This window comes from Sphingopyxis sp. Q841, from assembly GCF_052384365.1.
Lineage (GTDB): Bacteria > Pseudomonadota > Alphaproteobacteria > Sphingomonadales > Sphingomonadaceae > Sphingopyxis > Sphingopyxis terrae_A.
In genome coordinates, this window is sequence record NZ_JBQSUM010000001.1 from 894,803 (window position 1) to 948,770 (window position 53,968).

The following is a 53,968-nucleotide window of genomic DNA, read 5'->3' on the forward strand; positions in this document are numbered from 1 at the left end:
CCGCCCCATTCATTTTCAACCGGATAGCCGTGTTTGGCGCGGATCCAGGTGGTGAACATCCAGCCGGCCATCGAGATACCGATGATGGCGAGGACGAAAGCGGGACCACCGAAATTCATGTTTCAACTCCCTGTTGCCATGGTTCCGGGCGTCGCCGGGATCAGCGCAGTGCGTCGATCTCGTCGGCGAGGCGGCGGTTGTGGCTCGTGTAGTAAAGTTCGATGTCGGCAAGCCGGCGATCGATGTCGCGGAAGCGCGAGCGGATGTCGCGGGTGGAGGCGCTGGGGTTCGAGCGCACGCCCTGCCAGAATTTCGCCTCTTCCTGCGAGCCATAGAGCGCGAAGGGCTTCGGCTGCGCCATCCAGGCAACGAGCCAATAGGCGATCAGCGTCCAGGGGAAGCCCCCCATTAGCGTCAGCAGCACCGCGCCGACGCGGACCCACAGGGCGTCGATCCCGCTATAGTCGGCGATGCCCGCACAGACGCCGCTCCATTTGGCGTTCTGTTTGTCGAGATAGAATTTCGTGCGGCTAGCGGACATCTCAGTTCCTCCTGCTGATGTTTTCAAGCTGCGCCAGATCTTCATCGCTGCGAACCGCGGGGCGGAAATCGGGATGGTCGGCGCTGATGATCCGTTCGACGGTATGCAGGCGGGCTTCGAGACGGCGCGCCGTGTCATACATTTCGTCGAGCAGCTGTTCATCCTCTCCGGTCAATGTCTTGGCCTGCTTCCACTTGGTTATGTAGTGGAGGATCAGCCAGGGCAGACCGAGGAAGAGCGTGCCGATGACGATCGGGACAATGATCACTTCTTCCATCGGTCCGGCTCCTTAGTTCTTGCCCTGCGCGGCTTTCAGCGCGGCGAGTTCGTCGGCAACCTTGTCGGCCGCCTGCAGCTCGGCGATTTCTTCGTCGAGCGACTTCTTGTAGCCGAGGCCCAGCGCGTCGGCACGGCCTTCGGCTTCGTCGACGCGGCGTTCGAGCGTTTCGAAGCGCGAGAAGGCGTCCTGGACGCGGTCGCCATTGGTCATTTCGCGCAGGCGATAGCGGTTTTCGGCGCTTTCGAGGCGATTGACGACGCTCGACTGACGCGCGCGCGCTTCGCTGAGCTTCTTCTGCAACTTGGTGATGTCGGCTTCATAGCCCTTGAGCGCATCGTCGAGCACGGCGATTTCGGCCTTCAGCTTTTCGGCCATGTCGCCGGCCTTCTGCTTTTCGACCAGCGCGGCGGTGGCCAGGTCTTCGCGATCTTTCGACAGCGCCAGTTCGGCCTTTTCCTTCCAGCTGTCCTGAAGGCTTTCCAGCTTCGCGATGTGGCGACGCATTTCCTTCTGGTCGGCGATGGTGCGGGCGGCCGAGGCGCGGACTTCGACGAGGGTTTCGTTCATCTCGAAGATGATCTGGCGGATCATCTTTTCGGGATCTTCGGCCCGGTCAAGCAGATCGGTGACGTTGGCGGCGATGATGTCGCGGGTTCGTGAAAAAATACCCATGGTCTATGCTCCTGTCGAAATTCGTCGAAAATGGCTGGTGCCGGGGCGGGGCAAGGGGGGAGAGTGCCCCGGCACCAGTTTTCGGTCAGGCCACGAGGCTGACCGCCGGGGTTGCAGCAGCGACGTCGTAAACGACCTGCGGATGGTCGATCACCCCGACAAGGATGGCCAGCGCACCGACCGCGCTGAGCGCGAAAGTGGCAGTCTGGGCAAACAGCGTCTTCATGATCGTTCCTTCCTGTTTTTCGCTGCACCGGAGCTTTCTGCGCCGGTTCGCAAATATCGATGCATGAGGCGTGCCAATTGCCGAAAGCGGCGGAAAGGCGCCCAAATTCACACGGAATCACCCCGTCCGAACAAAATGCCTTGCCAATCAGCGGGAAATTTTGCCAATGATTGGGAATGGAGCGCGAAACGCAGTTCATCGGCCAGTCGGTCGCCTTTCAGGATGCGGTCGAACGCGCGAGCCAGGCGGCGACGCTTGACCGTCCGGTGCTGGTGATCGGCGAGCGCGGCACCGGCAAGGAACTGATCGCCGAACGCCTGCACCGCCTGTCGGCGCGCTGGGACCGGCCCTATGTGATCATGAATTGCGCCGCGATGCCCGAGACGCTGATCGAAAGCGAATTGTTCGGGCATGAGGCGGGGGCCTTTACCGGCGCGACGAAGACGCGCGCGGGGCGCTTCGAGGAGGCCGACGGCGGCACCTTGTTCCTCGACGAGCTCGCGACAATGTCGATGGGCGCGCAGGAGCGGCTGCTCCGCGCGGTCGAATATGGCGAGGTGACGCGCGTCGGTTCGTCGCGGCCGATCCGCGTCGACGTCCGCATCGTCGCCGCGACCAACGAGCATCTGCCCGCGCTGGTCGATGAAAACCGCTTTCGCGCCGACCTGCTCGACCGGCTGTCGTTCGAGGTCATCACCCTGCCCCCGTTGCGCGCGCGCGAAGGCGATATCGAGGTGCTCGCCACCTATTTCGGACAGCGCATGGCCGCGGTGCTCGGCTGGGACGAATGGCCGGGCTTCGGCCCGCGCGCGCTCGCGGCGATGGAGGGCCACGACTGGCCGGGCAATGTCCGCGAACTCCGCAACGTCATCGAGCGCGCCATCTATCGCTGGGCCGACCCGACGCGTCCGGTCGACGCGCTGAGCTTCGACCCCTTCGCCAGCCCGTGGCAGCCCGCAGTGCGCAACACGCAGGCGAAAGCCGACGCGGCGCCCCCTGCCCCCTCCGCGCCCGGTGACGATAGCGCAATGGCAACCCCGGCCCCGCCCACCGGCGGCGCCGTCAGCGATCTGCGCGCGGCGGTCGATGCCTATGAACGGCAAATCCTGTCGGACACGATGGCGCGCTGCCGGTTCAACCAGAAGGTCGCCGCCGAAGCGCTGGGTCTGAGCTATGACCAGATCCGCCACGCGCTGAAAAAGCACGGGCTCAACAACTGAGCTATTGCCCAGGCAGCCGCCGCTCGAGCGCGGCCAGGACATCGTCCTGCGCCGCCAGCATCGCCGCGAGCTTGTCGCGCAGCGCATAGATTTCGGGCAGGCCGTCGACCGATTCGGCGATGCTGCGTTCAAGATAGAGGCGGTCGATGTCCGCTAGCGCGTCGGTCAACGGCGCGCGCGCCGCCTGAAGGCGCGAGATCGCCTGTTGCGCCACGACCCAGCTTTCGCTGGAAATCGCCGCGCCGCCCGCTGCGGTGACGGCCGCCTCGGTCGGCGCCCGTTCGCGCGCGAAGGCCTGCTGCGCGCCCGCCGCGTCCGATTCCCACCGCGCCAGCCGCCCGGCCAGATCGGTCGGCAGCGGCCCCGGCGGCGGCACAACGACAGACGGCGGCGCGACGTCGAAACGTCCCTCGACCGGACGTTTCGCCAGCGAAGGATAGTCGCCGCCCTGTGCAGCGGCGCAGGCCGACAGCGGGATTGCGGCCATCAGCGGCAGGATTGCAAGGATTGGCTTCATCGCCGCCCCTGATATGGGCGCAGACGCATCGCAGCAAGCCGAATCGGAGGAGCGGCGCCGCGCGCCCCGAACCGCCCCTTTCGCGATGAAAAGCGCGGAAATATGCGGTTGACAGCATCGCCGTTCGCCGCTAGTGGCGCTGACTTTCCCGCATGCCGGAAAAATCGGTCGCTTCGGCGGCTGACCGGGAGCGCGGGTGTTTTAGTTTCTGATTGGATGGAAGACCATGTTCGCAATCGTGCGCACGGGCGGCAAGCAGTATCGCGTCGCCGCTGGAGACAAGATCGCCGTCGAGAAGATCGAAGGCGCGGCCGGTGACACCGTGTCGCTGGGTGACGTTCTGCTGGCCGGTGACGGCGGCGATGTGAAGGATGCGAAGGGTCTGACCGTTTCGGCCGAGATCATCGCCCAGACCCGCGGCGAAAAGGTCATCGTCTTCAAGAAGCGCCGCCGGCACAATTATCGCCGCCGCAACGGCCATCGTCAGTCGCTGACGCTGCTGCGCATCACCGCGATCGGCGAAGCCAAGAAGGCCGCTCCCAAGAAGGAAGCGGCGCCGAAGGCCGAAGAAGCCGCCGCTGCGCCCGCGCCCGAAAAGAAGGCTGCTGCGCCGAAGAAGGCCGCTGCGCCCAAGGCCGAAGCTGCCGCCGAAAAGAAGCCCGCTGCCAAGAAGGCGGCCCCCAAGAAGGACGCCTGAGCGCGATCACGCGGCTCGGCTGAAGAACGAAACAAGGAGTTTAGGTCATGGCACATAAGAAAGCAGGCGGTTCGTCGCGCAACGGTCGCGACTCGCAGGCCAAGCGCCTTGGCGTGAAGAAGTTCGGCGGTCAGGAAGTGATCGGCGGCAACATCATCGTGCGCCAGCGCGGCACCAAGGTGTACCCGGGCGTCAACGTCGGCATCGGCAAGGACCACACGCTGTTCGCGACCGCGGACGGCCGCGTCCGATTCCACGATGGCAAGCTTGGCCGCAAATATGTGTCGGTCGACGCCATGGCGGAAGCCGCCGAATAAGGACGATCTTCCAGGGTCGTCCACCAAGGGACGACCCGGAACGGTCCTTTCCGCCCAGGCGGGAACAAAGTTCGAAAAGAGGGAGACGGGTCGCCCCCGGTCTCCCTTTTTTCTTGCCCGGGATCCGGACCAACCCGGTCCCTTTGAATTTCCGGCGCGAAAACAGGGCCATCCATCTCCCTCGCATATCGACTGTCGTCAAAGCGTCACCATCTGGCGCCACGGCGACAGGCAAATGGGAGTGACGAAAATGTTTGCGCGTACCGAAAGACTGTTGCTGCGGCCCGGCTGGCTCGAAGATGCCCCCGCACTCGCCCGTGCAATCGGCGAGGAAGCGGTGGTGCGCAACCTGGCGCGGGCGCCCTGGCCCTATGGCATGGACGAGGCGCAGGACTTCCTCGGCCGTCCGGTCGATCCGGCGCAGCCGAGCTTCCTGATTTTCGCGCGCACCGGCGGCGCCCCGCGCCTCGTCGGCGGCTGCGGCATCGCGCCGAGCCCCGAAGGTCCGCTCGAAATGGGCTATTGGATCGCCCGCCCCTATTGGGGCCTTGGCTTTGCGACCGAAGCGGGTCGCCAGCTCGTCCGGATCGCGCGCGCGATGCAATTGCCGAAGCTGACCGCGGGGCATTTCCTCGACAACCCGGCCTCGGGCGCGGTGCTTCGCAAGCTGGGCTTCCGTCCCACGGGGCAGATCGCGCAGCGCTACAGCGTCGCGCGCGGCCGCGACGTTGCGTGTGCGCTGTTCGAAGAGGGCGAGGGTGACGGCAGCGATGTCGTCACCCCGATGCGCGGCCGTATCGACAGCGACGCCGATTTTCGCGAACAGTTCCGGCTGATCGCTGCCTGACGCCGCGCGGCGCGGCACCTATGCCGCCGCCCCGCCGTCCGCGAAGGGCAGGATCGCGCGATAGGCCTCTACCCCCGGCGCGCCGGCGATCGTCGCGCCTTGGGTAAGCAGCCAGTAATGGCGCACGATCTCTGCCTGCTGTTCGAGCCCGTAGCGTGCAAGCGGCCAGCCCGGCTTGACGCTGTAACCATAGCTCGCGAAGGGATGGCGCATCAGCACCAGATACCAGCGCCCGCGCGTCTGCGCCTGCCACACATGCGTCATTTCGTGGACGAACAGGCCCTTCAGCGACCGCGACGCGGCGGCGAAATCGTCGCAGTATAAATCGCCGTGCGGGTGGAAATGCAGCGACCCCATCGGCGCCATCACGACGCGGCGCGGCTGGAAGAATATCCATTTGCGATGGCATATGCGCACCCGGTCATAGGCGATCGCATCGCCGAAGACCGACCGGGCCAGCGCAATTTCGCCCGCCGTCAGGGGCCGCGACGGCCTTGCCACGAGTGCTTACTTCTTCGCCGCGTCCGTGTTGGCCGCGCCATGGTCCATCGAGCCATACTCCATCCCGGCCATCGCACCCGTCGGCGCGTCGCCGCTGCCGTCGGCGCTCGCGCCCGGCGCCGGCTTGATCGGCAGGTCGAAGAGGATGCGGTCATTGTTATAATTGGTGAAGACGAACTGCATCGGCAGCTTGCCGGCGCGCACCGCGGCGCCGTTGATGTGCCAGATCATCAGATGCTTGCCGCCGGGCTTGAATTCCAGCTCGCCCTTCGCGGGGACGGTCGCCGTGGTCAGCGGCTTCATCGTCACCACGCCATTTTCCTTGACGCTTTCGTGCATTTCGACGCGCTGCGCGAGGTCGGCGGTCACCGCGACCAGTTCGACATCCTGCGGACCGCCCTTGATCGTGAAGTAGCCCGCGGCGGGGCTGTCGGGGGTCGCGCCCATCTGAATATAGCCGGCGACCACCGCGAGCTGCGGGTCGCTGCCGATTTTACCGTTGCAGCCGGTGAGGGCGAGGGCGCTGGCTGCAAGGGCGGCGATGGCGAAAGGCTTCATGATGCGGGACTCCCGAAATGCGTCGATTTTCGATCCACAGTAAGCGGTCAAAACCCTTGTGCCAAGGATTAGCGCACCTATATCGCGCCCATCAAACCCGCAAGGGAACCCATGTGCGGCGCGCCTCTTTAGGGCGCCGGAAAATGATAAGGACGTTGAGACTATGGCCAAAGTGATCGGGATCGACCTCGGCACCACGAACAGCTGTGTCGCGGTGATGGAAGGCGGCAAGCCCAAGGTTATCGAAAATGTGGAAGGCACGCGGACGACCCCGTCGATCGTCGCCTTCGCCAAGGATGGCGAGCGCCTGATCGGCCAGCCGGCAAAGCGCCAGGCCGTCACCAATCCCGAAAACACCATTTTTGCGGTGAAGCGCCTGATCGGCCGCCGCTTTGACGACCCCATGACCAAGAAGGACATGGAACTCGTCCCCTACACCATCGTCAAGGGCGCCAACGGCGACGCGTGGGTCAAGGCGGGCGGCGAAGATTATTCGCCGTCGCAGATCAGCGCTTTCATCCTTCAGAAGATGAAGGAAACCGCCGAAGCCTATCTGGGCGAAAAGGTCGAGCAGGCGGTGATCACCGTTCCGGCTTACTTCAACGACGCGCAGCGCCAGGCGACCAAGGACGCCGGCAAGATCGCCGGCCTTGAAGTGCTGCGCATCATCAACGAGCCGACCGCGGCCGCGCTCGCCTATGGTCTCGACAAGAGCGAGAACAAGACCATTGCGGTCTATGACCTTGGCGGCGGCACCTTCGACATCTCGGTGCTCGAAGTGGGCGACGGCGTGTTCGAGGTGAAGTCGACCAACGGCGACACCTTCCTGGGCGGCGAGGATTTCGACAGCAAGATCGTCGAATATCTGGCCGACGGCTTCAAGAAGGACGAAGGCATCGACCTGCGCGGCGACAAGCTGGCGCTTCAGCGGCTGAAGGAAGCCGCCGAAAAGGCGAAGATCGAACTGTCATCGGCCGCGACGACCGAGGTCAACCTGCCCTTCATCACCGCCGACGCCAACGGGCCGAAGCACCTCGTCAAGACGATCACCCGCTCCGATCTGGAAAAGCTGGTCGAAGAGCTGATCAAGCGGACCCTCGAACCGTGCAAGAAGGCGATCAAGGACGCAGGCGTTTCGGCTAGCCAGATCGACGAAGTCGTGCTGGTCGGCGGCATGACCCGCATGCCGCGCGTGCGCGAAGTCGTGAAGGATTTCTTCGGCAAGGAACCGCACACCGGCGTCAACCCCGATGAAGTCGTCGCGATCGGCGCGGCGATCCAGGCGGGCGTGCTGCAGGGCGACGTCAAGGACGTGCTGCTGCTCGACGTGACCCCGCTGAGCCTCGGCATCGAGACGCTGGGCGGCGTGTTCACGCGCATGATCGACCGCAACACGACGATCCCGACTAAAAAGAGCCAGGTCTATTCGACCGCCGACGACAATCAGTCGGCGGTGACGATCCGCGTGTTCCAAGGCGAGCGCGAAATGGCCGCCGACAACAAGATGCTCGGCCAGTTCGATCTGGTCGGCATCCCGCCGGCGCCGCGCGGCGTGCCGCAGATCGAGGTGACCTTCGACATCGACGCCAACGGTATCGTCAACGTCAGCGCGAAGGACAAGGGCACCGGCAAGGAACAGCAGATCAAGATCCAGGCTTCGGGCGGACTTTCGGATGCTGACATCGACCAGATGGTCAAGGACGCCGAACAGTTCGCCGAAGAGGACAAGAAGCGCCGTGAGGCAGCCGAGGCGAAGAACAACGCCGAAAGTCTGATCCACACGACCGAGCGCCAGATCGCCGAGCATGGCGACAAGATCGACGCCGGGCTGAAGTCGGAAATCGAAGCGGCGATCGCCGAAGCCAAGACGGCCGTCGAAGGCGGGGACAGCGCTGCGATGACCGAAAAGGCGCAGGCGCTGGCGCAGGTCGCGATGAAGCTGGGCCAGGCGATCTACGAAAAGGAACAGCAGGCCGCGGCATCGCCCGCCGCCGATGCTGACGAGAAGAAGGCCGACGACGATGTCGTCGATGCCGAATTCTCCGAAGTCGAAGACGACAAGAAGTAAGCATGAAACTCTCCCCGTCGCGCTTCCCGGCGCGGCGGGGCAGAGGGGGCCGATAGACCATGTCGCTCGACATCGATTATTACGAACTGCTCGAATGCGAGCGCGGCGCCGACGACGCGACGCTGAAAGCCAGCTACCGCAAGCTCGCCATGAAATACCACCCCGACAAGAATCCGGGGTGCGGCGACAGCGAAGCGCGGTTCAAGGCAATCAACGAAGCCTATGATTGCCTCAAAGACCCGCAAAAGCGGGCAGCCTACGACCGCTTCGGCAAGGCGGCGTTCCAGAATGGCGGCGGCCCGGGCGGCGGCTTCGGTGGCGGCGCCGAATTCGGCGATATCGGCGACATTTTCGAATCGATCTTCGGGTCGGCTTTCGGCGGCGGTCGGCAGCAGCAGCGCGGCCCCGCGCGCGGCGCCGACCTGCGCTACGACATGGAAATCCGGCTCGAAGACGCTTTTGCCGGCTGCAGCCGCGAGATTCAGGTCGATGTCGCTGCGCGCTGCGACGTCTGCGACGGGTCGGGCGCGAAGCCCGGCACCGCGACGCACCGCTGCACCACCTGCAACGGCCACGGCAAGGTCCGCGCGCAGCAGGGCTTTTTCATGGTCGAGCGCACCTGCCCGCACTGCCAGGGATCGGGCGAGGTCATCACCGACCCGTGCGGCACCTGTCACGGCGAAGGCCGTGTCGACCGGCGCAAGACGCTGACCGTCGAAATCCCGCCCGGCGTCGATGAAGGCACGCGCATCCGCCTGCAGGGCGAAGGCGAAAGCGGCGCGCGCGGCGCAGCGGCTGGTGACCTCTACATCTTCCTCCACATGGCGCGGCACAAGCTGTTCGAACGCGAAGGCACGACGTTGTTCACGCGCGCGCCGATCAGCTTCACCACCGCCGCGCTCGGCGGCTGCATCACCATCCCCGGCCTCGACGGGCGCAAGCATGACATCAGCATTCCCGCGGGCATCCAGTCGGGCAAGCAGCTTCGTCAGCGCGGCGCCGGGATGCCCGTGCTCAACGGTCGCGGCCACGGGGACCTGGTGGTTCAGATCGACGTCGAAACCCCGACGCGGCTGAATGCCAAGCAGAAGGAATTGCTGCAGGCGTTCCGCGAAACCGAGACCGGCGAAGAATGCCCGGCAAGCCAGGGCTTTTTCGGACGGCTCAAGGAAATGTGGGACGATCTGACGGATTAGGCTTCCATACTTCTCACCTCGTCATTGCGAGGAGCGCCGCGACGAAGCAATCTCCAGCCATCGTCCTACCACCTCGATAGCTGGAGATTGCTTCGCTTCGCTCGCAATGACGGGTGAGTTACCCAATCTCGCCCCGCAATTCGGCAATCAGCGCCGCGACCTTGGGTAAGCGCGGTTCCTCTTCATCGAGGATCGCGTAGAAAGCCCGGCGTTTGAGCGCCGCCAGTTCGTCGGTGCGCAGCGCACCCTCGCCGCCGACGCTCGACGCGACGATGTCGATCAGCCGGTCGGCACCGTGGAGCCGCCCCCACAGATAGTCATTCTCGCGATAGGCGCGGCTGAAGAAGGCGCCGAAGCTGTTGAACTCGATCCCCTTGAGCATCGACGCCGCGCCGCCGGTGCGGATCGCGGTCGCGTCCGACGGCGAGATGCGGTCGATCTTGATGGGATCGAATTCGTCGAACCCCTCGCCCTGCAACAGCGGCAGGGTGGCAATGTCGTAAAAAGGATAGCCGAGATAGGCGAGCAGCATCGTGCGCCGGTCGTCCTTGGGCAGGCTGCCGAGCGCGGCGGCGATCAATATATCGGCATCGGCATCGACGCTGACCAGATCGCGCCGTTCGGCGATCGCGTCGATCCACTGCGCCGCGCTGGCGTCGGCGGGCACGTCGAGCCGCTCGAGCCACTGGTCGCCCTCGCGTTCGAGATAGAGGCCGAGCGCGGTGTAGATCGCGCCGCGCATCGTCTCGCACGCCGGATCGGGCGCATCGCGCTTTGCCTCGACCGCGGCGTCGAGTTCGCGCGCGAGGAAGCGCAGACGCCGGATGCGAAAGCCAAGGTCGTGGGTGCGGAAAAAGGCAATCGCGTCGGTGCTCGCGCCCGAACCGCGCTTGCCCGAAATGCGGTCGAGCCCGCGGCTGCGGATTTCGTCCCACACGGCGTCGCGCCGGTTGCGCTGATGGATGTCGCCCTCGGGCGGTGCCAGCCGGTCGATCAGCGCGACCAGCTCCTCGACCACCGCCGAGAGCTTGAGGTGGCCATAGGGCGCATAGGCGAAGCCGGCGCGCGCCGCCGCCTCGGCCTGCGCCTTTGCGCGCCAGCGGTCGAGCCGCGCCGGGGTCGGGGTGTTGAGGAAGAAGGTCGTGCCGAACAGCGCCGCCACCTGCTCCTCGACCTCGACCTTCATCGCATCGACGACGCGCTGCATGCGGCGGATGCGCCGCGACATATTCTCGATCGCCTCGACGCTGTCGCGGATCGGCTGTTCGCGCGGAATTTCGGACAGTGCGCCGAGGATGGTCGAAAAAAAGCCCGGCGGGCGGCGCGCTTCGCCCTCGCCTGCCTCGCCAGGCTTGCCGAAGCTGATCGAGCGATAATCGGGCTTGGGATCGATATAGACGAAGCGCCGGTCGATCTCGCGCCGCGCCGGCCGCTGCTTGAGCGCCGCGATCGCCGGACGGAACGGCGCGTTGGCGAGCACCGACCCGTCGATGAGCACCCGGTCGGACGGATCGGCCTCGCTTCCGGTCGGGAGCTGGACGCGGACGAAATCGGCGCGCGCCAGCCAGGCGATACCGCGCTTTTCGAGTACGCTGTCGAGTTCGCGCAGCGTGAAGGGCGGAAAGGCGCCGGGAAAGCTGGCGGTCGCGCGCGCCGCGGCGGCGAGGCCGGGGACGTCGTCGAGCCGCTTGCCCGCGCGGCCGTCCTGCCGGAAATGCATAATCAGCCGGTGTTCCTGCTCGGTCACGCGCGGCGGACTGTTGAGCGCGAGCGGCATGCTGTGCCCCGCATAGTCGGTCACCGAGACGAATAGGTCGACCGGCTGCCCCGCCGGCAGCAGTGGCCGCCCCTGCGGCCCCGACGCCATCGCATCGAAGGCATCGAGCAGCAGGCCGGAGAAAATCTGTCCGCCGAAGGGCGGTTCGAACCAGCGCGCGCGCACGAAGCGCGACAGCTTGGCGCGCACCTCGTCCTGCGCGCCCTCGCCCACCGTGCGGTCGATGACATTGCCGCGCCGCTTCATCGCCCAGCCGGCGATCGGCACCGCCCAGAATTTGGTTGCCGCCGACAACGGCCGCGCATCCGGGTCGATCAGCCGGTCGACATCGGCATCGTCGAGCCATAATTCGGTGAGCGGGTCGAGCGACTGGCCGGTCGCCATTGCCCGCGCGAGGAAAATGCCGTTGATCCCCCCCGCGCTGGCGCCCGCGATGATGTCGGCAAGGACGCGCAGCTTGATCCCGCTGCGCGCCGCGAGCGCGACCAGCAATTCGCCATAGGCATCGACCGCCGCCGGTTCCGCCTCGTCGTGAAAGGTGCGCGACGCCGCCGCGAGCCGCCACACTTCCTTGGTGATGCCGTGCATGTAGACGGCAAGGCTGATGCCGCCGTAGCAGATCAGGGCAAAGCGTAATTCCTTCTCGCGCATCGGCGACCTGATAGCGCGCTTCCGCACGCCGCGTCACCCCTTGCCGGTCGGTTCCCGAAAAGCCGGGCGGCGCATTAGGACAATATCAAAGTTTCCGATTTATTCACCGTGTCGAATGGGGGTTTGGCCATCAAATGTGGCCGATTTCCCAGTCTGTAGAGTCGAAGCAGGAAGAAGCGATGAGTGCATTCGGACGCCGTCCCGGAACCGCAGGCCGCCCCGCCTTTGGCGTGGCCAAGCCGATGCAGGCTGGCCCCGGCATGGCCGGCGGCGCGCAATTTCCTGCGATCGACACGCCGGCCGCCGAGGCACCCCCGCCGCCGTCGAACCTGAGCCCCGAAATGGAGGCGATGGAGCGGCTGAACCAGCGGTCGACCGCCGAGGCGATGGAGCCCGAAAAGGCGCAGGGCTTCGAAGCCAGCGTCCACAAAATCAAGGAACAGGTGCTGCCGCGCCTGCTCGAACGCGTCGATCCCGAGGCCGCGGCGACGCTGTCGAAGGACGAGTTGACCGAGGAATTCCGCCCGATCATCCTCGAAGTGCTCGCCGAGCTGCGCATCACGCTCAACCGCCGCGAGCAATTCGCGCTCGAAAAGGTGCTCGTCGACGAATTGCTCGGCTTCGGCCCGCTCGAAGAGCTGCTCTCCGACCCCGACATCAGCGACATCATGGTCAACGGCCCGTATCAGACCTATGTCGAGCGCAAGGGCCAGCTCGTCATCGCACCGATCCAGTTCCGCGATGAACAGCATCTTTTCCAGATCGCCCAGCGCATCTGTAACCAGGTCGGCCGCCGCGTCGACCAGACAACGCCGCTCGCCGACGCCCGTCTCAAGGACGGCAGCCGCGTCAACGTGATCGTGCCGCCGCTCTCGCTTCGCGGAACCGCGATCTCGATTCGTAAATTCTCGGCTAAGCCGATCACGCTCGACATGCTCTGTCAGTGGGGCGCGATGAGCCAGAAGATGTGCACCGCGCTGAAGATCGCAGGCGCGAGCCGGTTCAACATCGTCATCTCGGGCGGTACGGGTTCGGGTAAGACGACGATGCTCAACGCGCTCTCCAAGATGATCGACCCCGGCGAGCGCGTGCTGACCATCGAGGATGCCGCCGAATTGCGGCTACAGCAGCCGCACTGGCTGCCGCTCGAAACGCGCCCCGCGAACCTTGAAGGCAACGGTGCCATTCACATGGGCGACCTTGTGAAGAACGCGCTGCGTATGCGTCCTGACCGCATCATCATGGGCGAAGTCCGCGGCGCGGAGTGTTTCGACCTCCTCGCCGCAATGAACACCGGTCACGACGGGTCGATGTGTACGCTGCACTCGAACAGCCCGCGCGAATGCCTTGGCCGTATGGAGAACATGGTGCTGATGGGCGACATCAAGATTCCGAAGGAAGCGATCTCGAAACAGATCGCCGACTCGGTCGACCTGATCGTCCAGATCAAGCGTCTGCGCGATGGCTCGCGCCGCGTCACCAACGTGACCGAGGTAATCGGCATGGAAGGCGACGTCATCGTCACCCAGGAATTGTTCAAGTTCGAATATTTGGACGAGGACAAGGACGGAAAGATCATCGGCGAATATCGCTCGATGGGCCTGCGTCCCTATACGCTGGAAAAGGCGCGCCAGTACGGCTTCGATCAGCCGTACCTCGAGGCCTGCCTGTAAGCTCCGCCTGCGGGGGGGAGGTGACGCTTAGGGCTTGAGCGCCAGCGCCGCCGCCACGATCGCGACCGCCACGCTCACCAGCGCGATGCCGCGCCACGGCATGAAACCGACGTTGTCGACGTCGTGGCGATTGCGGCGGCGCCACTCGGCGAGTTCGGCGACACCGAACAGGATCGCAGCAGTTACGCTCACCGACAGCATCGACACTTGCATTGACGCTCAACCCTTCGCAAACAGGGGATCTTCCCCCCCCCCCCCAGTGACGAGGTGCCGATATGCGTTCGCTTCCGATTATTGCAACCGCTCTTCTTGCCGCCACCGCTCCGGCGTTCGCGATGGCCGATCCGCACGCCGGACATGGCGATCATGGCGCACACGGTGCCGCGCCGGACGGCGCGATCGCCGCAGCGGTGGCGGCGCCGACCCGCACCCCCGCCAACGTCGCGCGCGACGCGGCGCGCCATCCCGCCGAAACGCTAGCCTTCTTCGGCGTGAAGCCGGGCGATACGGTCGTCGAGCTGTGGCCGGGCGGCGGCTGGTATACCGAGATTCTGGCGCCGCTGACCCAAAGCGGTGGCGGCACGCTCTATGCCGCGGCCCCGTGGGAGCGCGGGCTGAATACGGTCCGCAAATGGCAGGAGGCCAAGCCCGACGCCTATGGCGCGGTCAAGCTCGCCGAATTTCCTGCAACCGGTGCCGGACCCAAGGTGCCCGACGGCAGCGCCGACGTGGTGCTGACCTTTCGCAACGTCCACAACTGGCGCTTCGGCGGCATGGACAAGACCGCCGAAGCCTTCCAGCAAATCTATGCGATGCTGAAGCCCGGCGGCGTACTCGGCGTCGTCGACCACCGCCTGCCCGAGGGGATGGATTCGGCACTCGAGGAAAAGAGCGGCTATATGAAGCGCTCGTCGGTCGTCGCCTTTGCCGAAGCCGCCGGCTTCACGCTGGCGGGCGAAAGCGAGGTCAACGCCAACCCCCGGGACACGCACGATTATGAAAAGGGCGTGTGGAGCCTGCCGCCGACGCTGACCAACAAGGATGTCGACCGCGAAAAATATGTCGCGATCGGCGAATCGGACCGCATGACGCTGAAGTTCGTGAAGCCGGCAAGCTGAGCAAGCCGCTCGAAACGATCGACCCCGCGCTGCTGCTCAGCGCCTATGCGCAGGGGATATTCCCGATGGCCGACGGGGCGGACGACCCGTCGGTCCATTGGGTCGAACCGCGGCTGCGCGCGATCCTGCCGCTCGATGGCTTTCACCTGTCGCGCAGCCTGCGCAAGCTGCTGCTCGCCGACCGTTTCCGCGTCACCACCGACACCGCCTTTCCCGCGATGACGGCGCTGTGCGCCGAAGCCGCCGACGACCGGCCGACGACGTGGATCAACCCGGTGATCCGTGCGAGCTACGAACGATTGTTCCGCATGGGCCATGCCCATAGCGTCGAATGCTGGTACGACGGGGAGTTGGTCGGCGGCCTCTATGGCGTGTCGCTGGGGCGCGCCTTTTTCGGCGAGTCGATGGTCAGCCGGATGCGCGACGCCTCGAAAATCGCGCTCGCGCATCTCGTCGCGCGGCTCAGGGCCGGGGGCTTCGAGCTGCTCGATTGCCAGTTCATGACGCCGCACCTCGCCAGCCTGGGCGCGATCGAAATGCCCCAGGCCGCCTATCTCGCGCGGCTTTACTCGGTGTTGTCGGGGGCCGGCGATGCGGCCTTGGGTGCCGCCGCGGGAGCGGCCGGAGCCGGAGTACCCTCGCCGCCATTCCCGGCGGGCGACTGGTCGGCGCTCGATGCCTTGGGCGCCGATACTGCCTTAGGCGCGGAGCGCGCGACGGGTTCGCCGCCCGGATATGTCATCGCACAGCTTTTGACGAAGACATCATAGATCGGGTGCTGGATCACATTGCGCTCGGGGCGTTCCTTGAACACCCAGCCCGAAAAGACGCGATACCATTTATTGTCGCGCTGATCCTGCACCGACAATTGCACGAAGGCGCCGGTTTCGGGGGGATCTTCCCACGGCGCCGTCTGTTCGCAGGCGCGCAGGCGAACGATCGCGCGGCCGACACGCGCGGTATCGCCCGGCTTCATCGTCAGATCCTGCACCAGCCCGTTGCGCTTGTTGAGCAGGCCCACCACTGCAACGCGTTCGGCCATCGGGGTCGCGCCTTCGATCCCGCCGACTTCCTGCGGCACGGTTTCGGACTTGGCGATCTGCGGGATGTTGCTCGTCGTCTTGGTCTGGTTGCCGCGATCGCAGCCGGCCAGCGTCGTCGCCGCGAGCAGCGCGATCAGCGCGGAACGGAAAAGCGGCGTCGCCACGGCGCTCAGTCGGCGCCGGGCCGCCAGGCCTCGTAATCGCCAGTCGCGGCGGCGCGATGCCCGCCGCGTTCGAGCGCGCCGGCGGGGCGATAGGCACCCAGGCTGCCGGTCAGATTTGCAGTCGGCTCGGCGAGCCAGGGGCGCGGCGCAGGCAGCACGTCGGACGGCAGTTCGTCGAAGGTGCCGTGCAGCCAGCCGTGCCATTCGGGCGGCACGCGGCTCGCGTCGTTCGATCCCTTGTAGAGCACCCAGCGGCGCTTGCCGTCGCGCGACCGGAAATAGCGGTTGCCAAGGCCGTCCTCGCCTACCTGCTCGCCATTTTTCCAGCTGCTCAGCAGCGTGCCGACGGTCGCGCCGTCCCACCAGGTGAAAATCTTGCCCAAGATGCTCATGGCGGTGGCGTTTACAGGCAAGCGTGCGGGCTTCGCAAGCGGTCTTTGGCGAAAAGCGGCGCCATTAGCGCCTGCCCCGCCCCTACTTTGCGTCCTGCCACGTCACCTTGGCGCTTTCATCGATCCCCAGCTTCGCCGCGGTACCGCCCGCCAGCTCGAGCACCGCCGCCACTTCGCCGCCGCTGACGACGGGATCGAGCGATTCGGGGATGGCGTTTTCGGCGATCCGGTCGATGCTGCCGTCGGCGCGCACGAAGATCATGTCGAGCGGGATCAGCGTGTCCTTCATCCAGAAATTGGCGATCTTCGGCTTGGCGAACGGAAACAGCATGCCGCCATCGGCGGGCAGCGACGTGCGGAACATCAGCCCCTTTTCCTGTTCGGCCTCGGTTCGCGCGACCTCGACGCGAAAGCGGTGGGTGGTGCCCGCCATCGCGATGATCAGCGGCACCGTCGCCTCGGCGCCGGCTTCGGCCTCGGCGCCCTTGTCGCAGCCCGCGACGGGTAGCGCGAGCGCCAGGGTGAGGGCGGTCAGCATGGCTCGCATCGGCATCTCCTTGTCGACTTTCTGGTCGCCTTCTTGTCGCCGGTCTCGGGGTACCGGACGTTCAGCGCCGCTGCCTAATCGAGCGCCGCCTCGGCGTCCAGCGCGGCCAGCGCCGCCGCGTCCCCCGGCGGGACAGCGAGGATGCGCCGCGCGAGCGCCGGCGAATGGCCGGCGCGCGCGAAGGCGGCCATCTGGCGCTCGCGCTGCGCGGGATCGTCGAGCGGCTGGCGCGCGAACGGACCGAAGCGGCGGCGACGCGCAAATCCGAGGGCTGAAGCCATCGCCGCGCCCTCGGCGGCGTCGATCGCCTCGCCCGCATCGGCTTCGTCGATGCCGTCGACGAAAAGCTGCGCGCGCACGCGCCGCGCGCCCAGCCCGCGCCGCGTCATCGCGGCGCCGCGCATCGCGGCGTATTGCCGGTCATCAAGGTAGCGCAGCCGCTCCATACGGTCGGCGATCGCGTCGCAAGCGGCACGCGGATCGGCCGCATCGGTCCATTCGGCCTCGCGCTGCTTGCGCCCCAGATAGCGCAGCAATTTCGCCCGGCTGGTGGCGAATCGCGCCACATAGGCGAGCGCCAATTCGTCGAGTCGCGATGCGTCGAGCGGCTTTTTGCTTCGGTCGGACGGAGTGCGGCGGTTGGCCATATGCCATGTTTATGCCACAGTCGGGTCCGATTGAGAACGATCAGAGCCCCTATGCCCGGCGGAAAGCCCGGAAAAATGGGCGATTATGTTCAAACAGTCAGGGATCGCGCACGCTCATCATGGCACCGGAAGATGACATGCTTGTTGCCGCATCCCCCGTTTCCCGGGATTCGACACCCCTTATGACCGAAAATTCCGCTCCTGCGGTGGAGGCGCTTGTCCCCACCCCGACCGAATGCGCCCAGCCGCGCCGCTTTTCGAACTTCGCCACCGTCGGCGAAGCGCTTGACTATGCCGCCGCGGGTACGCGCGGGCTCAATTTTCACGATCCGCGCGGGCGCCTGATCCGCCCCTATCCCTATAGCGAGCTCAAGGCCGATGCGCTCGAGGCTGCCTATCGCCTCGTGGCGGCGGGGGTACAGCCCGGCGACCGCATCGCGCTGGTCGCCGAAACCGGCGCCGAATTTGCCGCGCTGTTCTTCGGCACCATCTATGCCGGCGCCTGGCCGGTGCCGCTGCCGCTGCCGACCAGCTTCGGCGGGCGCGATTCCTATGTCGGACAGCTTGTCGTCCAGCTCACGAGCTGCGACCCCAAGATGCTGTTCTTCCCGCCGGAAATCGCCGCCATGGCGACCGAAGCCGCCGAACAGCGCGGCGTCCAGCCGATGGACTGGAGCGAATTTGCGGCGCGCCCGGCCCCCGTCGCGGACCTGCCGGAACAGAAGCCCGACGAAACCTGCTATCTGCAATATAGCAGTGGCTCGACGCGCTTCCCGCACGGGGTCGCCGTCACCCATGCGGCACTGCTCAACAATCTCGCGGCGCACGCGCACGGAATGGAATTGCGGGACAGCGACCGCTGCATTTCGTGGCTGCCCTGGTATCACGACATGGGGCTCGTCGGCTGCTTCCTGTCGCCGGTCGCCAACCAGGTCTCGGTCGACTATCTGAAGACCGAGGATTTCGCCCGCCGTCCGCTCGCTTGGCTCGATCTCATCAGCCGGAACAGCGGCACGACGCTCAGCTATTCGCCGACCTTCGGCTACGACATCTGCGCGCGCCGTATTTCCAGCCAGACGCATGTCGCCGACCGCTTCGACCTGTCGCGTTGGCGCGTCGCCGGCAACGGCGCCGACATGATCCGCCCCGACGTGATGCAAAGCTTCGTCGACGCCTTCGCCGACGCGGGTTTCAAGGCGAGCGCTTTTCTGCCGAGCTACGGCCTCGCCGAAGCGACGCTGGCGGTCAGCATCATGCCGCCGGGCGAGGGGATCGTCGTCGAACTGGTCGAGGAAACCGAATTGTCGGGGGCCAGCGGCGACGCCGGACGTCCGACCCGCTACCGCGCGATCGTCAATTGCGGCCGCGCGGTGCGCGACATGACGATCGAGGTTCGCGACGAGGACGGCAATATCCTTCCCGACCAGACCGTCGGCAAGGTGTGGTGCACCGGCCCGTCGCTGATGACCGGCTATTATCGCGATCCCGAATCGACCGCCGCCTGCATGAAGGACGGCTGGCTCGATACCGGCGATATGGGTTATCTGTCAGATGGTTACATCTATATCGTCGGCCGCGCCAAGGACATGATCATCATCAACGGCAAGAATCACTGGCCGCAGGATATCGAATGGGCGGTCGAACAATTGCCGGGCTTCAAGTCGGGCGACATCGCCGCCTTCGCGATCACCACGCCGGGCGGTGAAGAGACGCCGGCGGTGCTCGTCCAATGCCGCACCAGCGACGAAAAGGAACGCGCGGCGCTGCACGAAACGATCCGCGACCGGGTCCGCGCGATCACCGGCATGAACTGCCTCGTCGAGCTGATCCCGCCGCGCACGCTGCCGCGAACCAGCTCGGGCAAGCTCAGCCGCTCGAAGGCGCGCGCGCAATATCTGGCGGGCGAGATCCAGCCCTTCCGGATCGCCGCCTGAGCCGAACGGTGCGCAGCGCCAATTCTGTTCCGCTTCGGTACAGAAAATGCGACGAAGCGAAGCGCGCGGTTACTTTCGGGTAACCCGCTTTCGCTATGCAAGCGGCGTGAAAAGCCTGTTTAGCGACCAGATTTCGGACGATGATCTTCCGCTGCGCACCCTGTTGGGCCTGACCCGGCAGGACGAAGCGGTCGGCGACCTGCGCCAGCTCCAGATCGCGCCGCTGCGCGGCCGGGGCGCACTGCGCCTCCTTCTCAACGGGGGTATGGCGCTGGTCGCGGGGTTCACCATGATGATGGAAACGGCGTGGCCGGTCGTCGTCGGGTGGCTCCTCGTCACGCTCGCCTTTTCGATATGGTCGTTCCGCACCTTCGACAGGTTGCCGCTCGACGATCCCAAATTCGCGACCGCGGCAGAGTTTCGCCTTTGTCATCGCCATGCGCTGTATTCGGCGCTGCTCTGGGGCGGCGCCTTCTGGTTGCAGGGTCTGACGCCCACGCTCGACCACGTCCTTTCGCTGTGGACGATCGCGCTGCTGCTGATGCTCGCGCTGACGATGGTCGCGCACAGCATGCCGCTGACCTGCATTCTCTATATCGCGCCCGTCACGCTTTCGGCCTCGCTCGCGACCGCGGCGGCAGGCGCGCCGCAGCTGACCGGCGTGACGATGGTTGCGGGGCTGCTCCTCGCCACCTTCTGCCTTCGCTTTGCGCAGACGCACATCCGTATCCGCCGGGCCGAAACGGTGCTGCACGAAAAGTCCGAGACGGTCAGCCTGCTGCTGCGCGAGTTCGAGGACACCTCGGCCGACTGGCTGTGGCAGACCGACAATTCGCGCCGGCTGGTCCATGTATCGCCGCGCCTTGCCTATGCGCTCGGCGGCAGCGCCGAGGCACTCGAAGGCATTCCGCTGCTTCGGGCGCTGTCGGGCGACGCATGGGAAAGCGCGACCTTTCCCAAGGCGCTGCACGACATGGCCGAACGGATGAAGCGACGCGAAAGCTTTTCAAACCTGATCGTCCCCGTGACGATCGCCGGCAAGCGCCGCTGGTGGGAATTGTCGGCATCGCCGCGCCTCGACGAGAGCGGCAAGTTCCTCGGCTTCCGCGGCGTCGGATCAGACGTCACCGAACAACATGCCACCGCCGAACAGATTGCCAAGATGGCGCGCTTCGACAATCTGACAGGCCTGCCCAACCGGCTGAGCCTGCACGAAGACCTGGCGCGCGCACTGACCCACGCGCTCGAGGCGAAATCACGCTGTGCAATGATGATGATCGACCTCGATCGCTTCAAGGCGGTGAACGATACGCTCGGCCATCCGGTCGGCGACAAATTGCTCGCGCAGGTCGCCGCGCGGCTCAAGAGCATGATGGAACAGGGCATGACCTGCGGCCGCCTGGGCGGCGACGAATTCGCGGTCGTGCTTCACAATATCGTCTCGTCCAAGGAGATCGAGGATCTGGCGCGGCGGATCATCGCGACGATCAGCCGGCCCTATGTGGTCGACAATCACCAGCTCTTCGTCGGCGCCAGCGTCGGCTATGCGATCGGGCCGCAGGACGGCAATACGGTCGAAACGCTGACCCGCAACGCCGACCTTGCACTCTACAAGTCGAAGGACAAGGGCGGCAATGTCGTCGCCGCCTATGTCGCCTCGCTTCACGCCCAGGCCGAGGAACGGCGCGTGATGGAGCAGGAATTGCGCGGCGCGCTCGATCGCAAGGAGTTCGAACTCTACTACCAGCCCGTCGTCACCGCCGAGGACGGCACGCTCAACGGCTTTGAGGCCCTGATCCGCTGGACCAACCAGAAACTCGGCAGCGTATCGCCCGGCCGCTTCATTCCGCTGGCCGAGGACAGCCGCCTGATCGGCCCGATCGGCGAATGGGTGCTGCGCACCGCCTGCGCCGAAGCGATGCGCTGGCCGTCGAATCTGAAGATCGCGATCAACGTGTCGGCCGAACAGCTCACCGATCCCAATTTCGCCTCGGTTGTCGTCTCCGCGCTCGCGCAGAGCGGCCTGCCTCCACAGCGGCTCGAGATCGAAGTGACCGAAAGCGTCTTTTTGCGCGACGGCGGCGGCGCAGCGCAGCTGCTCGACCAACTCATCGGCCTCGGCGTCCGGCTGTCGCTCGACGATTTCGGCACCGGCTATTCATCGCTCGGCTATCTGCGCAAGACGCAATTCTCGACCATCAAGGTCGACCGCAGCTTCGTCGTCGGCGCCGCAAAGGGCAGCATCGAATCGATCGCGATCATCCGCGCCGTCGTCGCGCTCGCCGACAGCCTCGGCATGTCTACGACCGCAGAAGGCGCCGAAACCGAAGTCGAGGTCGACACGCTACGCACGCTCGGGTGCAGCAATATCCAAGGCTATTATTATGGCCGTCCGATGCCGGCAACTGACGTGCTGACGCTGTTCCGGCCGCCCGAATCGATCGCGACCGCGGCGGCCTGAGCGCCCTCGGTTCACCGCTTCCGCATCGGTCCGCCGCGGCGCCGAAATGCCCGTTCGGCGACGAAGCGAAGAGCCTGAGCGACGAATTGCACGGCTTAACAAAAGGTTCCCCCACCCACCGCACCAACGGCGCAACTCACCGCTAGACGGGTGGTGGTTGCGAAAGCCTGTGGCAGAGACGCTGCAACGCTTGAAGACAAGCCAATGGGGGGTCGCCTTTCATGCTTCATCGCCGCTTTCTGGGTGCATTTGCGTTGTGTGCTTCGCTGCTCGTCAGCCTTCCTGCCGCCGCGCAGAGCTATCTCCAGTGCGTCCCCTTCGCCCGTTCGGAATCGGGTGTCGAAATCCGCGGCAATGCCAAGACCTGGTGGTCGCAGGCGGCCGGTGAATATAAGCGTGGCCACGAACCCCGGAAGGGTGCCGTCATGGCATTCGCCGCGACCCGCGGCATGCCGCTGGGCCATGTCGCCGTCGTGAAAAAGGTCATCAGCGACCGCGAAATCCTGATCGATCATGCCAATTGGTCGCCGATCAACGGCCGCCGCGGCCAGATCGAGCGCAACGTCCGCGTCGTCGACGTCAGCGACGCTGGCGACTGGAGCGCGGTGCGCGTCTGGTATGCGCCGATCGGCGATCTCGGCCTGCGCGCCAACCCGGTGCAGGGCTTCATCTATCCCGACAGCGACAGCGCGCCCGACAGCTCGACCTTCGACGCACCGGTGTGGGCGAGCAACAATTGGAAGCCGGGCAACGGCCTCGACGTCGTCGCCGCTTCGCTGCGCTGAGTTGAACTGAGCAAAGTCTAACCGCTAATCGTCATTGCAAGCGCAGCGAAGCAATCTCCAGATCGACAGCCGGAGATTGCTTCGCTGCGCTTGCAATGGCGAAAGGCCGTTCAGTCGTCCGACGCGTCGTCGCTCTCGGCCCCGGCATCTTCGAACCAGGCTTCGACCGGGCCCGACAGCTTGATCGTCATCGGCTGGCCGAAACGATCCTTCGACTTGCCCGCCGCGACGCGGATCCAGCCTTCCGAGATCGAATATTCCTCGACGTCGGTACGTTCCTGGCCCTTGAACCGGATGCCGATGCCGCGTTGCAGCACCTCCATGTCGAAATGAGGCGAGCGGGGGTTGGTCGACAGGCGGTCGGGGGGCGTATCGGTCATCTGAAATCTCCGTTTTCTGGCCGCTGCCGCTAGGCGAGCCAGCCTCGCAAATCAAGCGCCGCGGCGCCCTGCCATGCCGCCGCGCCTTGCGTGCCATAGCGGAACAGAAGCGCTACCCCGCGCCGCGCGCGCAACGTCCCGTCGCGAAATAGAGGGTTAATGCCCGATATTTCCGGAACCGGCCGAATGGCGCGCATTTGCTTGGCCCAAGCGGCAACATGCGCGCCGAAATCCGAATTAACCATTGGAAAAGACGAAACTTTTTTCGGGGAGGCGGCGTCTTCTGGACAGGGACCATATCCACGCGTGAAGGAGAACGTCCATGGTTTCGACGCGTCTTGATCGTCGCATTTCCTTGCTCATCGCCCTGCCCGTCTGTCTGGCGCTCGGCGCCTGCGAATCGTCGGGAAGCTACCGCGTCGGCGCGGTCGGCCCGGCCGGACCGACCGGCGCTGCCGGCCCGCAAGGCCCCGAAGGGCCCGCCGGACCGCAAGGCCCCGCTGGCCCCGCCGGCCCCGCCGGCGGCGCGCTCGGCCTTGGGGATGCGGGCGCGCTGGCTGTCGGCGGTCTGGTCGGGCCGGGCGGTATCGCGGGCACCGGCCTGCTTGCCAACACCGGCGACCCTGCGAACGTCAATCCGGTGATCGGCGGCGTGCTCGTCAAATCGGGCGGCCTCGTCAATGTCGTCGCCGACAAGACGTTGCTCCTCGCCAATGCGGTCGACAGCAAATTGCCCGGCGGCACCAACCTCGTCGGCACGGTCGTCGGCGTGGTCAAGAGCACCGGCGTCGCGCTCGTCCAGACGGGCAACGGCCAGCAATATCTGCTCGACGGCCTTGCCGCCGCGCCCGGCGAACTTGTCACCGCGACGATCGGCAAAGCCACCGCGATCGGGTCGCCCGACGCCTCGCCGCTGATCGGGGCGAGCATCCTGTCGCCCGGCCAGACCAACGGATCGCTGCTGACCGTCGGGGTCGGGTCGAACGGCAACCTCGTGACGCTGCAACCCGGCGGCAGCGGCAATCTGCTCGGAGGTCTTGGCGGCGCGGTGCCGGGGACCGGCACACCGGGCAGCGGGGCGGGCAATCTGGTCGGCACGCTGACCAGCACGGTCGGCACCACCGTCGGCGGCGTAGTCGGTCAGGCAGGCGGTCAGGCCGGGGGTTCAGGCACCGAAAAAGGCGGTCTGGTCTCGGGCGTCACCCAGGGTGTCGGCGGCCTCCTCGGCGGGTTGAAGCCGCCGCGCGGGGATTGATCGCGATCATGCGCAGCCCGAACCGGTGCGGCGCCGCGGCGTTGGCAGCAGCGATGCTCCTGCCCGCCGCGGCGTCCGCCGCCCAATCGTCGACCACCCCGCTCGAACCGGGGCGCCCGCCGCTGTCCCCGACCAGCGACCGGCCTTTCCCGCTTCCCGATCCCCAGATCGCAGCGCCGTCGCCGGCACGCACGGCGCCGCAGGGGCGCCCCGACATCGCGATCCGCAAAGTCCGCTTCATCGGGGCAGGCGTTCCCGCCAATGTCGCCAAGGCAGCCGAGCGCTATATCGGCCGCCCCGCCTCGACCGAAAATCTGAAGCGCCTCGCCGCCGCGATGACGCGCGCCTACAACCGGTCGAGCGTCGCGCTGTTCACGCTCGTCATCCCCGAACAGGATTTTGCGGACGGCGTCGTCACCGTCGCCTCGGCCGAGGGGCATATAAGCCGCGTGACGATCAGCGGCGATGCGAAGGGCGGCCCCGCCCCGCTAATCGCGCGCATGGCCGCACCACTGCCAGGGCAAGCCCCATTGCCGCGCGCCCGGTTCGAACGCGCGCTCGGCACTATCGCCGACATTCCGGGCACCAAGGTCACCCCGACGCTGGCGCTCGGCGACAGCCCCGGCGCGGTGGCGCTCGATCTGGCGGTCGACGCCAGCCGCCCGACGCTCGGCGTCGGCTTCACGACGCGGTCGAGCCCCTATGTCCGCGACGGCATCGTCGAGGCGACCGCGCGCGGCTACAGCCTCCTGCGCAGCGGCGACGAGAGCCAGCTCGGCGGCGCGGCGGCGGTCGATTTCAAATCGCTGCTCTATATCACCGCGCGCCATTCGACGCCGCTGGGCGCCGCGGGCACGCGCGCCGAGCTGTCGGTCGCGGCGCTGCGCACCCGGCCGCGTGCGCTCGCCATCGACGGCAAGGCGTGGAGCGGCGGGCTGGCGGTCACCCACCCGCTGATCCGCAGCACGCGGCGCACGCTCACCCTGTCGGGGCGGCTCGACTATCTCGATTCGCGCAACGCCCTGTTCGGCACCACTCTCGCGGCGGAGAAAAGCTGGACCGCGAGCGGCGCGCTGGCCTTTCGCCTGACCGAGGACCGCAGCGTCGTCGGCGCCCACCTCGGCGTCTCGCGCGGCCTCGACATTGCGGGCGCGCACGTCGATCCGGCGGTGGGGGAAGCGGGGTTCCTCCATGCCGACGCAGCGGTCGAGGCGAATCAGGCGATCGGCAAGCGCGTCGTGCTGCGCGCGGCCGCCACCGGACGCTGGACGCGGGACCGCCTGCCGGCGGCACAGCGCTTCAGCGTCGGCGGCGCCAGCTTCGGGCGCGCCTCCGACGACGGGCTGGTTAGCGGCGACCGCGGCTATGCAGGCTTCGGAGAACTGGCGCTGCGCCCGCTGGCGAAGGGCGCGCTGGCGAAGAGCGAGGTCTATGCCTTCGCCGACTATGCCGATGTGACGCTGCTCGCGCGCCCCACGACATCGCGCAGCCGGTTCGATCTGGGAAGCTGGGGCGGCGGGGTGCGCCTGTCCTACCGCGACAATGCGACGATCGGGGTCGAGTTCGCCGATGCGTGGAACCAGCCCACCCCCGGCTTCGATCAGGGTTGGCGCGTCGCGCTCGCCTGGAAAGTGTCGATCCGCCCCTGACCGGCGCTCTCAGGCCGTGCGGCGCCCACGCTCGCGGGGTGGCGGCGCCTCGGCCTTGAACAGCGTTTCGGCCACCGGGTAAAGCTCGCTTTCCTCGCGCGCGATCCGGTCGCCCAGCGCGGTGAGGATCGCGCGCGTTTCGCCGCAGAAGCCAGGCCAGTCGGCCTCGACGCGCAATTGGGTCCAATAGCTGTCATAGGCCTCGAACGCCTCGGCGATATGGCCCATCTCGTCGACGAAGCGCGCGGCAAGTTCGGCAAGCACCGGCTCGCTCTTCGCCTGCAACCGCGGATATAGCGCCCAATCCTCGCACTTCAGATGGCGCACCAGCGTGTCGCGAAACATGCCGCGCACCGCGGCCAGCTCGGTCGGCCGCGGCGGGCGCCGCGCTGCAACAAATTCGATCATGAAACCCGACAGGGTGACGAGCGCCGCATGTTCGGCGCGCAATCGGCGCATTTCCTGCGTCAAAGGCATGAACCACCCTCCAGTCGAGCGGTCCCTCGCTTGTCTAAATAGCGCCGCATGCTGAAAAGAGCGTTAAGCACGCGCCGCCATGCGCCCACCGGGTCCGCCGCCGCGAGCGGCGCCGTCGGCGTCGTCGTCGGCACCGACTGGACTTGCCCACAGCGACCGCCCATGCTGGCGCGAAACGGGATGGAGATCGGGTGATGACGGATCTGGTATTGCGCGCCGACGAAGGCGGGATCGCGACGCTGACGCTCAATCGAGCCGACAAGCGCAATGCGCTGAACCTCGCGCTATGGGCTGAACTCGACGCGCATATTTCGAACCTCGCGGCCGCGGGCGATGCGATCGGAGCGGTCATTTTGCGCGCGAACGGGCCGGTTTTCTGCGCCGGCAACGACCTGAAGGAACGCGGGGTCGAAGCGCCGCGGCTGCATTATCAGGCGTCGATCGTCACCCGCCTCGCCGAGCTGCCGCAACCGGTGATCGTCGCGGTGCAGGGCGGCTGCTTTACCGGCGGGCTCGAACTGGCGCTGGCCGGCGACATCATCATCGCGGCGGAAAGCGCGCATTTCGCCGATACGCACGGCAAGTTCGGGCTCGTCCCCATCTGGGGGATGAGCCAGCGCCTGCCGCGCCGCGTGGGCGAATGGAAGGCGCGGGAGATGAGCTTCACCGGGTTGCCGGTCGACGGGCACGAGGCGGCCCGCATCGGCCTCGCCAATCATTGCGTCGCCGACGAGCGGCTCGACCTTGTAGCCCGCACCCTCGCCGAAGCCATCGCCGCCCAGTCGCGCCACAGCGTCCTCGCCTACAAGCGGCTGTACCGCGAACAAGCCGACCTTCCCCTCGCCGCCGGCCTCGCGCACGAAGTGTTCAACAGCGCCGGCGTTGCGCCGGACGTCGCCGAAAGGGTGGCGCGGCAGTTCTGACGGTCGCGGGGTGGCAGTTTGGGGTGGGAGCGGACGTTAGTTTATGAGATACAGCACGATTGAAACGGGTACGCTAATCAGGACCGAAATGCTTAAAATTGCGACGATCCAAGCTGCCGCGCGACCATGGCGGTCGTCCACATGCTCAATGGCCGTTTGTGCAAGATCTACGATCAAGATTTCCATATCGACATTACCGGGGCCAAACATGTCTGCAATCGGTCGTCAGGCGCCGCTCCGAAGCCAAGGCGTCGTTGCAGTAATCTCCGCCATCGCGGCGCCTTCTGTGCCGAACATACCGGATTGATATCCGGACGACCAGTAGGTCCCGGCGATCTGATCGAACGCTTCAAAAACCTCTTCATACTCGAAAAAGCCATCCGTCCGTTTGTAGACGCGCACCTTCCTCTCGCCGTTCGGACTGATCATTTCGTGAATTAGGTCCATGCGGCCCCTCTTCGCATTGGGGTGTAAGTTCCGCAATCGGTCGCTTCCGGTCGTGCTTTCCATTTCGGCGACGAACGGCTGAAATGGGGTGGATGCTGTTGAAAAAGTCCGAAGGGGGTTTTGACGGGCAACATCGGAATCGGCCTAGTGCATTGTGAGCATCAATCATTCGCGAGCCCGAGCAGCCGTGAATCATTCTTGCTGAGAATCGATGTGCGCGTCGCCGCGGCCGACTTTTTCAACAGAATCGGGTGGTGGGTTCAACGGGTCGTCGCAACACTTCATTCTTTGAGGAGAAGGAGTGTTGGGATGAAGCAGCGTCAGCGGATTTATTACTCGGCGGCACAGCGATCCGAGATTTGGGACCGGTGGCAGCGCGGGGAGTCGATGAGTTCGATCGGGCGGCGGTTTGATCGGCAGTCGTCGTCGATTTTCTCGGTGCTGTCGCCGTCGGGCGGCATTCGTCCGTCGGAGCGCAAGCGGTCGGAGCGATCGCTCAGCCTGAGCGAGCGCGAGGAGATATCAAGAGGCCTTGTCGCCGGCCGCTCGCTCCGAGCGATCGCAGCCGAGCTTGGTCGGGCGCCTTCGACGATCAGTCGGGAGGTCGGGCGGGGTGGCGGTCGCGATCGGTATCGCGGGACCGTTTCGGATCAGGCGGCGTGGGACCGCGCGCTGCGGCCCAAGCGGTGCAAGCTGGCTTGCTATCCCGCCTTGCGCCGAACAGTATCGCGCAAGCTGCGCCGCAGTTGGTCACCCGAGCAGATCGCTGGCTGGCTAAAGCGCGGCTTTCCCGACGGAGAGCAGCACCGCGTGTCACACGAGACGATCTACAAAAGCCTGTTCATCCAGGCGCGCGACGTCCTGAAGAAGCAGTTGCTCGAGCATCTGCGGGCGAAGCGCACGATCCGCCGCTCGCGACACGCCAGCTTGAAGCGCGACGGGCTTGGCCAAATCAAGGATGCGATATCGATCAGCGAGCGCCCCGCTTCGGTCGAGGACCGCGCCGTGCCCGGACATTGGGAGGGCGATCTCATCTCGGGCGCGCGAAACAGCCATATCGTGACGCTGGTCGAACGCCAGTCGCGCTATGTGATCCTGGCCAAGGTGGCGAACAAGGATGCCGCCAGCGTCGTCACGGCCCTGATCAAACAGGCGCGCAAACTGCCTCGCGAGCTCTATCAGTCGCTGACCTGGGACCGCGGCAAGGAGCTTGCCGATCACCGCGGCGCTTCACCTTGGCTACCGAGGTCGAAGTCTATTTTTGCGATCCCCAAAGCCCGTGGCAGCGCGGCACCAACGAAAACACCAATCGCCTGCTGCGCCAGTACCTGCCCAAGGGAACCGATCTCTCCTTGCACAGCCAGGCCAAACTCAGCGCCATCGCTCGCCAGCTCAACGAGCGACCAAGAAAAACCTTGATGTACCAGACACCAGCTGAAATGTTCGCCGAGCGTGTTGCGGCGACCCGTTGAACCCACCGTGGAAAGCTGACATTGATATATCATACGTTTTAGGCAGCACCCACAATGCTGTCTGGCGCAATGATTGCCTCAGCAATATCCCTAAACACCACCATCTTATATTGCTCTCGGAATCTGTAATTTAGCTTCCAGAAATCATGAATCTCTTCGCGGAAGTCGACGCCGCACTGAAAAATGAACGAGCTGAGCGGCCCCATTCCAAAAACATCGTCGACCGGGTCTACCCGCTCATCGCGTGAGATGTTTTTGAGGGCCTCCCATGCCATAGAGGGTTGCGCGAATATCAGTCCATCGAGCAAATCTGTATACTCAACCTCAATGGGCTCTCCTTGAGCGACCGTGAGGTTTGCAAGTCTCTCGGCTATCCACGCTTCCGCGATTGCCTCGGTATCTGGACATTCTGTCATCCGCATAGCGTAGCGGAAGCTGCAATGTCCGCAATCGGTCGATGCTGTTGAAAAAGTCCGAAAGGGGTTTTGGCGGGCAATATTGGAATCAAGTTATTTACCTATGCGCATCGATCGTTCGCGCAGTCGAGACTTCATGAATCATTATTACTAAAATTCGACGGGCGCCGTGCGGCGGCCGACTTTTCAACAGTATCGGTCGTTTCCAGACATCCCCGCCCCCGAAAATTGACAACCGCTCTGCTGCCCGACAAAGCGCCGGCATGACCCTTGCCATACGCTCCGCCACCCGCGCCGACCTGCCGTTGATCGCCGACTTGATTCGCGCGCTCGCCGACTATGAAAAGCTAGCCCACGAAGTCCGCTTCGACGACGCCACACTCGGTGCCAAGCTGTTCGGCGAACGCCCTTATGCCGAAGTAGTGATCGGCGAGGTCGATGGCGTGGCGCAAGGTTTCGCGCTCTTCTTCCACAATTTTTCGACCTTCGAGGGCAAGCCGGGCATCTATCTCGAAGATTTGTTCGTCCGTCCCGAAGCGCGCGGCGCCGGACTCGGCAAGGCGCTGCTCGCGCATCTGGCGCAGCTTTGCGTGGAGCGCGACTGCGCGCGTCTCGAATGGTCGGTGCTCGATTGGAACGCCCCCGCCATCGGCTTCTACCATAGCCTCGGCGCGCGGATGATGGACGAATGGACGGTGATGCGCGTCGATGGCGACGCGCTTCCCGCCCTCGCCCGCGCTGCGCCGTCAGCTGCCTGACGCACCGGGGCGGCGGCGCCGCTCCATCGGCCAGCTCGGCATGTGCGCGTCGGACAGGCGCTTCGCCTCGCCCGGCGCAATCCCCAATTCGGTCAGCGCGCGCTCCAGCGCCGCCGCAGCCGGAACCGCGATATCGGGCTGCACCCCTGCGCCTTCCCAATCCTTGCCCGTCGCCGGATCATAGGTCCGCCCGACCGGGATGAAGGCGGTAAAACCACCGCCCAGTTCTTCGCCGCGCCCGAAATGATTGGCGCCGCCGGTCGGCGCGCCGATCAGCACCCCGCGCCCGCTCGCCTTCATCGCCAGCGCGAAATGTTCAGCCGCTGACGCGCTCGCGCCGGACGTAAGCACATAGACTTTCGCCTGCGTCAGCCGCGGGTCGCCGTTCGGCATCGCCCAATGTTCGCGCGTCACCATGGCCGGGTCGCCTGCGACCGGCCGCATCGAGGAAATGCCGTCAATCGGCGAGCCGCCTTCGGCGTCGACCGATGCGCGCGTTGCCATCGCGACGAGCCGCGTCGGCTTGGCGAACAGCCAGGGAAAGATGACGTCCATCTGCTCGATCCCGCCGCCATTGTGCGACCTTATGTCGAAGATGATCGCCTTGGCGTCGGCGTGATCGGCCATGAACTGCGCCGCCGCCTGCGTGACCGCCGCGTCGTCCGGAAAGACGTTGAAGCGGATGAAGGCGATGCCCGGCGCGATCCAGCCGGGCTGTTCGATCGCGGGCTTTTGCGGGCGCGGCGCGGCGGGCGTTCCGGGCGCCGCATCCGCGCCCTCGGGCGGCTTCACGCGCAGATGCCCGTCGGGCGACACGCCCTGCACCGCCGCGCCCAGCGCCTCGGCGAGCGCCGCGCCGGTCAGGGGGGCATAGCGCCCCGCCGCAATCCCGGCGCGCAGGGCAGCGGCGTAACGCTTGCCGATATCGGGATAGACATAATTGGCTTGGAGCTGCGCGGCATAATGTTCGGCGACGACGTCGGACGGCACCGCCGCACCGGCATCGGCCGCCATCGCGGCGGGTATAGGCAGCATTAGTGCCGCGGGGCTCGCCGCGAGCAACAGCAGGGACAGGGGAAAACGGCCAGGCATCATATCGGTCTCCATCGAAAGGATATTCGGCGCGACCGGTCCCCGTCCGGCGCCGCGCCGTCCGACGAAGCTGTATCATATCTGCAATACAGATCAACTACAATTGTAGTCGATGGATGATCAGGCGCGTTTGCGCCCCACCCAGATCAGGACGACGCCCAGCACCGCCAGGACTGCGCCGTTGCGCGTCCACACGATGTCGCCCAGCATGAAACTGCTCGCGGGCCAGCGCACGATGTCGAGTCCCTGCAATATCCACAGCAAGCCCATCAGCACCATCGCGACCCCGACGATCGCCGCCAATCCTCTAACGATCTGCATGTCAGCCTCCCCTTTTTCTTGCAGGGAAGCTGACACAAAGCCGCGCCGCTGTCACGCGCGGCGCTGAAGCCCGATCAGCGGCCGCAGCCAGTCGATCCGCCGTCCGCCGAGATAAAAGGCCCAGCATCCCGCGACCGTCGCCGCGACGAGGATCAGGAAGGCCGGCAACGCCGCGACCTGCCCCTGCAACAGCCACCAGCCGACGACGACGATGATCGTCTGATGGATGATGTAAAAGGGGAACACCGCCTCGGCGAGCATGGCGCGCCTTGGATGGTCGCGGTTCGCAAAGCGGTCGGCAATCCCGACCAGCGCGACGATCGTCGCCCAGCCCTGCACCAGTCGCACGACCATGAAGATCGTCACGATTCCCGCCGGGACCGGGCCTTCGTCCGGCGTGCTCCACATCGCCCAGGCGATATAGCCATAGGCGGCGACCGCGAGCAGCGCCGCCGCCGGCCAGCGGCGCGCGACGCTTTCGAAAAGCACCGGCCGCTCGCGAAGTAGCCAGCCGATAAAGAAGGGAACCAGGTAATGGAGATGGTTCGGCCCGTCGTCGACCAGCGCGTGCGTCTCGTGATAGCCAGGAAAGGCGAACAGGATGGCGAGCCATATAGCGAGCGGCGCAATCAGCAACCCCCAGCCGCCACACAACCGCGCCGCACCATCGGCGATCTTGGTCCGCGCCCGCTCGGGCACCAGCACAAGAGCCGCGACCGCGAGCAGCGTGTAAGCGAACAGATAGACGACGAACCACAGATGCTGCCACGTCGGCAGCACGATCCCGTCGAGCGTTCCGAAGCGGAAATAGTCGTGGACCCAGAAGTAGCCGAAACCATGCGCATAACCATGCTGGGTCGCCAACTCGATCCACGGCTGCACCGGAATGACGACGATGATCCCGAAGGCGAGCGGGATCAGCAGCCGTGCGCTACGCGACCGCAGGAATGCCCCCGCGCCGCCGAGCTTGGCGAACAGCGCGGCGCTGGCATAACCCGACACGAGGAAGAGCAGCGGCAATCGCCAACTGTTCGTCGCCATCATCGGGATTTGCACCCAGTCCATCGGATGCGGCGTTTTGACATGCCACCCCCAAGGCACGAAATACATCCCGATATGATAGAGGATGAGCAACGCGAACGCGCCGATGCGCAACCAGTCCATCCCATAATGCCGTGTCGTCACCATACCCAAATCTCCTTTGCCGGGCCCCGCCGCAGCCGCTAATCGGGATGGCGGCAGCCGGGCGACGGCGGCGGGACGAATTGCGGAGCCGATGTGACGGAGAAGGACGGGCGAGGGACGAGCGGCGGCGCGACCGGGACGAGCGGTTTCGGCCCGCGCGCGCTGACCTTGCTCGCCTTCGGGGCGCTGCTTGCCTACGGACTCATCCGTATCACCTCGAACGTCTATTCCTATCTTGCCGACCGCCGCGCGGCGGGCGTCGATGTGACCGCGGCGACCGCATGGACTTACGAAAGCACCAGTCTGCTCGCCTGGGCGTTGATGATGATCGTCTGCTGGTTCAGCGTCCGCACCGTCCGCCCACCGCGCTTCGGCTGGCGCACGGCGGTCGCGATCCATGCCGCGCTCGCCTTTCCTGTGTCGCTCGCGCATATCGCGCTGATGGTCGGCTTTCGCATGCTCGCGTGGCGGCTATCGGGTGGCACCTATCATTTTGAATCGCCCGACGGGACGCCGGTCTTCTATGAATTGCGCAAGGATCTGGCGACTTATGCCGAGCTGATCCTGCTCATGTTCCTGATGCAGTGGCTGATCGACCGTTACGCCATGCCGCCGGTCGCAATCGTCGCGCCGACGACGCTCGCGGTCGGCGACGGATCGGTAACGCACCACTTGCCGGTCGCCGAGATCGAGCATGTCACCGCAGCGGGCAATTATGTCGAGATCGCATGGCGTGGCCAGCGCCTGCTCCACCGCGCGACATTGAGCGCGATCGAAGCCGAACTGGCCCACGCGGGTTTCGTCCGCATCCACCGCGGACGCATCGTCCGCAAACAGGCGGTCCGGCGCGTCGTCACACATAAGAGCGGCGATTTCGAGGTCGAGATGGAAAGCGGCGAGATGCTCCGCGGCAGCCGGCGGTTTCGGGAGAAGCTGGAGGGCTGAAACGCCTTAATCGAGCACCCGCCACGCCAGCTCGGCGAACTCGCAAAGCAGCGGCCGCGTATCCCTGGGATCGATGATGTCCTCGACCCCGAATTTCTCAGCGGTGCGGAACGGCGAGCGGACGCGGTTGAGCCGTTCGCGGATCGCTTCCAGATGCGCCGCTGGATCCTCCGCCGCCTCGAGCTCGCTCTTGTACGCGACCTCGACCCCGCCCTCGATCGGCAGGCTGCCCCAGTCGCCCGAGGGCCACGCAAAGCGGTACTGGAAGCGCTCGGCGTTCGACATCGCGCTGCCCGCGATGCCATAGGCCCGCCGCACCACAACCGACGCCAGCGGCACGCTCGCGCGGTAGATTGCGTTCATCGCCTGCACGCCATAGCGGATCGTCCCCGTCCGCTCGGCCTCGCCGCCGATCATGAAGCCCGGATTGTCGACCAGATGGACGATCGGCAGCCGGAACTGGTCGGCGAGCTTCACGAAGCGCTCGGCCTTCTCGCTCGTCTTGGCGTCCCACGATCCGCCCAGATAGGTGGGATCGCTCGCCAGCACCGCGACCGGATAACCGTCCAATCGCGCAAATGCGGTGATCACCGCTCGCCCCCAACGCGCGCCCATTTCGAAGAAGCTGCCCTGGTCGAACACCGCTCCCGCGATGCGCCGCATCGAATAGACCTGCTTTGCCTCGCGCGGAACGACCGACAGCAGCGCCTCGTCGCGTCGGACGACCGGGTCGCTGCACGGCGTCCGCGTCGCGCGCTCATGGATCGACGACGGCAGGTAGGACAGGAACCAGCGCGCCCGCGCAAAGGCCTCGGCCTCGGACGCCACCTCGTCGTCGACGACGCCGTTGCGCGTATGGACGTCGACCCCGCCCAGCTCCTCGCGGTCGAGCGTGTCGCCGATCGCCGCGGCGACCGCGGGCCCCGCCGCGAATAATTGCGACAGCCCGCGTACCATCACGCTGTAGTGGCTCGCGACGACGCGCGCGGCACCCAGTCCTGCGGTCGGCCCCAGCGCCAGCGCGACGACCGGCACGGCATCGAGATTGGCGATGATCTCGTCCCAGCCGGGTACGTGCGGGATATAGGTATAGCCCATATCCTCCAGCGTCTTCACCGACCCGCCGCCGCCGGTGCCGTCGATCATGCGGATCAGCGGCAGGCGATATTCGTGCGCCATCGCCTCGCACTGGATGAACTTGCGGTGCAGCGCCGCATCGGCCGCGCCGCCGCGCACGGTGAAATCGTCGGCACTCGCGACCACCGGCCGCCCGTCGATATTGGCCCGCCCGAAGATGAAATTGGACGCGGCGAGGTCTTCAAGGGTGCCGTCGGGGCCATAAGCCCCCCGCCCCGCGATCTTGCCGATCTCGCGAAAGCTGCCCGGATCGACGATCGCGGCGAGCCGCGCGCGCGCGTCCATCTTGCCGCGGCTGTGCTGGCGCGCGACCTTCTCTTCGCCGCCCATCTTTTCGGCCATCGCGCGCCGCGCGGAAAGCTCGTCGACTTCCTTTTTCCAGCTCATGCCGATCAGGCTAGCTTACGTTGACGGAAACGTCATTCCGATTCTTCGCGCGCGCTGCTACCGTCGCGCGATGACCCGCCGCTTCGCCCTCGCGCTTGCCGCCGCGCTCGCTCTGACATCCCCTCTTTCCGCCGCAGCGGCGGCGCGCGCGATGCCCGGTTTTGCCGAACCTTACAAGACCGACGCTTTCCATCCCGACGACGATCCGATGGCCGCCATCGACGCCGCGCTCGCTGCCGCCAGAGCAGCGGGCAAGCACGTGCTGCTCGTCATGGGGACGGGCACCTGCCACGACAGCGCGTGGCTCGCCAATCTGCTCGCGACAGATCGGTTCGCCCCGGTGCGGAGCCGCTATATCGTCGTGTTCGCCGATGTCGGGATGCCGCACGCCGGCCTGGTCCGGCATCCCGAGGTTCCGGCGCGCTTCCGCTTCAAGATCAAGGGCACCCCGACCGTCGCGATCCTCGACGGCGACGGCCGCGTGCTCAACCGCAAGGCGGCGCCCAGATGGCGCAACGCCGCGAGCCGCAGCGACGACGACATCTATAACGAACTTATGGGAGAGGAAAACTGATGGCGGATATGAACCTTGGCGGTCGCACCGCGCTCGTCACCGGGGCATCGCGGGGGATCGGACGCGGCATCGCGCTGGCGCTCGCCGGGGCGGGCGCCGACGTTGCGGTCAACTACACCCGCGACGCGGACGCCGCAGCCGAAACCGTCGCGGCGATCCAGGCGCTCGGCCGCAAGGCCAAGGCCTATCAGGCGTCGGTCACCGACGAGGCGGCGAGTGCCGCGATGGTCGCTGCGATCGAGGATGATTTCGGGCCGATGTCGATCCTCATCAACAATGCCGGCATCGCCAGCCGCGGCCGGACGGTCGCCGACACCGACGCCGCCGAGGTCGAAAAACTCCTTGCCGTCCACGCGGTCGGCGCGCACCGGCTGAGCCGCCTCGCGCTGCCGCAGCTTCGCCAGCATGCGCGCAGCGACGTGATCGTCATTTCCAGCGTCGCCACGCTCCAGCACAGCGCCAACAGCGCGCCCTACACCATGGCCAAGGTCGCGGGCGAAGCGCTCGCCCTCGCGCTTGCCAAGGAAGAACTGCGGAACGGCGTGCGCGTCAATATTGTCGCTCCGGGCCTGACGATCAGCGACATGGGCGAACGACTGGCGCAGGCGATCACGGGTAATCCGGACATTCACCATCTCGACGCCAAATTCCCCTTCGGCCGCGTGTCCGATCCCTCCGACGTCGCTGCGGCGGTGCTCTGGTTCGTCAGCGATGCCAACCCCTATTGCTCGGGTCAGAAACTCAACATCGACGGCGCGGGGCAGGCGACTTTCCGATAGGCCCTTCTCGTCATTGCGAGCGGCGGAGCCACGTGGCAATCGAGAGTAGTGCAAACCACCCTGGATTGCTTCGCTCCGCTCGCAATGACGACCTAATGCAGAGATCGACCGTATGAAATTCATGGCCGCCGCCGCGCTCGCGCTCACCCTCGCCGGCTGTACCACGGCGCAGTCGCGCGAACCGCGCGCAGCCGCCGAGAGTCCCGCCCCCGACGAACCGATGTTCACCCCCACCGAGGTCGAAAGCCGCGGTTCGGTGGAGGTCGGCGGCGTCGCCATCCCCTATCGCGCCGTCGCGGGCACGCTGATCGTCCACCCCAGGGGCTGGGACGACACCGTCGCCATCGAACGCAAGCGCAACAAGGATGCAGCCGCCGAGGTTCCGGCGTCCGAAGCCTCAATGTTCTACACCGCCTATTTCAAAGAGGGCGCGCCCGCCGAAACGCGGCCGATCACCTTTCTGTTCAACGGCGGGCCCGGATCGCCGACCTTGTGGCTCCACATGGGCGCCTATGGCCCCCAGCGCGTCGAAACCCCCGATCTTGCTCATGGCAGCGCGCCCTATCGCACCGTTCCCAACGAGCACAGCCTGCTCGACGTCTCCGACCTCGTCTTTATCGATGCCCCCGGCACCGGCTTCAGCCGCGTCGCCGGCAAGGACAAGGAAAAGGCATGGTTCGGCGTCGATCAGGATATCCACGCCTTCACGGTCTTCGTCCGCGATTTCCTGTCGAAATACGGCCGCTGGAAATCGCCCAAATATCTTTACGGCGAAAGCTATGGGACGATGCGCGCCGCCGGGATGACGCTGGCGCTGCAACGGCAGGACATCGACCTCAACGGCGTGATCCTGCTTTCGGACATTTTGAACTGGGATCTCGTTCCCGACGATCCGCAAGTCAATCCGGGGGTGGACCTTCCCTATATCGTCTCGCTACCGACTTATGCCGCGACCGCCTGGTATCACAAGCGCGCGGGCGCGGGACGCGAGCTCGCGCCGTTTTTGAAAGAGGTCGAGGCCTTTGCGACCGGCGACTATGCGCTCGCGCTGCTCAAGGGCAATAACCTGCCCGATGCCGAACGACAGGCGATGGCGGCCAGGCTCCACGGATATACCGGCCTGCCGGTCGACTATCTGCTCAAGACCAATTTGCGCATCGAATATGGCGCGCTGCAAAAGGAGCTGCTCGCCGACAAGAGCGAAACCACCGGCACGCTCGACACCCGCTTCACCGGGGCAACGCTTGATCCCTTGAGCAAGACCGCATCCTACGATCCGCAGGGCAGCGCGATCGGCGCCGCCTACACCGCCGCGTTCAACGATTATGTCCGCGGCACCCTGGGCTATGGCGCAGGCAAGCATTATGAAGGCGGGCTCGATGTCTATGGCAGCTGGGATTACAGGCACCAGCCGCCCGGCGCCGGCCAGCCGCTGATCGCGCTCCCCAACGTCCTCCCCGACCTGGCGGTCGCGATGAAGCAGAATCCGAAGCTGAAGCTGCTGGTAACGGGCGGCTATTTCGACATTTCGACGCCCTATTTCGCCGGCCGCTACGAACTCGCGCACTTGCCCGTACCCAAGCAATTGCAGGCGAACATAGTCTATAAATATTACCCCTCGGGCCACATGGTTTACGTGAACCCCGCGCTGCTCGGCGAGATGCACGACGACGCCGCGGCCTTCATCCGCGGGACCGACGGGATCGATTAGAAAGCGCCGCTCGACTTATTCAGCTCGTCATTGCGAGGAGCCGAAGGCGACGCGGCAATCTCAAGCTATCGGCCTTGTACAAGGCCGATAGCTTGAGATTGCTTAGCGTCGCTCGCAATGACGATTCCAACCCATGTCATCCGGCTCTACAGCACCACCCATGCGCCCCGATTCGCCCTCGCCCGTCATCCCCTTCCTGATCGCCTGCGCGGGGATCGCGACCTTTTCGGCGATGGATGTGCTGATGAAGGGGCTGTCGATCGACATCGGCGCCTATAATGCCGTGCTCTGGCGGACCGGCGCCGGCACCCTGTTTAGCGGCCTTCTCTACCTCGCCTCTCGACCGGCCGCCTGGCCCGATACCGCGACGATGAAGATCCACGCGGTGCGCGCGCTGTTCGTCGCGGGGATGGCAATCACCTTCTTCTGGGCGCTCGCGCGGTTGCCGATGGCCGAAGCGATCGCCCTTGCCTTCGTGGCGCCGCTGATGACGCTCTACATGGCGGCGATCTTCTTGGGAGAGAAGATCGGCCCGCGATCGATCGCCGCTTCGTTGCTCGGGCTGGTCGGCGTCGTGGTCATCGTCGCGGGCAAGCTCGGACAGGGGCAATATGAGGCGGAGGCGTTGCTCGCGGTCGGTGCGGTGTTCCTGTCGGCGATCTTCTATGCCTACAACCTCATCCTCGCGCGGCGGCAGGCCAAGATGGCCGAACCGATGGAAATCGCCTTCTACCAGAATCTGTTCGTCACCCTGTTCCTCGGCCTCGGCGCGCCGTGGTTCGCATTGCCGCCGGGCAGCGCCCATGCGCCGCACATCGTCGGCGCCGCGATTCTCGCGACGATCTCGCTGCTGCTCCTGAGCTGGGCCTATGCCCGCGCCGAGGCGCAGATCCTTGCGACGACCGAATATACCGGCTTCCTCTGGGCGATGATGTTCGGCTGGTATTTCTACGCCGAACCGGTGACGCTGCCGACCATCGCCGGCGCGCTGCTGATCGTCGCCGCCTGCCTGATCGTCGCGCGCAAGACCCCGCAGCTCGATCCGATCGAGCCGGCGGCTGCCTAGACCGCCGCGCGCGCCAGCCGGTCGTTGATCGCCGCGCCCAGCCCTTCGGCCGGGATCGCCGCCACCGCGATGCGCGGCTTCGCGCTCGCCGCCCCCGCGTGCAGCGCATCGAACAGATGCGCCGCAGCCTCGGTCAGGTCGCCCGCCGCGCTCAGATTATAGTCGCCGGCCAGCGCGCCGAAGCCGATGCCATATTCGTCCGCCGCGAAGTCGTGTGCGCCCAGCCGCACGGGCTTGCCTGGCGCATAATGGCTGGCGAGCATCCCCGGCGCGACGATCTCCGGTCCCGCAACGCCCGTCACCGGCAGGCCGCTCGCCGCGCCCAGCATCGCGGCGGTCACCGGCCCCGGCCGCAGCATCTCGGCCGCGCCGTCTTTCACCCGCGCGATCGTCGATTCGACCCCGGCGCGCGTCGCGCCGTCGTCGATCACCAGCGCGACCCGGCCGTCGAGGCTCGCCAGCACATGCTCCGCCTTGGTCGGGCTCACGCGGCCGCTCGCATTGGCGCTCGGCGCGGCGAGCGGCGCGCCAGTCGCGGCGAGCAATGCCTGCATCGCGCGGTGTTCCGGCACACGCAGCGCGATGGTATCGAGCCCCGCCGTCGCGATACGCGCCACCGGACAATCGGCCGTGCGCGGCACCACCAGCGTCAGCGGCCCCGGCCAGAACGCCGCCGCGAGCGCCCGCTCGGTCGCGCCGAACACGCCCAGTCGCTCGGCCGCCGCCAAGTCGGGGACATGGACGATCAGCGGGTTGAAATCGGGGCGCCCCTTCGCGGCATAGATGCGCGCGACGGCTTGCGGGTTGCGCGCGTCGGCGGCAAGCCCATAGACGGTCTCGGTCGGCACCGCGACCGGCCGCCCTGCCGCGACAAGCTCCGCAGCGCGCGCAATGGCATCGGCCCCGTAGGGCGCGACCTTTGTTGCCACACTCTCGTTTTGACGCTCGGCCATGCCGCGCTATAGCGCCGGGCGCAACGGAATCACCCCCAAAAGCGGGAAACCCCATGACCTATACGGCGCCGACCACCGAACAGCTCTTTGTCCTCCAGCATATCGCGCGCATCGATGCGATGGCGCAGCACGACCGCTTTGCCGCGGCGACTCCCGACATGGTCGAGGCGATCGTCACCGGCATCGGCGACTTCGCGGCCGAGGTCTATGCGCCGCTCAACCGCGTCGGCGACGTCCAGAACCCGATATGGCAGGACGGCAAGGTCACGATGCCCCCGGGCTTCAAGGAAGCCTATAAGCAGTTCGTCGAGGCCGGCTGGGGCAGCATCGACGGCCCCGCCGCCTATGGCGGACAGGATCTGCCCTTCACCCTCGCGACGGTGATCATCGAAGCGCTGGGCAGCGCCGACATGGGCTTCACCCTTTGCAACATCCTGACCCCCGGCGCGATCCACGCGCTGATTGCCTATGGTACCGAGGAGCAGCGCCAGACCTGGCTGCCTAAGCTCGTCACCGGCGAATGGAACGGGACGATGAACCTGACCGAGCCTGCCGCGGGCAGCGACGTCGGCGCGCTGCGCTCGACCGCGGAAAAGGTTACCGAAGGCCCCAATGCGGGCCTCTACAAGATCAAGGGCCAGAAAATCTTCATCACCTTCGGCGAGCATGACCTCACCGACAATATCGTCCACCTCGTTCTCGCCCGCACACCCGGTGCGCCCGAAGGAACGCGCGGCATCTCGCTCTTCCTCGTGCCCAAATACCGCCTCGACGACGCCGGCAATCCTACCATCTCGAACGGCGTCCATTGCGCCTCGATCGAGCACAAGCTCGGCATCCACGGCTCGCCCACAGCGGTGATGGTCTATGGCGAAGGTGAGGATTGCCTGGGCGAGATCGTCGGCGACGAGATGGGCGGTATGAAGGCGATGTTCGTGATGATGAACAACGCGCGCCTGATGGTCGGCTGCCAGGGCGTCCAGATCGCCGAGCGCGCGACGCAGCAGGCGCAGCGCTACGCCGCCGAGCGCGTCCAGTCATCGCTCGCAGGCAGCGCCGACCGCACCCCAGTCACGATCGAGCACCACCCCGACGTCAAGCGCATGCTGTGGCGGATGCGCGCCCAGACCGAGGCGGCGCGCGCGCTCATCTATTATGCGTCGGCACAGACCGATTTCGGCAAACTCGGCGACGAAGCCGCCGCGCTGCGCGCCGAAGTCCTCATTCCGCTGGCAAAGGCGCACGCAACCGACATCGGCTGCGAGGTCGCCAGCCTCGGCGTGCAGGTGCATGGCGGCATGGGCTTCATCGAGGAAACCGGCGCCGCGCAGCATTATCGCGACGCGCGCATCGCGCCGATCTATGAAGGCACCAACGGCATCCAGGCCGCCGACCTCGTCGGGCGCAAGCTCGGGATGGCGGGCGGCGAAGGCGTGCGCAGCCTGCTCGCCGACATCACGCACGGCGCCGCCGGCCATCCCGAACTCGCCGACCTTGCCGCGGCATGCACCGCGGTCACCGACTGGCTCGAACAGGCGAACGCGCCCGACCGGCTCGCGGGCAGCTACCCCTATCTCACCATGCTCGCGACCGCGACCTGCGGCTGGCTGATGGCCGTCGAGCAGCAGGGCGCGCGCGCCGCGCTCGACGCGGGCGATAGCGATACCGCCTTCCTCGAAGCGAAAATCGCCTCGACGCGCTTTTATCTGCAACAGATCGTCCCCGCGGCAACCGGCCTCGCGCCCTCGGCGCTTGCCGGCGACGCCGCGCTGGGGCCGCTGCCGCGCCTTGGATGACGCCGGAAAAGCCGCGCCGCTTACCGCGATCGGGCGGCGCGGTTTCCCGGCATGATTAACGCGATGCTAACCAGGTTCAGTTAATGCCAACGGGTCATTTTGGAGACCCGTGCGTGCCAGTTAAGGTCAAGAGCCTTTTCATCAGTTGGCGAACGATCGCGCTGGCGCTGTTGCTCAGCGTGGCCGCGGGCCTGTCGTCGATCGCCGAACCGATCGATCGCATTATCGAAAGCGCGGTAGGCCGCGTTGCCTGGCGCCCGGTGTCGGGGGACATCGTCATCGTCGCGCTTGACGACAAGACGCTTGAGCGCATGGGAAAGAACGATTTTTCGATGGCCCAACATGCGCGGGTCGTCGATGGGGTCAATCGTGCCGGTGCGAAGCGGCTTTTCGTCGATTTCCTTTTCGATCGCCGCGGCGCGGATCGCGATTTTCCGACAATGACCGCCGCGATCCGCCGAATGGGCTCGCGAGCGGTACTCGCGGTCGAAGCCAAGTCGGCCGATCTCGGCGACTCACAGCTCACCCGCTTTCCAAGCCCCGCGTTCGGGACGGCGGCACAACTCGCCTGCATCGGCTGGGAATACGAATTCTGGCAAGTCTGGCGCTTGCCGACGGCGCTGAACGTCAACGGTCGTGACATTCCGACCTTTTCCTCGCTGCTCGCGAATGTTCGCAATCCCGGGGTCGGCACCTATGCCCTCGATCTGTCGTACAACACTGACACAATCAGGACATATAGCGCAATCGACGTCATTTCCGGACAAGTTGGCGCCCGCGAGCTGGCGGGCAAGGACGTCATCTTCGCAGCAACCGCAACCGCGTATCAGGATACCCATTACCTCCCTGGCCACGACAAGATACCCGGCGCCTTCATCCATCTGATCGGCGGCGAAACGCTGAAGCGCGGCCAGCCGATTGATATCGGCTGGATACCCGCGCTCGCGCTGACCGCCGCCGCGTTGATCGGTGCGCTTGCGTTCCGGCGAACCCGCCATTTCAACTGGATCGCCGTTGCCACCGGACTCGGCCTGATCGTCGTCAAAGTCGCGCTCATGCCGATGCTCGTTACCGTGTCGATCGGCTCCAGCCTGTTCCTGATTGCCACGATCAGCACCAACGTCGCCCGCGCCAGCCGCCGCAAATCGGCGCAGCATGAAAATCCCGTTTCGGGCTTGCCCAATTTCGAGGCGCTGCGGACACAGGCATCCTATGGCAGTGCGACCGTCATTGCGGCCAAAGTCGTCAATTTCGAAGACCTTGCGGCCTTCATCCCGGGCGAAGGGCTGAGCAAGCTCGTCGAGCAGGTCACCCGCCGGCTTCAGCTCGCGTCGCAGGACACCACCCTCTATCACGATCTCGACGGCACCTTCGCATGGCTTGTCCCCTATTATCAGCACAGCCAGATCGAAACGCAGCTCATGGGACTCGCGGCGCTGTTCAACGCGCCGCTGACCATCGACGAGTTGAAGGTCGACGTGTCGATGGCGTTCGGGGTCAATGACGAGTTCGAAGGCTCGAACGCGCAGCGGCTCGCCGCCGCGCTGGTCGCCGCCGAAAAATCGATCCGCAGCCGCGTGCTGTGGACCAAATATACGCCGCAGCAAAAGGACGATGCCGGCTGGCAGCTCAGCTTCCACTCGCAGCTCGAGGATGCACTCAACGCGGGCGACATCTGGGTCGCCTTCCAGCCGCAATACCGGATCGCGACGCGGCAGCTCGTCGGCGTCGAGGCGCTCGTGCGCTGGACGCATCCGACGCGCGGGCCGATCTCGCCCGACGAATTCATCGTTCAGGCCGAAAAGAGCCAGGACATCTATCGCCTGACCCTGTTCGTCATGGACCAGGCGATCCGTTCGGCGGCGCAGTTGCAGAAACTCGGCACTGAAATTCACATGTCGGTTAATCTGTCGGCGACCCTGCTCGATCACAAGGATCTCGTCTCGACGATCCGCGTCATGCTCAGCGCGCATCATCTGCCGCCCGAACGGCTGACCATCGAAATCACCGAAACCGCACAGATCGAAAACAGCCTCCAGGCCCGCCAGACGCTGGCGCAAATCCGCCGCGCCGGCATGCGCCTGTCGATCGACGACTATGGCACGGGGCAGTCAAACCTCGAATATCTGACCGAAATCGAGGCAGACGAAATCAAGATCGACAAGCGATTCGTGATGACCATGCGCGATTCGCAGCGCAACCTCGAAGTGGTTAAATCGACCATCGATCTCGCCCACCGCCTGGGCGCCACCGCGGTCGCCGAAGGCATCGAAGATGCGCAAACGATGGCGCTTCTCGATCAGCTTGGCTGCGATATCGGCCAGGGCTATCTGCTTGGCAAACCACAGCTAATTGGCGACCTCCTCGCCAGCCTCTCCCCCCCCTCCGACAGCCGCCGCGCCTAAGGTGCCAGATTGGCAGGGAATTTATAGTTAAGACTCGATTTACCATGTCGATTAAGGTATATGCTCCGTTAACTGTTCTTCGTGGGCAGTACCGACAGGAGATCTGACATGGGTTGGTTTTGGCGTTTCCTGGGCGGCGGCGGCACCGGCAACGGTGGTGCGCAGGCCTGACCCGCACTAGGAATTTAAAGATTGGGCCTCGGCATCGCCGGGGCCTTTTCTTTTGGAGCCAGACCCTCCTTCAGACGTACCCCAACATCTTGTGCCGGCGTTCCGTGTTTTTTGCGGCAGCGATGCTCTTTCGCCACATATGGCCGAACCCCGCGGAAACGCTGGCGATCACCCCCTGAGGCGTGCTTTTCCATCGACGAGTTGAATCAAATCAGCGACGAACCGAGTCCCTAATCTGTCATTTACTCTCTTGCATCGTCGCGCCGACGTGGCACTATAGATGGTGGGTAGACCACGGGGGCACCCCAAGAATTAGTATGCGGCCGAAAGTGGCGGATTTCCGCGCTCCATCCCATATGGGGGCGGGAAGCAGCTTTTTGCGTCCGAAAATAAGTGCCACCCGGCGGTCGAATGGTGCTAGGCTGGGGCTTCGCCCTGAGTCGAACAAGACGGGAACAGACTGCGCCGCTGCGCGGTCGGAAAACGGGGCATTGAAACATGGATTTTCGCGAGACCGAACGGGTGGAGACAAGCGACGTGGCGACGGTGGAACTGACAAAGAATGACGCTCCGGCAGCGCCCGAATCGGGTGCCGAATCAAAGGCTGCGGCACCCGCCGCAAAGCTCAACGATTCGTCGGAGCCCAAGGTGCATGCGCGCCGATTCGAGGTCGTCACTGATTCGTCGCGCGATTCGCTGCTGACCGATTTCGGCAAGGAAACCTTGCAGGACCGTTATCTGCTCCCCGGCGAATCCTATCAGGATCTCTTTGCCCGCGTCGCCTCGGCCTATGCCGATGATGCCGAGCATGCGCAGCGCCTCTACGACTATATCTCGAAGCTGTGGTTCATGCCCGCGACCCCCGTTCTTTCGAACGGCGGCACCGGCCGCGGCCTGCCGATCAGCTGCTACCTCAATTCGGTCGACGACAGCCTCGAAGGGATCGTCGGCACTTGGAACGAGAATGTCTGGCTCGCGTCGCGCGGCGGCGGCATCGGCACCTATTGGGGCGCGGTGCGCGGCATCGGTGAACCCGTGGGCCTCAACGGCAAGACCAGCGGTATCATCCCCTTCGTCCGCGTGATGGACTCGCTCACCCTCGCCATCTCGCAGGGCAGCCTTCGCCGCGGCTCGGCCGCCTGCTATCTCGACATCTCGCACCCCGAGATCGAGGAGTTCCTCGAGGTCCGCAAGCCGTCGGGCGACTTCAACCGCAAGGCGCTGAACCTCCACCACGGCGTCCTCATCACCGACGAATTCATGGAAGCGGTGCGCGACGGCAAGGAATTCAACCTCCGCTCGCCCAAGGACCAGAGCGTCCGCGGCACCGTCGACGCGCGCAGCCTGTTCCAGAAGCTCGTCGAGACGCGCCTCGCGACGGGCGAGCCCTACATCATCTTCATCGACCAGGTGAACCGCATGATGCCCAAGCATCATCGCGATCTCGGGCTCAAGGTGTCGACCTCGAACCTCTGCTCGGAAATCACGCTGCCGACGGGCCGCGACCATCTCGGCAACGATCGCACCGCGGTCTGCTGCCTCTCGTCGCTCAACCTCGAAACCTGGGACGAGTGGAACGGCGACAAGCGCTTCATCGAAGATGTCATGCGCATGCTCGACAATGTCCTCCAAGACTATATCGACCGCGCGCCGCCCGAAATGGCGCGCGCCAAATATAGCGCCAGCCGCGAACGCTCGGTCGGCCTCGGCGTCATGGGCTTCCACAGCTTCCTCCAGGCGCGCGGCCTGCCGTTCGAGGGGGCGATGGCGAAGTCGTCGAACCTGCGTATCTTCAAGCATATCCGCGCGCAGGTCGATCAGGCGTCGATGCTGCTCGCCAACGAGCGCGGCCCCTGCCCCGACGCCGCCGACCAGGGCGTGATGGAGCGTTTTTCGTGCAAGATGGCGATCGCGCCGACCGCGTCGATCAGCATCATCTGCGGCGGCACCAGCGCGTGTATCGAGCCGATCCCGGCGAACATCTACACGCATAAGACGCTCTCGGGCAGCTTCTCGATCCGCAACCCGCACCTCGAAGCCCTGCTCGTCGACAAGGCGAAGAACAGCGACAATATCTGGAACTCGATCCTCGAGCGCGGCGGCAGCGTCCAGCACCTCGACTTCCTGACGCAGGACGAAAAGGATGTGTTCAAGACGAGCTTCGAGATCGACCAGCGCTGGCTGCTCGAACTCGCCGCCGACCGCACGCCCTATATCGACCAGGCGGCGTCGCTGAACCTGTTCATCCCGGCGGACGTCGAGAAATGGGATCTGCTCATGCTCCACTACCGCGCGTGGGAACTCGGCATCAAATCGCTCTATTATCTCCGCTCGAAATCGGTCCAGCGCGCTGGCTTCGCGGGCGGGGTCGAGGCCGACAACACGCCCGAGGCGGCGAAGTTCGAGCTTTCGGCCGAGAGCACCGATTATGACGAGTGTCTGGCCTGCCAATAAGGATCTAACCCCATGAACAAGAATGCGGGTTGTACCCTCGCGGCGGTCGGAGCAGCGATCATTCTACTGCTCGTCTTCCTGATCGGCTATCCACAGTATCGCGTCTATTCGCAACGCCTGGCGGGCGAGGCGGCGCTAGCCGAGGCGCAATCCTCGCGCCAAGTCGCAATACTTGAAGCTCGCGCAAAAAAGGAAAGCGCCATCTCGCTCGCCGATGCTGAGGTTATTCGTGCCAAGGGCGCCGCTCAGGCTAACGCTATCCTGCAGAACAGCCTTGGTGGCCCCGAGGGGTATCTGCGCTACCTTCAAATTCAGGCGCTCGAAGGGACCAAGGCCAGCCTGATCTATGTTCCGACCGAGGCGGGTTTGCCCGTCACCGAGTCACGTCGTCTTGACCAATAATCACACGCCATTCTGATCCGAGGAAACGCCGATGCCATTGCTCGAAGCCCGCAAAACCTACAAGCCCTTCGAATATCCCTGGGCCTATGATTTCTGGAAGCGCCAGCAGCAGATCCACTGGATGCCCGAGGAAGTGCCGCTGGGCGAGGATTGCCGCGACTGGGCGCAGAAGATCAGCGACCATGAACGCAATCTGCTCACCCAGATCTTCCGCTTCTTCACCCAGGCCGATGTCGAGGTGCAGGATTGCTACCACGACAAGTACGGCCGCGTGTTCAAGCCGACCGAGGTCAAGATGATGCTGACCGCGTTCAGCAACATGGAAACCGTTCACATCGCCGCTTATTCGCACCTGCTCGACACGATCGGCATGCCCGAAAGCGAATATGGCATGTTCCTCGAATATGACGAGATGCGCGCCAAGCACGACTATCTCGGCACCTTCGGCGTCGACAGCGACGAGGATATTGCGCGCACGCTCGCGATGTTCGGCGGCTTTACCGAGGGGCTGCAGCTGTTCGCCAGCTTCGCGATGCTGATGAACTTCCCGCGCTTCAACAAGATGAAGGGCATGGGCCAGATCGTCAGCTGGTCGGTGCGCGACGAAAGCCTGCACTGCGAAGGCATCACGCGCCTGTTCCACGCCTTCGTCAAGGAACGCGACTGCCTGACCAAGACGGTGAAGGAAGACATCATCGATTGCTGCCAGAAGACCGTGCGGCTCGAGGATGCGTTCATCGACCTTGCCTTCGAACAGGGCCCGGTTCCCGGCATGACGCCCAAAGAGATCAAGCGCTACATCCGCTACATCGCCGACTGGCGCCTGGGACAGCTCGGTTTCCAGCCGATCTACATGATCGACGAACACCCGCTGCCCTGGCTCGCCCCGCTGCTGAACGGCGTCGAGCATGCCAATTTCTTCGAAACGCGCGCCACCGAATATTCGAAGGCCGCGACGCGCGGCGACTGGAACACCGTGTGGACCAGCTTCGACAGCCGCAAGAAGGCCAAGGCGAACGACGACCCGGCTGCCGCGAGCAGTGACGATGGCGGCGACGACATGTTCAAACAGGCCGGCATCGCCGCGGAGTAACCAACGAACCCCTCTCCTTCAGAGCCTGCCCCGGCGCAGGCCGGGGGGAAGAGCAGCGAAGCTTGCCGGCTTGACGAAGCGGGGTGGGCCACACGGCCCGAAACGATGATCGAAAAGAGAAGTCGCAAATGACCGACAAGAAAAAACTGAAATTGCTGATCCTCAGCCAGCCGCAACGCGCCTGCCTGGAGGGTCTGTCGAACCGCCGCCCCCAACTCCCCACCGACCCCGTCCGCGACGAACTCGTCGAGCTGGGTCTGGTGGCGCAACAGGGCGCGAAATGGACGCTGACCCCGACGGGCAAGAAGGTGCTGGCGGCGGGGTCGAACCGGCGGAACAAGGGCGGGTTTTCGGTTTGATCCGAAACCTGCGACGGTTATTGCGGCAGACATGACATTATAGCCGACGCAATGGCCCATGGATGCCGGATCAAGTCCGGAATGACGATGGGGAGGAAGCCAGACCGCTTAGCGTCTTCGTGTGAAATCCGAAAGGCCCGCCCCCGGCCACCCTCAATTCACCGTGACCCCGCTCGGCACCGCTTTCACCCCCGCCGCCGCGAACAGCACGCCACCGCGCACCGCTTCGGGGGAGCCTTCGAGCAGCGGCAGCTTCACCAGCTCGCGCGTTGTCTCGCTGTCGTCGTCTACGACCAGCCGCAGCGAGGCGATGCCGATGTCACTGCGTTCAACAACCACATCGCGGATTGTCGCCAGAGGCCACGACAGGCTGTTGCCGCGATAGAGGCGCATACCGTCGTGAAAGATCCAGGCGTCGCGCTGGCGCCACAGGCGGAAACAGGTCGACAGGCCGATCGCCGCGGCGATCATCGCCGTCGTCGCCACCGCATCGCCGAAGACCAGGTTCCGCAGCATCGCGCCCATGCCGTCGCCGCGCACCGGCTCCGCCTGCCCCAGCGCCAGCGCCGCCAATATCAGCGCGCAAACGATCGCCCCCGCCAGCAGCGGTTTGGGCTTCAGCCGCGCGATCACGACGATCCTTCTGTCCCCATTGCTCATCAACCGCACAAATAGGGACAGCTGCGCCCCGACGCCAGCCCCGCCAGCGCAACCCCGCCGCTTCCCGTTTCCACGCCCCCGGCCCCGTGATCCCAGGCGAAGGCCGGGGCACACAGCAACAGTCCCACCCGATCCTCCCTTTGGCGAAGCCATGGGGAGGTGGCAGCCCGCAAGGGCTGACGGAGCAGCCGCTGGCGCTGCGCGCCGTCTGCGATTCTCCATCGCTGCGCGGCAGGGGGGATCGCGTACACGCCGCTTGCGCCCCGCCGAGTCCAGCCGTATTATACAAACAACACAGCAAGGAGCTTCGACCCATGTCCCTCGCCCTTCTCCTCGCCGCCGCACTGGCGCCCGCGCCGCAGGCCCCACCTGCACCCCCGCCCGCCGTCGCTGCGCAGTCCGCGCCGATGCCGACCGGCGCCGCGCTCGACGCGGCGATTGCGGCAAACGATGCGCGGCTGTTCTGGGCGGTGTTCGAAGGCTGCGATCCCGCCGCGCTGCCCGATCTGCTCACCCCGGATTACCGGATGCTCCACGACAAGGACGGGCTGGCTATCGCCGACCGCGCCGATTTCGTCGCGGGGATGGAGAAAAATTGCGCCGCACGCGCGCCCGGCGGTGCGCAGGCGGGCTATCGCAACCGCCGCCTGCTCGTCCCCGGATCGCGCGTCATCCGCGCGCTCGGCGACTGGGGCGCACTCGAAGAGGCGGCGCATGTCTTCTTCGAATGGAATGCCAAGGACGCGCGCTGGGACATGGTCGGCGGCGCGCGCTACATGCACGTCTGGCAATGGATGCCCGCCGAAGGCCGCTTCCGCCTGTCGGAAAGCCTGAGCTACGACCACGGCGCGGCTGCCCCCTATCCCCCGACCGCGGCCGACTGATCCGTCGTTCTTCCGAATCCGGGACCGCGCGCCGCCAGCCGGTCCGCCCCGCCCGCGGGGTGAGCGGTGCGCAGGCGGGCCGCCGCCATGCTATGCTGCGCGCCTGAAAGGAGAAAGCCCATGCAACCCGTGACCGAAGGCGACCGTCGCAAGGAACTCGGCACTCTCCTCCGCCAGATCGCGGCGCATCCCGAACGCGACTGGAGCGCGGCTCGGCGGCGGATCGCGACGCTCAACAAGCTGATCGCGCGGCGGCCCACCCCCGCCTGATCGCTCCGTCGCGCGCGCCGGTCGATCCGCCGCCCGTGCGGCAACGAACGCCCGGCGCGCCGGTTTGTCGTCGGCAAGGCCGTCCATCTCCCCTTCCCCCCTCCGGGCGGCCTTGATCGGACAATAAGGAGAAACCCGATGCGCAAGACCGTTATGACGCTCGCCGCTAGTGCCGCGATCGTCGCCGTTCCCGCCGTCGCGCAGGTCGGCCTTGGCGGCGCGGCCAATGTCAACGCGGGCGCCGCACTCGATCCCGCGACCACCGTCGGCGGCGTGACCGACCGCGTCGGCCAGACGGTCGCCAGCGTCGATGGCGCCGCGAACGATGCGGTCGATTCGGCGAAGCTGACGCTCGCAACGCGCGAACAGGTGCGCGCCGGTGCACAGGTGACCGACGCCAAGGGCGCGAGCATCGGCACGGTGCAGGGTATCGACGGCGACAATGCGATCGTCGTCGACGGCGGCAAGCTCTACAATGTCCCGCTTTCGGCGCTCTACAGCCAGGCCGACAGCGTGACCGGGCCGCTGGTGACGAAGCTGCCCAAGGCCGATCTGTCGGTCCGCGCGGCGGGTGCCGCAGAAGCGCGCTGAAACGCTGTCGGCCTTTCGGGGCCACAATCGATGATCGCCGTCCCGTGGGTCGCGGGACGGCGACCGGAACGGAGCCGGGCGATGTGCCCCGGCTCCGTTTTTGACTCAGCGCAATGCACGCCGGCGCATTGGGGGTAAGATCGGCGGATTATCGAAGCAGGAGGAAGGCCCCATGTCGCATACCCCCCACGAACTGGCCGACGCATTTCCCGACGATGCCGCGGCAATCCACCGGCTCAAGGAAAGCGACGCACATTTTGCGGCGCTGGCGGAGCACTACCATGTCGTCAACCGCGCCATCCACCGCGCCGAGAGCGAAGTCGAGCCGGTGTCCGACGAACATGCCGAGGAACTGAAGCGGCAGCGGCTGGCGCTGCTCGACGAGATCGCCGCGATCATCGCGGCGGAGCAGACGACATGAGCCGCGGCGGTGACAGCTTCGCCTCGGTGCGCACCGGGCTGATCCTGCGCCTCGCCGACCTCAGAGCGCGCGGGGCGCGGGTCGCCGCCGACCTTACCGCGCCGATCAGCGCCGACGCCGAAGATGCAGCGATCGAGCGCGAGGATGACGATGCGCTGGCGAGCGAGGATGCGCTGCTGGCGCGCCAAGTCGCGGCGGTGACGGCGGCGATCGCCCGTATCGACGAAGGGAGCTACGGCATCTGCACCAGCTGCGGCAAGGATATCGGCGAGGAACGGCTCGCCGCCAAGCCCGAGGCGGCGCTCTGCATCGAATGCGCGCGCAAGCTTTCGGCCTGATGCGCACATGAAATGGCCCGCCCGGAGGCAGCTGGGCGGGCCAGTTTCGGTGCCGGGCGCCCGATTGCGTCCCGGCCATCTGTTATCGGGGTGTCGGTCAATCCGCCTCTTCGAACAAATCGGCCGCATTGGCGGCGGTCGCCGACAGGCGCACCGTATCGCCTTCGACCGCGGCGACGAGGCCGGCGGGCAGATAATGGTGCCCGGCGCCTTCGCCATCTTCGGCCTGGGGGCTGTCGGCCTTGGTCAGCTTGATGCGTTCGCCATCGACATGATCAACGGTACCGACATGGACGCCGTCGGCGCCGATGACGGCCATATGTTCCTTGATAGCGCTATGATCGTGTTCGGCCATGGTTCTTCTCCTTGCCGCGCCGTCGCCAGCTGATCCGGCGGCCGCGACGGGGATGATACGCATGGGGCGCCGAGTCGGGTCCATCGGCTTGGACGAAGCGCTCCGAAACCGCGCCGGCTTTCCAAGCGGCGACACGCGGGCTAGCCTGGCCGCCATGCGCTTCCCCCTTCTCCTCGCTGTTTTCGCCTGCCTCGCCACGCCGCTTCCCGCCGCCGCCTGCTCGCCCGCGCCAGGCTATGCGGTGCCGACCAACATGGAACTGACCGCCGAAGCCGAGTTGGTCCTCCTCGCCACCGTCACCGGCGGCACCCCGATGGACGCGGCCGGCGCCCCCGACAACATGCGCCTCGACATCCGGCCGATCGCGGCGCTCAAGGGCAATCTTGCCGACGCGCCGAAGACGCTTCCGATCGCGCTCGCCACCGGCCGCTTCGCCACGCTCAGCAATCCCTACGAGCTCCAGCACGCCCATCCGCTCGCCTATATCGGCGGCTGCGTCCGCTACATGGTGCCGCTCGGCTCGCGCCTGCTTTTCTTCCTTGACCGCCACGATGGAGAATGGGGGCCGGCGGGCGGCCCCTTCTCGCGCTGGGCCGAAGATGTGCCCGGCGACGACGCGCCGTGGCTTACCGCGGTGCGCTTTTACCTCGAGGTGATGGCGCTGCCTGAAGCCGAGCGCGCGGCGGCGCTGACCGATCGCCGCGATACGCTGCGCGCGCGCCGCGACGACCCCGTCGCGCAATTGCTGGCCGACGATCTCGACGCGCAGCTTGCAGGACCGAACAAGCCGCTGCGCGAGGCCTTACCCCCTGCGCCCGGCGGCGACTAGCACCACGGGCGCCGATACCCTTCCCACGGCCGCGCCAGCCCCGCATCGATGAGCACGCTGCCCACGCTCACCCCGTCGCGGGTGGCGATGCGCAGCTTGCGCCCGTAACGATCGCTGTCGCGTCCGTTTTCTTCGAGCCGGAAGGCCCCGGAATTGAGCCAATCGCGCAGCCGCTCGGTCG

Annotated in this window: 57 protein-coding genes and 3 pseudogenes (2 of these 60 cut by a window edge); 34 read left to right on the top strand and 26 right to left on the bottom strand. The window is 65.7% G+C overall.

From position 1 onward, the window contains the following. The 5 genes from ACT17R_RS04440 to ACT17R_RS04460 form a co-directional block, all read right to left on the bottom strand. Positions 1-119: the beginning of a hypothetical protein gene (locus ACT17R_RS04440; protein WP_003040654.1), read on the bottom strand. Its footprint begins 181 nt before the window's first position; the window shows 119 of its 300 coding nt (coding positions 1-119); the start codon lies at positions 117-119; the stop codon falls past the left edge of the window. 41 nt (positions 120-160) lie between these two features. Then, entirely contained in the window at positions 161-541 is a 381-nt protein-coding gene (gene pspC / locus ACT17R_RS04445) for an envelope stress response membrane protein PspC (RefSeq protein WP_003040655.1), read from the bottom strand. Position 542: 1 nt separating this feature from the next. After that, a complete protein-coding gene (gene pspB / locus ACT17R_RS04450; protein WP_003040657.1) occupies positions 543-818 on the bottom strand; it encodes an envelope stress response membrane protein PspB in 276 nt (91 codons plus the stop codon). A 12-nt stretch (positions 819-830) separates the two neighbouring features. Beyond that, positions 831-1,493, bottom strand: coding sequence for a phage shock protein PspA (gene pspA / locus ACT17R_RS04455; protein ID WP_003040658.1), 663 nt, complete (start codon positions 1,491-1,493; stop codon positions 831-833). A gap of 85 nt (positions 1,494-1,578) precedes the next feature. Further along, positions 1,579-1,719 (bottom strand): hypothetical protein, encoded by a 141-nt coding sequence (locus tag ACT17R_RS04460; protein WP_156000919.1) that lies wholly within the window; start codon positions 1,717-1,719, stop codon positions 1,579-1,581. Between the two features lie 176 nt (positions 1,720-1,895). On the opposite strand from ACT17R_RS04460, the gene pspF reads away from it, so the two are divergent. Then, positions 1,896-2,939, top strand: a complete 1,044-nt coding sequence (pspF, locus tag ACT17R_RS04465) for a phage shock protein operon transcriptional activator (RefSeq protein WP_186402576.1) — start codon at positions 1,896-1,898, stop codon at positions 2,937-2,939. A 1-nt stretch (position 2,940) separates the two neighbouring features. Here pspF and ACT17R_RS04470 read toward each other — a convergent pair whose 3' ends face one another. Next, positions 2,941-3,456, bottom strand: a complete 516-nt coding sequence (locus ACT17R_RS04470) for a hypothetical protein (protein WP_186402575.1) — start codon at positions 3,454-3,456, stop codon at positions 2,941-2,943. Between the two features lie 226 nt (positions 3,457-3,682). Here ACT17R_RS04470 and rplU point away from each other — a divergent pair, with 226 nt between their 5' ends. From rplU to ACT17R_RS04485, 3 genes are all read left to right on the top strand, one after another. Beyond that, on the top strand, positions 3,683-4,153 hold the full coding sequence (rplU, locus tag ACT17R_RS04475) for a 50S ribosomal protein L21 (protein WP_062900703.1): 471 nt from the start codon (positions 3,683-3,685) through the stop codon (positions 4,151-4,153). Between the two features lie 47 nt (positions 4,154-4,200). Next, positions 4,201-4,470 carry a 50S ribosomal protein L27 gene (gene rpmA / locus ACT17R_RS04480; protein WP_003040665.1) on the top strand — a complete coding sequence of 90 codons (270 nt, stop codon included), beginning with the start codon at positions 4,201-4,203 and terminating at the stop codon, positions 4,468-4,470. Positions 4,471-4,720: 250 nt separating this feature from the next. Next, positions 4,721-5,317, top strand: a complete 597-nt coding sequence (locus ACT17R_RS04485; protein WP_003040668.1) for a GNAT family N-acetyltransferase — start codon at positions 4,721-4,723, stop codon at positions 5,315-5,317. A gap of 18 nt (positions 5,318-5,335) precedes the next feature. On the opposite strand, the gene ACT17R_RS04490 is transcribed toward ACT17R_RS04485, so the two are convergent. Together ACT17R_RS04490 and ACT17R_RS04495 are read right to left on the bottom strand one after the other, a co-directional pair. Then, complete coding sequence (locus ACT17R_RS04490) at positions 5,336-5,818, bottom strand: hypothetical protein (protein WP_062900704.1); 483 nt, start codon at positions 5,816-5,818, stop codon at positions 5,336-5,338. Between the two features lie 6 nt (positions 5,819-5,824). Continuing rightward, a complete protein-coding gene (locus tag ACT17R_RS04495) occupies positions 5,825-6,376 on the bottom strand; it encodes a copper chaperone PCu(A)C (protein ID WP_186402572.1) in 552 nt (183 codons plus the stop codon). A 163-nt stretch (positions 6,377-6,539) separates the two neighbouring features. On the opposite strand from ACT17R_RS04495, the gene dnaK reads away from it, so the two are divergent. Continuing rightward, complete coding sequence (gene dnaK / locus ACT17R_RS04500) at positions 6,540-8,444, top strand: molecular chaperone DnaK (RefSeq protein ID WP_062900706.1); 1,905 nt, start codon at positions 6,540-6,542, stop codon at positions 8,442-8,444. 59 nt (positions 8,445-8,503) lie between these two features. Beyond that, entirely contained in the window at positions 8,504-9,640 is a 1,137-nt protein-coding gene (dnaJ, locus tag ACT17R_RS04505) for a molecular chaperone DnaJ (protein WP_062900707.1), read from the top strand. A gap of 118 nt (positions 9,641-9,758) precedes the next feature. Here dnaJ and ACT17R_RS04510 read toward each other — a convergent pair whose 3' ends face one another. Beyond that, the gene (locus tag ACT17R_RS04510) at positions 9,759-12,068 is read right to left on the bottom strand and encodes a patatin-like protein (RefSeq protein ID WP_444809389.1); all 2,310 of its coding nucleotides are present in this window, start codon (positions 12,066-12,068) and stop codon (positions 9,759-9,761) included. A gap of 179 nt (positions 12,069-12,247) precedes the next feature. Between ACT17R_RS04510 and ACT17R_RS04515 the strand changes: the two genes are divergently transcribed. Continuing rightward, positions 12,248-13,741 carry a CpaF family protein gene (locus ACT17R_RS04515; protein WP_003040680.1) on the top strand — a complete coding sequence of 498 codons (1,494 nt, stop codon included), beginning with the start codon at positions 12,248-12,250 and terminating at the stop codon, positions 13,739-13,741. A 27-nt stretch (positions 13,742-13,768) separates the two neighbouring features. On the opposite strand, the gene ACT17R_RS04520 is transcribed toward ACT17R_RS04515, so the two are convergent. Next, positions 13,769-13,954 carry a hypothetical protein gene (locus ACT17R_RS04520; RefSeq protein ID WP_186402570.1) on the bottom strand — a complete coding sequence of 62 codons (186 nt, stop codon included), beginning with the start codon at positions 13,952-13,954 and terminating at the stop codon, positions 13,769-13,771. A gap of 62 nt (positions 13,955-14,016) precedes the next feature. On the opposite strand from ACT17R_RS04520, the gene ACT17R_RS04525 reads away from it, so the two are divergent. Together ACT17R_RS04525 and aat are read left to right on the top strand one after the other, a co-directional pair. After that, complete coding sequence (locus tag ACT17R_RS04525) at positions 14,017-14,859, top strand: class I SAM-dependent methyltransferase (protein WP_444809054.1); 843 nt, start codon at positions 14,017-14,019, stop codon at positions 14,857-14,859. Continuing rightward, positions 14,856-15,629, top strand: coding sequence for a leucyl/phenylalanyl-tRNA--protein transferase (gene aat, locus ACT17R_RS04530; RefSeq protein WP_444809390.1), 774 nt, complete (start codon positions 14,856-14,858; stop codon positions 15,627-15,629). Before ACT17R_RS04525 ends, aat begins: the two co-directional genes overlap by 4 nt. Positions 15,630-15,664: 35 nt before the next feature. Here aat and ACT17R_RS04535 read toward each other — a convergent pair. The 4 genes and pseudogenes from ACT17R_RS04535 to ACT17R_RS04550 all read right to left on the bottom strand — a co-directional run. Then, positions 15,665-15,901: pseudogene (locus tag ACT17R_RS04535) on the bottom strand (DUF2155 domain-containing protein); the annotation flags it as partial. Positions 15,902-16,071: 170 nt separating this feature from the next. After that, a complete protein-coding gene (locus tag ACT17R_RS04540) occupies positions 16,072-16,458 on the bottom strand; it encodes an NADH:ubiquinone oxidoreductase subunit NDUFA12 (RefSeq protein WP_003040693.1) in 387 nt (128 codons plus the stop codon). Positions 16,459-16,540: 82 nt separating this feature from the next. Continuing rightward, positions 16,541-16,996 carry a DUF192 domain-containing protein gene (locus ACT17R_RS04545; protein WP_444809391.1) on the bottom strand — a complete coding sequence of 152 codons (456 nt, stop codon included), beginning with the start codon at positions 16,994-16,996 and terminating at the stop codon, positions 16,541-16,543. A gap of 83 nt (positions 16,997-17,079) precedes the next feature. Continuing rightward, positions 17,080-17,652: a RecX family transcriptional regulator gene (locus ACT17R_RS04550; RefSeq protein WP_186402568.1), complete on the bottom strand. Its 573-nt coding sequence runs from the start codon at positions 17,650-17,652 to the stop codon at positions 17,080-17,082. 182 nt (positions 17,653-17,834) lie between these two features. Here ACT17R_RS04550 and ACT17R_RS04555 point away from each other — a divergent pair, with 182 nt between their 5' ends. The 3 genes from ACT17R_RS04555 (at position 17,835) to ACT17R_RS04565 (ending at position 22,832) form a co-directional block, all read left to right on the top strand. Beyond that, entirely contained in the window at positions 17,835-19,586 is a 1,752-nt protein-coding gene (locus ACT17R_RS04555) for a fatty acyl-AMP ligase (RefSeq protein WP_062900711.1), read from the top strand. A 106-nt stretch (positions 19,587-19,692) separates the two neighbouring features. Next, on the top strand, positions 19,693-22,047 hold the full coding sequence (locus ACT17R_RS04560) for a putative bifunctional diguanylate cyclase/phosphodiesterase (RefSeq protein WP_062900712.1): 2,355 nt from the start codon (positions 19,693-19,695) through the stop codon (positions 22,045-22,047). A gap of 221 nt (positions 22,048-22,268) precedes the next feature. After that, positions 22,269-22,832, top strand: a complete 564-nt coding sequence (locus tag ACT17R_RS04565; RefSeq protein ID WP_003040706.1) for a CHAP domain-containing protein — start codon at positions 22,269-22,271, stop codon at positions 22,830-22,832. Positions 22,833-22,942: 110 nt separating this feature from the next. On the opposite strand, the gene ACT17R_RS04570 is transcribed toward ACT17R_RS04565, so the two are convergent. Further along, the gene (locus ACT17R_RS04570) at positions 22,943-23,212 is read right to left on the bottom strand and encodes a DUF3297 family protein (protein ID WP_003040709.1); all 270 of its coding nucleotides are present in this window, start codon (positions 23,210-23,212) and stop codon (positions 22,943-22,945) included. A gap of 322 nt (positions 23,213-23,534) precedes the next feature. On the opposite strand from ACT17R_RS04570, the gene ACT17R_RS04575 reads away from it, so the two are divergent. Continuing rightward, positions 23,535-24,467 (top strand): hypothetical protein, encoded by a 933-nt coding sequence (locus ACT17R_RS04575; RefSeq protein ID WP_202988365.1) that lies wholly within the window; start codon positions 23,535-23,537, stop codon positions 24,465-24,467. 8 nt (positions 24,468-24,475) lie between these two features. After that, positions 24,476-26,116 (top strand): ShlB/FhaC/HecB family hemolysin secretion/activation protein, encoded by a 1,641-nt coding sequence (locus ACT17R_RS04580; RefSeq protein ID WP_444809055.1) that lies wholly within the window; start codon positions 24,476-24,478, stop codon positions 26,114-26,116. Positions 26,117-26,125: 9 nt separating this feature from the next. Here the strand turns inward: ACT17R_RS04580 and ACT17R_RS04585 are convergent, their stop codons facing one another. After that, positions 26,126-26,593, bottom strand: a complete 468-nt coding sequence (locus ACT17R_RS04585; protein WP_082819801.1) for a hemerythrin domain-containing protein — start codon at positions 26,591-26,593, stop codon at positions 26,126-26,128. A gap of 194 nt (positions 26,594-26,787) precedes the next feature. Here ACT17R_RS04585 and ACT17R_RS04590 point away from each other — a divergent pair, with 194 nt between their 5' ends. After that, positions 26,788-27,516, top strand: coding sequence for an enoyl-CoA hydratase/isomerase family protein (locus ACT17R_RS04590; RefSeq protein WP_062900716.1), 729 nt, complete (start codon positions 26,788-26,790; stop codon positions 27,514-27,516). A 225-nt stretch (positions 27,517-27,741) separates the two neighbouring features. Here ACT17R_RS04590 and ACT17R_RS04595 read toward each other — a convergent pair whose 3' ends face one another. Then, positions 27,742-27,945 carry a hypothetical protein gene (locus ACT17R_RS04595; RefSeq protein ID WP_186402564.1) on the bottom strand — a complete coding sequence of 68 codons (204 nt, stop codon included), beginning with the start codon at positions 27,943-27,945 and terminating at the stop codon, positions 27,742-27,744. A gap of 327 nt (positions 27,946-28,272) precedes the next feature. Here ACT17R_RS04595 and ACT17R_RS04600 point away from each other — a divergent pair. Next, positions 28,273-29,435, top strand: a pseudogene (locus ACT17R_RS04600) (IS30 family transposase). Between the two features lie 38 nt (positions 29,436-29,473). On the opposite strand, the gene ACT17R_RS04605 reads toward ACT17R_RS04600, so the two are convergent. Then, positions 29,474-29,851 (bottom strand): hypothetical protein, encoded by a 378-nt coding sequence (locus ACT17R_RS04605; RefSeq protein ID WP_062900718.1) that lies wholly within the window; start codon positions 29,849-29,851, stop codon positions 29,474-29,476. Positions 29,852-30,114: 263 nt separating this feature from the next. Here ACT17R_RS04605 and ACT17R_RS04610 point away from each other — a divergent pair, with 263 nt between their 5' ends. After that, positions 30,115-30,609: a GNAT family N-acetyltransferase gene (locus tag ACT17R_RS04610; RefSeq protein ID WP_062900719.1), complete on the top strand. Its 495-nt coding sequence runs from the start codon at positions 30,115-30,117 to the stop codon at positions 30,607-30,609. On the opposite strand, the gene ACT17R_RS04615 is transcribed toward ACT17R_RS04610, so the two are convergent. From ACT17R_RS04615 to ACT17R_RS04625, 3 genes are all read right to left on the bottom strand, one after another. Next, positions 30,598-31,704 carry a S41 family peptidase gene (locus ACT17R_RS04615; RefSeq protein ID WP_444809056.1) on the bottom strand — a complete coding sequence of 369 codons (1,107 nt, stop codon included), beginning with the start codon at positions 31,702-31,704 and terminating at the stop codon, positions 30,598-30,600. The two genes, ACT17R_RS04610 and ACT17R_RS04615, sit on opposite strands and share 12 nt — an antisense overlap. 117 nt (positions 31,705-31,821) lie before the next feature. Beyond that, positions 31,822-32,022, bottom strand: a complete 201-nt coding sequence (locus ACT17R_RS04620; protein ID WP_062900721.1) for a hypothetical protein — start codon at positions 32,020-32,022, stop codon at positions 31,822-31,824. A 51-nt stretch (positions 32,023-32,073) separates the two neighbouring features. After that, positions 32,074-33,210 (bottom strand): acyltransferase family protein, encoded by a 1,137-nt coding sequence (locus ACT17R_RS04625; RefSeq protein WP_186402561.1) that lies wholly within the window; start codon positions 33,208-33,210, stop codon positions 32,074-32,076. Positions 33,211-33,300: 90 nt separating this feature from the next. Here ACT17R_RS04625 and ACT17R_RS04630 point away from each other — a divergent pair, with 90 nt between their 5' ends. Beyond that, the gene (locus ACT17R_RS04630) at positions 33,301-34,152 is read left to right on the top strand and encodes a LytTR family DNA-binding domain-containing protein (RefSeq protein WP_062900723.1); all 852 of its coding nucleotides are present in this window, start codon (positions 33,301-33,303) and stop codon (positions 34,150-34,152) included. A 6-nt stretch (positions 34,153-34,158) separates the two neighbouring features. Here ACT17R_RS04630 and ACT17R_RS04635 read toward each other — a convergent pair whose 3' ends face one another. After that, positions 34,159-35,676: an acyl-CoA carboxylase subunit beta gene (locus ACT17R_RS04635; RefSeq protein WP_444809057.1), complete on the bottom strand. Its 1,518-nt coding sequence runs from the start codon at positions 35,674-35,676 to the stop codon at positions 34,159-34,161. A gap of 70 nt (positions 35,677-35,746) precedes the next feature. On the opposite strand from ACT17R_RS04635, the gene ACT17R_RS04640 reads away from it, so the two are divergent. The 4 genes from ACT17R_RS04640 (at position 35,747) to ACT17R_RS04655 (ending at position 39,806) form a co-directional block, all read left to right on the top strand. Next, positions 35,747-36,250 carry a thioredoxin family protein gene (locus ACT17R_RS04640; protein WP_444809058.1) on the top strand — a complete coding sequence of 168 codons (504 nt, stop codon included), beginning with the start codon at positions 35,747-35,749 and terminating at the stop codon, positions 36,248-36,250. Then, positions 36,250-37,029, top strand: coding sequence for an SDR family NAD(P)-dependent oxidoreductase (locus ACT17R_RS04645; protein WP_062900726.1), 780 nt, complete (start codon positions 36,250-36,252; stop codon positions 37,027-37,029). Before ACT17R_RS04640 ends, ACT17R_RS04645 begins: the two co-directional genes overlap by 1 nt. A 112-nt stretch (positions 37,030-37,141) precedes the next feature. Then, positions 37,142-38,740 (top strand): S10 family peptidase, encoded by a 1,599-nt coding sequence (locus ACT17R_RS04650; protein ID WP_444809059.1) that lies wholly within the window; start codon positions 37,142-37,144, stop codon positions 38,738-38,740. Between the two features lie 160 nt (positions 38,741-38,900). Next, positions 38,901-39,806, top strand: coding sequence for a DMT family transporter (locus tag ACT17R_RS04655; protein ID WP_062900728.1), 906 nt, complete (start codon positions 38,901-38,903; stop codon positions 39,804-39,806). Here the strand turns inward: ACT17R_RS04655 and ACT17R_RS04660 are convergent. Then, on the bottom strand, positions 39,803-40,759 hold the full coding sequence (locus tag ACT17R_RS04660; RefSeq protein ID WP_062900729.1) for an L-threonylcarbamoyladenylate synthase: 957 nt from the start codon (positions 40,757-40,759) through the stop codon (positions 39,803-39,805). The genes ACT17R_RS04655 and ACT17R_RS04660 overlap by 4 nt on opposite strands. A gap of 53 nt (positions 40,760-40,812) precedes the next feature. On the opposite strand from ACT17R_RS04660, the gene ACT17R_RS04665 reads away from it, so the two are divergent. From ACT17R_RS04665 to ACT17R_RS04690, 6 genes are all read left to right on the top strand, one after another. Continuing rightward, positions 40,813-42,555 (top strand): acyl-CoA dehydrogenase, encoded by a 1,743-nt coding sequence (locus ACT17R_RS04665; RefSeq protein ID WP_444809060.1) that lies wholly within the window; start codon positions 40,813-40,815, stop codon positions 42,553-42,555. A gap of 113 nt (positions 42,556-42,668) precedes the next feature. Further along, on the top strand, positions 42,669-44,960 hold the full coding sequence (locus tag ACT17R_RS04670; protein ID WP_263587714.1) for an EAL domain-containing protein: 2,292 nt from the start codon (positions 42,669-42,671) through the stop codon (positions 44,958-44,960). Between the two features lie 669 nt (positions 44,961-45,629). Further along, on the top strand, positions 45,630-47,585 hold the full coding sequence (locus tag ACT17R_RS04675) for a ribonucleoside-diphosphate reductase subunit alpha (RefSeq protein WP_062900732.1): 1,956 nt from the start codon (positions 45,630-45,632) through the stop codon (positions 47,583-47,585). Between the two features lie 12 nt (positions 47,586-47,597). Then, positions 47,598-47,987 (top strand): hypothetical protein, encoded by a 390-nt coding sequence (locus ACT17R_RS04680; protein ID WP_062900733.1) that lies wholly within the window; start codon positions 47,598-47,600, stop codon positions 47,985-47,987. A gap of 31 nt (positions 47,988-48,018) precedes the next feature. Beyond that, a complete protein-coding gene (locus ACT17R_RS04685) occupies positions 48,019-49,080 on the top strand; it encodes a ribonucleotide-diphosphate reductase subunit beta (RefSeq protein ID WP_062900734.1) in 1,062 nt (353 codons plus the stop codon). A 128-nt stretch (positions 49,081-49,208) separates the two neighbouring features. Next, positions 49,209-49,439 carry a hypothetical protein gene (locus ACT17R_RS04690; protein WP_003038743.1) on the top strand — a complete coding sequence of 77 codons (231 nt, stop codon included), beginning with the start codon at positions 49,209-49,211 and terminating at the stop codon, positions 49,437-49,439. A gap of 153 nt (positions 49,440-49,592) precedes the next feature. Here the strand turns inward: ACT17R_RS04690 and ACT17R_RS04695 are convergent, their stop codons facing one another. After that, positions 49,593-50,099 carry a hypothetical protein gene (locus ACT17R_RS04695; protein WP_234178538.1) on the bottom strand — a complete coding sequence of 169 codons (507 nt, stop codon included), beginning with the start codon at positions 50,097-50,099 and terminating at the stop codon, positions 49,593-49,595. Between the two features lie 314 nt (positions 50,100-50,413). Here ACT17R_RS04695 and ACT17R_RS04700 point away from each other — a divergent pair, with 314 nt between their 5' ends. The 5 genes from ACT17R_RS04700 to ACT17R_RS04720 all read left to right on the top strand — a co-directional run bounded on the left by ACT17R_RS04700 (position 50,414) and on the right by ACT17R_RS04720 (position 52,603). Next, a complete protein-coding gene (locus ACT17R_RS04700; protein WP_062900737.1) occupies positions 50,414-50,983 on the top strand; it encodes a DUF4440 domain-containing protein in 570 nt (189 codons plus the stop codon). Between the two features lie 120 nt (positions 50,984-51,103). After that, the gene (locus ACT17R_RS04705) at positions 51,104-51,253 is read left to right on the top strand and encodes a hypothetical protein (protein WP_162928312.1); all 150 of its coding nucleotides are present in this window, start codon (positions 51,104-51,106) and stop codon (positions 51,251-51,253) included. A 138-nt stretch (positions 51,254-51,391) separates the two neighbouring features. Next, positions 51,392-51,844 carry a hypothetical protein gene (locus ACT17R_RS04710; RefSeq protein WP_062900738.1) on the top strand — a complete coding sequence of 151 codons (453 nt, stop codon included), beginning with the start codon at positions 51,392-51,394 and terminating at the stop codon, positions 51,842-51,844. Positions 51,845-52,016: 172 nt separating this feature from the next. Further along, complete coding sequence (locus tag ACT17R_RS04715) at positions 52,017-52,265, top strand: YdcH family protein (RefSeq protein WP_062900739.1); 249 nt, start codon at positions 52,017-52,019, stop codon at positions 52,263-52,265. Beyond that, positions 52,262-52,603, top strand: a complete 342-nt coding sequence (locus tag ACT17R_RS04720) for a TraR/DksA family transcriptional regulator (protein WP_263587717.1) — start codon at positions 52,262-52,264, stop codon at positions 52,601-52,603. Before ACT17R_RS04715 ends, ACT17R_RS04720 begins: the two co-directional genes overlap by 4 nt. Positions 52,604-52,700: 97 nt before the next feature. Here the strand turns inward: ACT17R_RS04720 and ACT17R_RS04725 are convergent, their stop codons facing one another. After that, entirely contained in the window at positions 52,701-52,958 is a 258-nt protein-coding gene (locus ACT17R_RS04725) for a DUF2171 domain-containing protein (protein ID WP_062900741.1), read from the bottom strand. Between the two features lie 154 nt (positions 52,959-53,112). Here ACT17R_RS04725 and ACT17R_RS04730 point away from each other — a divergent pair, with 154 nt between their 5' ends. Continuing rightward, on the top strand, positions 53,113-53,787 hold the full coding sequence (locus ACT17R_RS04730) for a hypothetical protein (RefSeq protein WP_186402973.1): 675 nt from the start codon (positions 53,113-53,115) through the stop codon (positions 53,785-53,787). Here the strand turns inward: ACT17R_RS04730 and ACT17R_RS04735 are convergent. Next, positions 53,784-53,968, bottom strand: a pseudogene (locus ACT17R_RS04735) (thermonuclease family protein); its annotated part runs 64 nt beyond the window's last position; the annotation flags it as partial. The gene ACT17R_RS04730 and the pseudogene ACT17R_RS04735 sit on opposite strands and share 4 nt — an antisense overlap.

Coding starts and splice junctions, on each gene's coding strand:
- ACT17R_RS04460 (WP_156000919.1), bottom strand. CDS start 1,719: ATGAAGACGCTGTTTGCCCAGACTGCCACTTTCGCGCTCAGCGCGGTC.
- ACT17R_RS04550 (WP_186402568.1), bottom strand. CDS start 17,652: ATGGCCAACCGCCGCACTCCGTCCGACCGAAGCAAAAAGCCGCTCGAC.
- ACT17R_RS04715 (WP_062900739.1), top strand. CDS start 52,017: ATGTCGCATACCCCCCACGAACTGGCCGACGCATTTCCCGACGATGCC.
- pspB (WP_003040657.1), bottom strand. CDS start 818: ATGGAAGAAGTGATCATTGTCCCGATCGTCATCGGCACGCTCTTCCTC.
- ACT17R_RS04575 (WP_202988365.1), top strand. CDS start 23,535: ATGGTTTCGACGCGTCTTGATCGTCGCATTTCCTTGCTCATCGCCCTG.
- ACT17R_RS04555 (WP_062900711.1), top strand. CDS start 17,835: ATGACCGAAAATTCCGCTCCTGCGGTGGAGGCGCTTGTCCCCACCCCG.
- ACT17R_RS04725 (WP_062900741.1), bottom strand. CDS start 52,958: ATGGCCGAACACGATCATAGCGCTATCAAGGAACATATGGCCGTCATC.
- ACT17R_RS04635 (WP_444809057.1), bottom strand. CDS start 35,676: ATGAGCTGGAAAAAGGAAGTCGACGAGCTTTCCGCGCGGCGCGCGATG.
- ACT17R_RS04590 (WP_062900716.1), top strand. CDS start 26,788: ATGACGGATCTGGTATTGCGCGCCGACGAAGGCGGGATCGCGACGCTG.
- ACT17R_RS04545 (WP_444809391.1), bottom strand. CDS start 16,996: ATGCTGACCGCCCTCACCCTGGCGCTCGCGCTACCCGTCGCGGGCTGC.
- ACT17R_RS04570 (WP_003040709.1), bottom strand. CDS start 23,212: ATGACCGATACGCCCCCCGACCGCCTGTCGACCAACCCCCGCTCGCCT.
- ACT17R_RS04520 (WP_186402570.1), bottom strand. CDS start 13,954: ATGCAAGTGTCGATGCTGTCGGTGAGCGTAACTGCTGCGATCCTGTTC.
- rplU (WP_062900703.1), top strand. CDS start 3,683: ATGTTCGCAATCGTGCGCACGGGCGGCAAGCAGTATCGCGTCGCCGCT.
- ACT17R_RS04640 (WP_444809058.1), top strand. CDS start 35,747: ATGACCCGCCGCTTCGCCCTCGCGCTTGCCGCCGCGCTCGCTCTGACA.
- ACT17R_RS04510 (WP_444809389.1), bottom strand. CDS start 12,068: ATGCGCGAGAAGGAATTACGCTTTGCCCTGATCTGCTACGGCGGCATC.
- dnaK (WP_062900706.1), top strand. CDS start 6,540: ATGGCCAAAGTGATCGGGATCGACCTCGGCACCACGAACAGCTGTGTC.
- ACT17R_RS04675 (WP_062900732.1), top strand. CDS start 45,630: ATGGATTTTCGCGAGACCGAACGGGTGGAGACAAGCGACGTGGCGACG.
- ACT17R_RS04620 (WP_062900721.1), bottom strand. CDS start 32,022: ATGCAGATCGTTAGAGGATTGGCGGCGATCGTCGGGGTCGCGATGGTG.
- pspF (WP_186402576.1), top strand. CDS start 1,896: ATGGAGCGCGAAACGCAGTTCATCGGCCAGTCGGTCGCCTTTCAGGAT.
- ACT17R_RS04540 (WP_003040693.1), bottom strand. CDS start 16,458: ATGAGCATCTTGGGCAAGATTTTCACCTGGTGGGACGGCGCGACCGTC.
- ACT17R_RS04650 (WP_444809059.1), top strand. CDS start 37,142: ATGAAATTCATGGCCGCCGCCGCGCTCGCGCTCACCCTCGCCGGCTGT.
- ACT17R_RS04685 (WP_062900734.1), top strand. CDS start 48,019: ATGCCATTGCTCGAAGCCCGCAAAACCTACAAGCCCTTCGAATATCCC.
- ACT17R_RS04565 (WP_003040706.1), top strand. CDS start 22,269: ATGCTTCATCGCCGCTTTCTGGGTGCATTTGCGTTGTGTGCTTCGCTG.
- ACT17R_RS04485 (WP_003040668.1), top strand. CDS start 4,721: ATGTTTGCGCGTACCGAAAGACTGTTGCTGCGGCCCGGCTGGCTCGAA.
- ACT17R_RS04470 (WP_186402575.1), bottom strand. CDS start 3,456: ATGAAGCCAATCCTTGCAATCCTGCCGCTGATGGCCGCAATCCCGCTG.
- dnaJ (WP_062900707.1), top strand. CDS start 8,504: ATGTCGCTCGACATCGATTATTACGAACTGCTCGAATGCGAGCGCGGC.
- ACT17R_RS04615 (WP_444809056.1), bottom strand. CDS start 31,704: ATGATGCCTGGCCGTTTTCCCCTGTCCCTGCTGTTGCTCGCGGCGAGC.
- ACT17R_RS04710 (WP_062900738.1), top strand. CDS start 51,392: ATGCGCAAGACCGTTATGACGCTCGCCGCTAGTGCCGCGATCGTCGCC.
- ACT17R_RS04610 (WP_062900719.1), top strand. CDS start 30,115: ATGACCCTTGCCATACGCTCCGCCACCCGCGCCGACCTGCCGTTGATC.
- ACT17R_RS04585 (WP_082819801.1), bottom strand. CDS start 26,593: ATGCCTTTGACGCAGGAAATGCGCCGATTGCGCGCCGAACATGCGGCG.
- ACT17R_RS04645 (WP_062900726.1), top strand. CDS start 36,250: ATGGCGGATATGAACCTTGGCGGTCGCACCGCGCTCGTCACCGGGGCA.
- ACT17R_RS04605 (WP_062900718.1), bottom strand. CDS start 29,851: ATGACAGAATGTCCAGATACCGAGGCAATCGCGGAAGCGTGGATAGCC.
- pspC (WP_003040655.1), bottom strand. CDS start 541: ATGTCCGCTAGCCGCACGAAATTCTATCTCGACAAACAGAACGCCAAA.
- ACT17R_RS04705 (WP_162928312.1), top strand. CDS start 51,104: ATGCAACCCGTGACCGAAGGCGACCGTCGCAAGGAACTCGGCACTCTC.
- ACT17R_RS04720 (WP_263587717.1), top strand. CDS start 52,262: ATGAGCCGCGGCGGTGACAGCTTCGCCTCGGTGCGCACCGGGCTGATC.
- ACT17R_RS04595 (WP_186402564.1), bottom strand. CDS start 27,945: ATGATCAGTCCGAACGGCGAGAGGAAGGTGCGCGTCTACAAACGGACG.
- ACT17R_RS04525 (WP_444809054.1), top strand. CDS start 14,017: ATGCGTTCGCTTCCGATTATTGCAACCGCTCTTCTTGCCGCCACCGCT.
- ACT17R_RS04495 (WP_186402572.1), bottom strand. CDS start 6,376: ATGAAGCCTTTCGCCATCGCCGCCCTTGCAGCCAGCGCCCTCGCCCTC.
- ACT17R_RS04700 (WP_062900737.1), top strand. CDS start 50,414: ATGTCCCTCGCCCTTCTCCTCGCCGCCGCACTGGCGCCCGCGCCGCAG.
- ACT17R_RS04680 (WP_062900733.1), top strand. CDS start 47,598: ATGAACAAGAATGCGGGTTGTACCCTCGCGGCGGTCGGAGCAGCGATC.
- ACT17R_RS04655 (WP_062900728.1), top strand. CDS start 38,901: ATGCGCCCCGATTCGCCCTCGCCCGTCATCCCCTTCCTGATCGCCTGC.
- ACT17R_RS04730 (WP_186402973.1), top strand. CDS start 53,113: ATGCGCTTCCCCCTTCTCCTCGCTGTTTTCGCCTGCCTCGCCACGCCG.
- rpmA (WP_003040665.1), top strand. CDS start 4,201: ATGGCACATAAGAAAGCAGGCGGTTCGTCGCGCAACGGTCGCGACTCG.
- pspA (WP_003040658.1), bottom strand. CDS start 1,493: ATGGGTATTTTTTCACGAACCCGCGACATCATCGCCGCCAACGTCACC.
- ACT17R_RS04665 (WP_444809060.1), top strand. CDS start 40,813: ATGACCTATACGGCGCCGACCACCGAACAGCTCTTTGTCCTCCAGCAT.
- ACT17R_RS04695 (WP_234178538.1), bottom strand. CDS start 50,099: ATGAGCAATGGGGACAGAAGGATCGTCGTGATCGCGCGGCTGAAGCCC.
- ACT17R_RS04660 (WP_062900729.1), bottom strand. CDS start 40,759: ATGGCCGAGCGTCAAAACGAGAGTGTGGCAACAAAGGTCGCGCCCTAC.
- ACT17R_RS04625 (WP_186402561.1), bottom strand. CDS start 33,210: ATGGTGACGACACGGCATTATGGGATGGACTGGTTGCGCATCGGCGCG.
- ACT17R_RS04515 (WP_003040680.1), top strand. CDS start 12,248: ATGAGTGCATTCGGACGCCGTCCCGGAACCGCAGGCCGCCCCGCCTTT.
- ACT17R_RS04580 (WP_444809055.1), top strand. CDS start 24,476: ATGCGCAGCCCGAACCGGTGCGGCGCCGCGGCGTTGGCAGCAGCGATG.
- ACT17R_RS04690 (WP_003038743.1), top strand. CDS start 49,209: ATGACCGACAAGAAAAAACTGAAATTGCTGATCCTCAGCCAGCCGCAA.